The 55996-nt window shown below is 40.9% G+C and carries 70 protein-coding genes and 1 riboswitch (2 of these 71 running past the window's edge); of the genes, 54 read left to right on the top strand and 16 right to left on the bottom strand.

Annotation, left to right across the window (positions count from 1 at the left end; genetic code table 11):
* Positions 1-953, top strand: the 3' portion of a protein-coding gene (locus ACQRBH_RS06160; protein ID WP_427761203.1) for an MATE family efflux transporter. The gene continues 406 nt to the left of window position 1, outside the view; only the last 953 of its 1359 coding nucleotides appear in the window; its start codon lies off the left edge, out of view; the stop codon is at positions 951-953.
* Positions 954-972: 19 nt separating this feature from the next.
* Positions 973-1659 (top strand): DUF554 domain-containing protein, encoded by a 687-nt coding sequence (locus ACQRBH_RS06155; protein ID WP_235232725.1) that lies wholly within the window; start codon positions 973-975, stop codon positions 1657-1659.
* Here the strand turns inward: ACQRBH_RS06155 and brnQ are convergent.
* Positions 1646-2806, bottom strand: coding sequence for a branched-chain amino acid transport system II carrier protein (gene brnQ / locus ACQRBH_RS06150; protein ID WP_427742446.1), 1161 nt, complete (start codon positions 2804-2806; stop codon positions 1646-1648). The genes ACQRBH_RS06155 and brnQ overlap by 14 nt on opposite strands.
* 210 nt (positions 2807-3016) lie before the next feature.
* On the opposite strand from brnQ, the gene ACQRBH_RS06145 reads away from it, so the two are divergent.
* The 5 genes from ACQRBH_RS06145 to ACQRBH_RS06125 all read left to right on the top strand — a co-directional run bounded on the left by ACQRBH_RS06145 (position 3017) and on the right by ACQRBH_RS06125 (position 8553).
* A complete protein-coding gene (locus tag ACQRBH_RS06145; protein ID WP_427742447.1) occupies positions 3017-3718 on the top strand; it encodes a helix-turn-helix domain-containing protein in 702 nt (233 codons plus the stop codon).
* Between the two features lie 18 nt (positions 3719-3736).
* Positions 3737-4282, top strand: a complete 546-nt coding sequence (locus ACQRBH_RS06140; RefSeq protein WP_427742448.1) for a prolyl-tRNA synthetase associated domain-containing protein — start codon at positions 3737-3739, stop codon at positions 4280-4282.
* A gap of 72 nt (positions 4283-4354) precedes the next feature.
* Complete coding sequence (locus ACQRBH_RS06135) at positions 4355-5056, top strand: helix-turn-helix domain-containing protein (protein WP_427742449.1); 702 nt, start codon at positions 4355-4357, stop codon at positions 5054-5056.
* A gap of 15 nt (positions 5057-5071) precedes the next feature.
* The gene (locus ACQRBH_RS06130) at positions 5072-7810 is read left to right on the top strand and encodes an NYN domain-containing protein (protein ID WP_427742451.1); all 2739 of its coding nucleotides are present in this window, start codon (positions 5072-5074) and stop codon (positions 7808-7810) included.
* Between the two features lie 2 nt (positions 7811-7812).
* A complete protein-coding gene (locus ACQRBH_RS06125) occupies positions 7813-8553 on the top strand; it encodes a peptidylprolyl isomerase (protein ID WP_427742453.1) in 741 nt (246 codons plus the stop codon).
* 102 nt (positions 8554-8655) lie between these two features.
* On the opposite strand, the gene ACQRBH_RS06120 is transcribed toward ACQRBH_RS06125, so the two are convergent.
* Complete coding sequence (locus ACQRBH_RS06120; RefSeq protein WP_427742455.1) at positions 8656-9984, bottom strand: MATE family efflux transporter; 1329 nt, start codon at positions 9982-9984, stop codon at positions 8656-8658.
* Positions 9985-10066: 82 nt separating this feature from the next.
* On the opposite strand from ACQRBH_RS06120, the gene ACQRBH_RS06115 reads away from it, so the two are divergent.
* Positions 10067-10879 carry a MerR family transcriptional regulator gene (locus tag ACQRBH_RS06115; RefSeq protein ID WP_427742457.1) on the top strand — a complete coding sequence of 271 codons (813 nt, stop codon included), beginning with the start codon at positions 10067-10069 and terminating at the stop codon, positions 10877-10879.
* On the opposite strand, the gene ACQRBH_RS06110 is transcribed toward ACQRBH_RS06115, so the two are convergent.
* Positions 10830-11387, bottom strand: coding sequence for a TetR/AcrR family transcriptional regulator (locus ACQRBH_RS06110; protein ID WP_235232718.1), 558 nt, complete (start codon positions 11385-11387; stop codon positions 10830-10832). The genes ACQRBH_RS06115 and ACQRBH_RS06110 overlap by 50 nt on opposite strands.
* 149 nt (positions 11388-11536) lie before the next feature.
* On the opposite strand from ACQRBH_RS06110, the gene ACQRBH_RS06105 reads away from it, so the two are divergent.
* Genes ACQRBH_RS06105 through ACQRBH_RS06095 form a run of 3 tightly spaced genes read left to right on the top strand, consistent with a single transcriptional unit; the run spans position 11537 to position 14833 of the window.
* A complete protein-coding gene (locus ACQRBH_RS06105) occupies positions 11537-12400 on the top strand; it encodes a DegV family protein (RefSeq protein ID WP_427742459.1) in 864 nt (287 codons plus the stop codon).
* Positions 12401-12414: 14 nt separating this feature from the next.
* Positions 12415-13563 (top strand): flagellin lysine-N-methylase, encoded by a 1149-nt coding sequence (fliB, locus tag ACQRBH_RS06100; protein ID WP_427742461.1) that lies wholly within the window; start codon positions 12415-12417, stop codon positions 13561-13563.
* On the top strand, positions 13529-14833 hold the full coding sequence (locus ACQRBH_RS06095; protein ID WP_427742463.1) for a M18 family aminopeptidase: 1305 nt from the start codon (positions 13529-13531) through the stop codon (positions 14831-14833). Before fliB ends, ACQRBH_RS06095 begins: the two co-directional genes overlap by 35 nt.
* A gap of 11 nt (positions 14834-14844) precedes the next feature.
* On the opposite strand, the gene ACQRBH_RS06090 is transcribed toward ACQRBH_RS06095, so the two are convergent.
* Genes ACQRBH_RS06090 through thiS form a run of 5 tightly spaced genes read right to left on the bottom strand, consistent with a single transcriptional unit; the run spans position 14845 to position 18328 of the window.
* On the bottom strand, positions 14845-15438 hold the full coding sequence (locus ACQRBH_RS06090) for a thiamine phosphate synthase (protein WP_427742465.1): 594 nt from the start codon (positions 15436-15438) through the stop codon (positions 14845-14847).
* Positions 15431-16645, bottom strand: a complete 1215-nt coding sequence (gene thiH / locus ACQRBH_RS06085) for a 2-iminoacetate synthase ThiH (protein WP_427742467.1) — start codon at positions 16643-16645, stop codon at positions 15431-15433. The genes ACQRBH_RS06090 and thiH overlap by 8 nt, the downstream gene beginning before the upstream one ends.
* A gap of 12 nt (positions 16646-16657) precedes the next feature.
* Complete coding sequence (locus tag ACQRBH_RS06080; protein ID WP_235232712.1) at positions 16658-17434, bottom strand: thiazole synthase; 777 nt, start codon at positions 17432-17434, stop codon at positions 16658-16660.
* A 54-nt stretch (positions 17435-17488) separates the two neighbouring features.
* The gene (gene thiF / locus ACQRBH_RS06075; RefSeq protein WP_427742468.1) at positions 17489-18127 is read right to left on the bottom strand and encodes a sulfur carrier protein ThiS adenylyltransferase ThiF; all 639 of its coding nucleotides are present in this window, start codon (positions 18125-18127) and stop codon (positions 17489-17491) included.
* 3 nt (positions 18128-18130) lie between these two features.
* A complete protein-coding gene (thiS, locus tag ACQRBH_RS06070) occupies positions 18131-18328 on the bottom strand; it encodes a sulfur carrier protein ThiS (protein ID WP_235232710.1) in 198 nt (65 codons plus the stop codon).
* A gap of 176 nt (positions 18329-18504) precedes the next feature.
* Positions 18505-18611, bottom strand: a riboswitch (TPP riboswitch).
* Between the two features lie 141 nt (positions 18612-18752).
* Between thiS and ACQRBH_RS06065 the strand changes: the two genes are divergently transcribed.
* The 3 genes from ACQRBH_RS06065 (at position 18753) to ACQRBH_RS06055 (ending at position 22331) form a co-directional block, all read left to right on the top strand.
* On the top strand, positions 18753-19640 hold the full coding sequence (locus tag ACQRBH_RS06065) for a substrate-binding domain-containing protein (RefSeq protein WP_427742470.1): 888 nt from the start codon (positions 18753-18755) through the stop codon (positions 19638-19640).
* 67 nt (positions 19641-19707) lie between these two features.
* On the top strand, positions 19708-21417 hold the full coding sequence (locus ACQRBH_RS06060) for a Na/Pi cotransporter family protein (RefSeq protein WP_427761202.1): 1710 nt from the start codon (positions 19708-19710) through the stop codon (positions 21415-21417).
* Entirely contained in the window at positions 21417-22331 is a 915-nt protein-coding gene (locus ACQRBH_RS06055) for a CorA family divalent cation transporter (protein ID WP_427742473.1), read from the top strand. The genes ACQRBH_RS06060 and ACQRBH_RS06055 overlap by 1 nt, the downstream gene beginning before the upstream one ends.
* 408 nt (positions 22332-22739) lie before the next feature.
* Here the strand turns inward: ACQRBH_RS06055 and carB are convergent, their stop codons facing one another.
* Positions 22740-25958, bottom strand: a complete 3219-nt coding sequence (carB, locus tag ACQRBH_RS06050; RefSeq protein ID WP_427742475.1) for a carbamoyl-phosphate synthase large subunit — start codon at positions 25956-25958, stop codon at positions 22740-22742.
* 155 nt (positions 25959-26113) lie between these two features.
* Here carB and ACQRBH_RS06045 point away from each other — a divergent pair, with 155 nt between their 5' ends.
* Together ACQRBH_RS06045 and ACQRBH_RS06040 are read left to right on the top strand one after the other, a co-directional pair.
* On the top strand, positions 26114-27295 hold the full coding sequence (locus tag ACQRBH_RS06045) for an MFS transporter (protein ID WP_427742477.1): 1182 nt from the start codon (positions 26114-26116) through the stop codon (positions 27293-27295).
* A 75-nt stretch (positions 27296-27370) separates the two neighbouring features.
* Complete coding sequence (locus ACQRBH_RS06040; protein WP_427742479.1) at positions 27371-27931, top strand: chorismate mutase; 561 nt, start codon at positions 27371-27373, stop codon at positions 27929-27931.
* 381 nt (positions 27932-28312) lie between these two features.
* On the opposite strand, the gene ACQRBH_RS06035 is transcribed toward ACQRBH_RS06040, so the two are convergent.
* The 3 genes from ACQRBH_RS06035 to ACQRBH_RS06025 form a co-directional block, all read right to left on the bottom strand.
* Positions 28313-29452: a tyrosine-type recombinase/integrase gene (locus tag ACQRBH_RS06035; protein WP_427761201.1), complete on the bottom strand. Its 1140-nt coding sequence runs from the start codon at positions 29450-29452 to the stop codon at positions 28313-28315.
* 347 nt (positions 29453-29799) lie between these two features.
* Positions 29800-30642 carry a type II toxin-antitoxin system PemK/MazF family toxin gene (locus ACQRBH_RS06030; RefSeq protein WP_427761200.1) on the bottom strand — a complete coding sequence of 281 codons (843 nt, stop codon included), beginning with the start codon at positions 30640-30642 and terminating at the stop codon, positions 29800-29802.
* A 403-nt stretch (positions 30643-31045) separates the two neighbouring features.
* Positions 31046-31465 carry a TIR domain-containing protein gene (locus ACQRBH_RS06025; RefSeq protein WP_427761199.1) on the bottom strand — a complete coding sequence of 140 codons (420 nt, stop codon included), beginning with the start codon at positions 31463-31465 and terminating at the stop codon, positions 31046-31048.
* A gap of 36 nt (positions 31466-31501) precedes the next feature.
* Here ACQRBH_RS06025 and ACQRBH_RS06020 point away from each other — a divergent pair, with 36 nt between their 5' ends.
* Entirely contained in the window at positions 31502-31687 is a 186-nt protein-coding gene (locus ACQRBH_RS06020) for a hypothetical protein (protein WP_427761198.1), read from the top strand.
* Here ACQRBH_RS06020 and ACQRBH_RS06015 read toward each other — a convergent pair.
* The 4 genes from ACQRBH_RS06015 to ACQRBH_RS06000 form a co-directional block, all read right to left on the bottom strand.
* Complete coding sequence (locus tag ACQRBH_RS06015) at positions 31684-32121, bottom strand: DUF4231 domain-containing protein (RefSeq protein WP_427761197.1); 438 nt, start codon at positions 32119-32121, stop codon at positions 31684-31686. The genes ACQRBH_RS06020 and ACQRBH_RS06015 overlap by 4 nt on opposite strands.
* Positions 32122-32361: 240 nt before the next feature.
* On the bottom strand, positions 32362-32700 hold the full coding sequence (locus tag ACQRBH_RS06010) for a tetratricopeptide repeat protein (protein ID WP_427761196.1): 339 nt from the start codon (positions 32698-32700) through the stop codon (positions 32362-32364).
* A 29-nt stretch (positions 32701-32729) separates the two neighbouring features.
* A complete protein-coding gene (locus tag ACQRBH_RS06005; RefSeq protein ID WP_427761195.1) occupies positions 32730-33194 on the bottom strand; it encodes an ImmA/IrrE family metallo-endopeptidase in 465 nt (154 codons plus the stop codon).
* Between the two features lie 11 nt (positions 33195-33205).
* Positions 33206-33616, bottom strand: a complete 411-nt coding sequence (locus ACQRBH_RS06000; RefSeq protein WP_427761194.1) for a helix-turn-helix domain-containing protein — start codon at positions 33614-33616, stop codon at positions 33206-33208.
* Positions 33617-33824: 208 nt separating this feature from the next.
* On the opposite strand from ACQRBH_RS06000, the gene ACQRBH_RS05995 reads away from it, so the two are divergent.
* From ACQRBH_RS05995 to ACQRBH_RS05815, 37 genes are all read left to right on the top strand, one after another.
* The gene (locus ACQRBH_RS05995) at positions 33825-34010 is read left to right on the top strand and encodes a helix-turn-helix domain-containing protein (protein ID WP_427761193.1); all 186 of its coding nucleotides are present in this window, start codon (positions 33825-33827) and stop codon (positions 34008-34010) included.
* A 94-nt stretch (positions 34011-34104) separates the two neighbouring features.
* Positions 34105-34347 (top strand): hypothetical protein, encoded by a 243-nt coding sequence (locus ACQRBH_RS05990; RefSeq protein ID WP_427761192.1) that lies wholly within the window; start codon positions 34105-34107, stop codon positions 34345-34347.
* A gap of 136 nt (positions 34348-34483) precedes the next feature.
* Positions 34484-34735: a hypothetical protein gene (locus tag ACQRBH_RS05985; protein WP_427761191.1), complete on the top strand. Its 252-nt coding sequence runs from the start codon at positions 34484-34486 to the stop codon at positions 34733-34735.
* A complete protein-coding gene (locus ACQRBH_RS05980) occupies positions 34725-34949 on the top strand; it encodes a hypothetical protein (protein WP_427761190.1) in 225 nt (74 codons plus the stop codon). Before ACQRBH_RS05985 ends, ACQRBH_RS05980 begins: the two co-directional genes overlap by 11 nt.
* A gap of 85 nt (positions 34950-35034) precedes the next feature.
* Positions 35035-35190, top strand: coding sequence for a hypothetical protein (locus tag ACQRBH_RS05975; protein ID WP_427761189.1), 156 nt, complete (start codon positions 35035-35037; stop codon positions 35188-35190).
* A 190-nt stretch (positions 35191-35380) separates the two neighbouring features.
* Entirely contained in the window at positions 35381-35578 is a 198-nt protein-coding gene (locus ACQRBH_RS05970; RefSeq protein WP_427761188.1) for a hypothetical protein, read from the top strand.
* On the top strand, positions 35579-36220 hold the full coding sequence (locus tag ACQRBH_RS05965) for an ATP-binding protein (RefSeq protein WP_427761187.1): 642 nt from the start codon (positions 35579-35581) through the stop codon (positions 36218-36220).
* Between the two features lies 1 nt (position 36221).
* Positions 36222-36824 carry a hypothetical protein gene (locus ACQRBH_RS05960; RefSeq protein WP_427761186.1) on the top strand — a complete coding sequence of 201 codons (603 nt, stop codon included), beginning with the start codon at positions 36222-36224 and terminating at the stop codon, positions 36822-36824.
* 11 nt (positions 36825-36835) lie between these two features.
* On the top strand, positions 36836-37360 hold the full coding sequence (locus ACQRBH_RS05955; protein ID WP_427761185.1) for an ERCC4 domain-containing protein: 525 nt from the start codon (positions 36836-36838) through the stop codon (positions 37358-37360).
* The gene (locus ACQRBH_RS05950; protein ID WP_427761184.1) at positions 37341-37835 is read left to right on the top strand and encodes a CHC2 zinc finger domain-containing protein; all 495 of its coding nucleotides are present in this window, start codon (positions 37341-37343) and stop codon (positions 37833-37835) included. Before ACQRBH_RS05955 ends, ACQRBH_RS05950 begins: the two co-directional genes overlap by 20 nt.
* Positions 37832-39718, top strand: coding sequence for a DUF927 domain-containing protein (locus ACQRBH_RS05945; RefSeq protein WP_427761183.1), 1887 nt, complete (start codon positions 37832-37834; stop codon positions 39716-39718). The genes ACQRBH_RS05950 and ACQRBH_RS05945 overlap by 4 nt, the downstream gene beginning before the upstream one ends.
* Positions 39719-39942: 224 nt before the next feature.
* The gene (locus ACQRBH_RS05940; RefSeq protein WP_427761182.1) at positions 39943-40167 is read left to right on the top strand and encodes a hypothetical protein; all 225 of its coding nucleotides are present in this window, start codon (positions 39943-39945) and stop codon (positions 40165-40167) included.
* A complete protein-coding gene (locus tag ACQRBH_RS05935) occupies positions 40160-41944 on the top strand; it encodes a DNA-directed RNA polymerase subunit alpha C-terminal domain-containing protein (protein ID WP_427761181.1) in 1785 nt (594 codons plus the stop codon). Before ACQRBH_RS05940 ends, ACQRBH_RS05935 begins: the two co-directional genes overlap by 8 nt.
* A gap of 31 nt (positions 41945-41975) precedes the next feature.
* Entirely contained in the window at positions 41976-42377 is a 402-nt protein-coding gene (locus ACQRBH_RS05930) for a hypothetical protein (RefSeq protein WP_427761180.1), read from the top strand.
* Positions 42378-42402: 25 nt separating this feature from the next.
* Positions 42403-43095, top strand: a complete 693-nt coding sequence (locus ACQRBH_RS05925) for a hypothetical protein (RefSeq protein WP_427761179.1) — start codon at positions 42403-42405, stop codon at positions 43093-43095.
* A 28-nt stretch (positions 43096-43123) separates the two neighbouring features.
* Positions 43124-43291 (top strand): hypothetical protein, encoded by a 168-nt coding sequence (locus ACQRBH_RS05920; protein WP_427761178.1) that lies wholly within the window; start codon positions 43124-43126, stop codon positions 43289-43291.
* A 24-nt stretch (positions 43292-43315) separates the two neighbouring features.
* Positions 43316-43465, top strand: coding sequence for a hypothetical protein (locus tag ACQRBH_RS05915; RefSeq protein WP_427761177.1), 150 nt, complete (start codon positions 43316-43318; stop codon positions 43463-43465).
* A gap of 29 nt (positions 43466-43494) precedes the next feature.
* Positions 43495-43728: a hypothetical protein gene (locus tag ACQRBH_RS05910; protein ID WP_427761176.1), complete on the top strand. Its 234-nt coding sequence runs from the start codon at positions 43495-43497 to the stop codon at positions 43726-43728.
* A gap of 5 nt (positions 43729-43733) precedes the next feature.
* Complete coding sequence (locus ACQRBH_RS05905) at positions 43734-43961, top strand: hypothetical protein (RefSeq protein ID WP_427761175.1); 228 nt, start codon at positions 43734-43736, stop codon at positions 43959-43961.
* 168 nt (positions 43962-44129) lie between these two features.
* The gene (locus tag ACQRBH_RS05900) at positions 44130-44639 is read left to right on the top strand and encodes a DUF551 domain-containing protein (RefSeq protein WP_427761174.1); all 510 of its coding nucleotides are present in this window, start codon (positions 44130-44132) and stop codon (positions 44637-44639) included.
* Complete coding sequence (locus ACQRBH_RS05895) at positions 44629-45030, top strand: YopX family protein (protein WP_427761173.1); 402 nt, start codon at positions 44629-44631, stop codon at positions 45028-45030. The genes ACQRBH_RS05900 and ACQRBH_RS05895 overlap by 11 nt, the downstream gene beginning before the upstream one ends.
* A 2-nt stretch (positions 45031-45032) precedes the next feature.
* A complete protein-coding gene (locus ACQRBH_RS05890) occupies positions 45033-45230 on the top strand; it encodes a Lar family restriction alleviation protein (protein ID WP_427761172.1) in 198 nt (65 codons plus the stop codon).
* Positions 45223-45528, top strand: a complete 306-nt coding sequence (locus tag ACQRBH_RS05885) for a hypothetical protein (protein WP_427761171.1) — start codon at positions 45223-45225, stop codon at positions 45526-45528. Before ACQRBH_RS05890 ends, ACQRBH_RS05885 begins: the two co-directional genes overlap by 8 nt.
* Positions 45509-45712: a hypothetical protein gene (locus tag ACQRBH_RS05880; RefSeq protein WP_427761170.1), complete on the top strand. Its 204-nt coding sequence runs from the start codon at positions 45509-45511 to the stop codon at positions 45710-45712. Before ACQRBH_RS05885 ends, ACQRBH_RS05880 begins: the two co-directional genes overlap by 20 nt.
* Positions 45690-46106 (top strand): RNA polymerase subunit sigma-70, encoded by a 417-nt coding sequence (locus ACQRBH_RS05875; protein WP_427761169.1) that lies wholly within the window; start codon positions 45690-45692, stop codon positions 46104-46106. The genes ACQRBH_RS05880 and ACQRBH_RS05875 overlap by 23 nt, the downstream gene beginning before the upstream one ends.
* A 242-nt stretch (positions 46107-46348) precedes the next feature.
* The gene (locus ACQRBH_RS05870; RefSeq protein ID WP_427761168.1) at positions 46349-47551 is read left to right on the top strand and encodes a hypothetical protein; all 1203 of its coding nucleotides are present in this window, start codon (positions 46349-46351) and stop codon (positions 47549-47551) included.
* Entirely contained in the window at positions 47523-48314 is a 792-nt protein-coding gene (locus tag ACQRBH_RS05865) for a hypothetical protein (protein ID WP_427761167.1), read from the top strand. Before ACQRBH_RS05870 ends, ACQRBH_RS05865 begins: the two co-directional genes overlap by 29 nt.
* Before the next feature lie 67 nt (positions 48315-48381).
* Positions 48382-48909 carry a terminase small subunit gene (locus ACQRBH_RS05860; protein ID WP_427761166.1) on the top strand — a complete coding sequence of 176 codons (528 nt, stop codon included), beginning with the start codon at positions 48382-48384 and terminating at the stop codon, positions 48907-48909.
* Positions 48866-50137, top strand: a complete 1272-nt coding sequence (locus tag ACQRBH_RS05855) for a terminase large subunit domain-containing protein (protein ID WP_427761165.1) — start codon at positions 48866-48868, stop codon at positions 50135-50137. The genes ACQRBH_RS05860 and ACQRBH_RS05855 overlap by 44 nt, the downstream gene beginning before the upstream one ends.
* 1 nt (position 50138) lies before the next feature.
* Positions 50139-51464 (top strand): phage portal protein, encoded by a 1326-nt coding sequence (locus ACQRBH_RS05850; RefSeq protein WP_427761164.1) that lies wholly within the window; start codon positions 50139-50141, stop codon positions 51462-51464.
* Complete coding sequence (locus ACQRBH_RS05845; RefSeq protein ID WP_427761163.1) at positions 51448-52965, top strand: minor capsid protein; 1518 nt, start codon at positions 51448-51450, stop codon at positions 52963-52965. The genes ACQRBH_RS05850 and ACQRBH_RS05845 overlap by 17 nt, the downstream gene beginning before the upstream one ends.
* Before the next feature lies 1 nt (position 52966).
* Positions 52967-53122 (top strand): hypothetical protein, encoded by a 156-nt coding sequence (locus ACQRBH_RS05840; RefSeq protein ID WP_427743366.1) that lies wholly within the window; start codon positions 52967-52969, stop codon positions 53120-53122.
* Between the two features lie 60 nt (positions 53123-53182).
* Positions 53183-53530: a hypothetical protein gene (locus tag ACQRBH_RS05835; RefSeq protein ID WP_427761162.1), complete on the top strand. Its 348-nt coding sequence runs from the start codon at positions 53183-53185 to the stop codon at positions 53528-53530.
* Positions 53531-53558: 28 nt separating this feature from the next.
* A complete protein-coding gene (locus ACQRBH_RS05830) occupies positions 53559-53846 on the top strand; it encodes a ribosomal-processing cysteine protease Prp (RefSeq protein ID WP_427761161.1) in 288 nt (95 codons plus the stop codon).
* 90 nt (positions 53847-53936) lie between these two features.
* Positions 53937-54605 (top strand): DUF4355 domain-containing protein, encoded by a 669-nt coding sequence (locus ACQRBH_RS05825; protein WP_427761160.1) that lies wholly within the window; start codon positions 53937-53939, stop codon positions 54603-54605.
* A 15-nt stretch (positions 54606-54620) separates the two neighbouring features.
* Positions 54621-55826, top strand: coding sequence for a hypothetical protein (locus tag ACQRBH_RS05820; RefSeq protein ID WP_427761159.1), 1206 nt, complete (start codon positions 54621-54623; stop codon positions 55824-55826).
* 17 nt (positions 55827-55843) lie between these two features.
* A protein-coding gene (locus ACQRBH_RS05815) for a hypothetical protein (RefSeq protein WP_427743373.1) crosses the window boundary here: on the top strand, positions 55844-55996 show its 5' portion. The gene runs 111 nt beyond the window's last position; the window shows 153 of its 264 coding nt (coding positions 1-153); the start codon lies at positions 55844-55846; its stop codon lies beyond the right edge, outside the window.

Here is a 55996-nt window from a genome sequence, read left to right as displayed (position 1 = left end):
AGACGGTTCTCTATATTCGTGTCTGTTCAGCTGGAATTGTAATCATTATTGCGTATAATGTTATTAGTGGTGTTCTAAGGGGAATCGGCAATGCGAATCTTCCGTTTCTCTTTGTTGGAGTTGCCTGTGTCGTAAATATTATCGGAGATTTGGTGTGCGTTGGGGCTTTACATATGGATGTAGTCGGTGCTGCACTTGCGACAGTGACTGCACAGCTGGTATCAGTAATCATATCTTTGATCGTGCTTCGCAGACAAGACATGCCAATCTCTTTTTCCCGTCAGCAGTGCAGGGTATATCCAAGAGAGTTAAGAAGAATCCTGAATGTCGGCGTTCCAATCGCTTTACAAGAGACGATGGTACAGATCTCTTTTCTGGTGATTAATTCTATCATTAATAATATGGGCTTAATGCAGTCGGCTGGATATGGTGTGGCACAAAAGCTGATTTCTTTCATTATGTTGGTGCCGTCTTCTGTGATGCAGAGTGTCTCGGCTTTTGTGGCACAGAACATTGGAGCAGGACAAAAAGCAAGAGCGAAAAAAGGAGTGCGCACGGCTATGGTTACTGGCTGTATATTGGGAATATTCATTTTCCTGGCCGGATTCTTCGGAGGGACTGAAATGTCTTCGTTATTCACCAATGATATGCAGGTCATCCTGCAGAGCGCGGATTATCTGAAAGGATTCTCGGTAGACTGTCTTTTGACCTGTATTTTATTCAGCAGTATCGGATATTTTAATGGATGCGGTAAGAGCATACCGGTTATGATACAAGGAATTACAGCTGCATTTTGTGTCCGTATTCCAATCTCTATATTTATGGCAAGCCTTCCGAACACATCTCTGATGATGGTCGGTCTTGCAGCGCCAATATCAACAGTATATGGAATCATCTTCTTTATCATTTGCTTTGCATTGGAGAGAAAAAAGGAACATAACAGAATAAGATAAGAAAGGAACGAGAAATAAGATGTTAGGGACAATTGTGAATACTGGGACAATTCTTGTAGGGAGTGTTGCAGGAAGCGTATTGAAAAAGGGAATCGGAGAAAAATATGAAAATGCAATGTTTCAGGCCTGTGGACTTGCGGCTTTTGGAATTGGAATTAATGCAGTGGTATCCAATATGCCAAAAAGTGAATACCCGGTACTCTTTATCGTAAGCCTTGTATTAGGAAGTCTGATCGGAGCCAAATTGAACCTGGATGAACGGTTCAATCGCTTTGTGGACAGTCATTCCAAAGGGAATCTTGCGCAAGGACTCACAACGGGTATCCTGTTGTACTGTATCGGTTCATTGTCGATTGTAGGTCCGGTAATGAGTGCTCTCTATGGAGATAATACATATCTGTTTACCAACGCATCATTAGACCTGGTGACAAGTACAGTGCTGGCATCGACCTATGGAATTGGGATGGCACTTGCAGCAGGGGTTCTGTTCTGTTGGCAAGGCAGTATCTTTCTGCTCACGAAATATCTGTCGGCAAGTTTTTTCTCTGATGAGATGGTAGCAGAATTATGTATAGTCGGTGGTTTCTTAATTATGTGTACCGGCTGCAGTATCCTGAATATTAAAAAGTTTAAGACGTTGGACATGCTGCCGGCATTATTTGTACCGATTCTCTTTTTTGTATGCAAAGAGATTATAGGATTCTAAGACTTAGCAGACTGATGCAAAATACCCCGAAAACGGTAAATCGATAGAACATATCCTTTGTAATACGTTTTTGGAACAATCCAAGGAATACCAGTAAGATTAATACCGGATAGAGGATACTTAAGATCGGGGAAGCAAGTTCCAGAATCCGGCTGATTCCAAAGTTTGAGATGATACAGCTTGTGCCTGCAAATAAAAATACAAATGTACGATAGCTGATGTGGCCTTTTGTCTGCTTCTCAAAAAAGGAAGCGGCAGATGATAACAGACCGATCGCAGGTGTCATACAGGCAATACAGACCAGTATTCCCAGAAGAATCATTCCTTTTTTTCCTAAGAGGGACTTAGTGATTGCGATTAATAGTACAACCCGGTCAGTATCTGAAGGGTAGATACTGGATACGGTTGCTCCCAGATATGCCAGACCTCCATATACAACGAAAAGAATAACGGCAGCAATGACTCCGGACCGGGCAATCATATCAAATTGTTGTTTGGTGTCAGTGTAATGTTTTTGTTGCAGTGTAAGTAAAATAGAGGCAGAGAATATCATGGCAGCCATCACATCCATCGTCTGATAACCAGCATTAACACCGACCGCTACTGCGCTCTGCATAGAGGCAGAAGCATCTATAGAACCAAGGGGTGACAGAATTCCTTTTACAATAAGTATCAGCAGTGCCAAAAGAATCAAAGGTGCAAAGACAGTTCCAATAATATCAATGACTTTAGACTGTTTCAGGCAGAATAAAACGACGATTGCAAAAAAGAGAATAGAAAAATATTTCCCGTCAAAGGACGGAAAGAATGGTGCTATCGAGAATTCATATGCAGTCGCGGCAGTACGTGGAATGGCAATCAATGGACCCAGGCAGAGTGCATTCAGTGTCAGAATCAGGCAAGAAGGGATCCTGCCCAGTCGTTCTGTAATTCCAGAAGCTCCTTTCCCTAATTTGGCAACAACGAGCAGTGTTAGAATACTTAATCCCATGTCCATGAACATAAAACATAAAAAACTTAAAAACCACTTTTGGCCTGTGATCAGTCCAAGATAAGGTGGAAAAATAAGATTCCCAGCGCCAAAGAACATGGCAAATATTGCAAATCCAATCACGAAGGTGTCTTTATATTGTCTTTGATTCATCATAATTTCCTCAGTATCTTTCCTTTAATATGATATTATTTTAACGTGAATAAAAGTGCCCGGCAAATTGATGAAAGTGTCTTGACAGGAAACTTTTTTCGTGTTTATGTATTAAAGAGAGACTTTTTCTGTAAATCATTAGTAAAAAAGTGATTTCAAATAAATTTGGGATATATTTCATAAAAAAAGTGATTTGTAAGAAACGGAGAGGTTATGAGTATTGACAAACGAGTGGGGAAAAATATTAAGAAATACCGTCTGGCATATAAGATGACTCTGGAAGAGCTGGCAAAGCAGATTCATAAGAGCAAATCTACAATCTCAAAATATGAAAAGGGTCTGATATCGCTGGATATGGCCACTTTGGAGGAAATTTCACAAGTGTTGAAGGTTGCTCCGTCACAGCTTCTGGCAGCAGAGGAAGATGAGTTTCATGATGAAGAGCTGGAAGGAGAATTTTTTGATCGGCAGTATATGTATTCTTACGATGGAAGAAGTAAGAGAATCTTGAAAAGTATCATAGAGCGATACATATTGTCTGATTTGGGGCAGATGAGAATTCAGTTGTTTTATGATGTGAAGGATGTGCAGAATCCAGGAGACTGTAAAGCTTTGTATGCAGGGATGAGCAGAAAATATGAATTTATAGAGAATTATACACTTCAGAATCAGAATAATCCTACAGAACAGGTGTTGATCTGCTGCATTAACAGCCTAAGCCTTACAAACCGTAAGCTTGGAATGCTTACAGGTCTATCGTATAAGACGATGCTTCCGGTGGCAATCAAGGTAATGATTGCATCCTCTGTACTTAAGGAAGACAATGAGTTGATTGAAGGATTAAAATTAACCAAAGAAGATATAAAGATTTCCAAAAAATATAATTTATTTACGATTGATCAGTTCATGGAATAACGATTCAGGAGGAAAGAGATGGAATTATATGAAGGACGCCCGGTGAATACAGATGGACGAAAAGAAAAAGAAATCAAAGTATATGATGTGTTGGATGCTGCAGGAATTTCCTATGTCCGCGTAGACCATCCTCCAGTTGCTACGATTGAGGCATGTATGGGAGTAGATGAGGCACTTGGGATCGAGATCTGCAAGAATCTGTTCCTGTGCAACCGCCAGAAGACCGCATTCTATCTGCTGGTAATGCCGGGAAAGAAGTCACTGCAGACAAAGGAATTATCGAAGCAGATTCCTACATCCAGATTGTCTTTCGCATCGGCAGAAGATATGGAAAAATATCTAAATGTTACACCCGGTTCGGCAACCATTATGGGATTGATCTTCGACCCGGAGAACCGTGTACAGCTGCTGGTAGATGAAGAAGTGCTGCAAGATGAAGAATTCGCATGCCATCCTTGTGTGAACACATCCAGTATAAAAATGAAGACAACAGATGTATTCGGAAAATATCTGGAATTGGTACATCATGATTATATAAAAGTTGCGCTGACGGATGGGAATTGATAACTCTACTAGCAGTAGGATGAATTTTTCTATCCGTTATATTATGATTATATTGTATAAGGAGGAGTTTCTATGGTTGATTCAAAAGAAACAGGAAAATTCATAGCCGAATGCCGAAAGAGAAAGCAACTGACACAGAAGCAGTTGGGAGAAAAATTAAATGTAACAGATCGGGCAGTGTCAAAATGGGAAACGGGCAGATCTTTCCCAGATATAGGAATATTGGATAATTTATGCAAAATACTCGATATCAGTGTCAGTGATCTTCTTGCAGGGAAAAAGATTGAGCCAGAACGGTATCAAGAAGAGACTGAAAAAATATTGATTGCATCTATTAGTAATTCACAGCTTTATGGTTTTCAAATTGCTCTCTATATTCTGCAGTTTATGGGGATGGTTATATTTTATATACCATTTATCTCAAAAAAAGATACATTTTTACCGGAATTGAATTTTATTAATGGATTATGTTGGATTGTATGTTTGGTCATACTTTGCTGTGTAGGATATCTTGATAAAAAAATACCTGGCAGAGAGTTTCGGACATCTAATATTTTAATGGAAGGCATTGTAGGAGGACTCTATTTCATAATGCTTATGGGCTTCAATTTTTATAGTTCAGGTGGATTTGAGATGATGAATGAAGGGAGAAATGAAAAAATTAGCGTAATTTTTGTGATTGTTACGGGATTAATTATGGTGATTTTAATTAGAATATTTTTTGCAAAAAATAGACGGCAAGAAATCAACGAGTGGAAAAGATATCGGCAATAGAAAGGGGTGCTTTTGGTGGGTGAAACATCAGAAAATAAACCAAATAAACATATATGCGTAGGTATTCTTGCCCATGTAGATGCGGGAAAGACCACTCTTTCAGAAGGCCTTTTGTATCTCGGTGGAAAGATCAGAGAATTAGGGCGTGTGGATCATAAGAATGCCTATCTGGATACTTATGAACTGGAACGGAATCGGGGAATCACCATCTTCTCGAAACAGGCAGTCCTGGAACTTGGAAAGACACAGGTGACGCTTTTGGACACTCCGGGGCATGTGGACTTCTCGGCAGAGATGGAACGGACATTGCAGGTGCTGGATTATGCAATCCTTGTAATTAGCGGAATGGACGGCGTGCAGGGACATACCCGCACCGTGTGGAATCTTCTGCGGCGTTACCAGATTCCGACCTTCCTTTTTGTAAACAAGATGGATCAGGATGGAACGGATCGGGAACATTTGCTGGATGAATTAAAGCATAGTCTGGATGAAGGCTGCATTGCCTTTGATGATGAGAATGAGATACTATATGAGAATCTGGCAACCTGTGAAGAAGTGGCACTGGATGAATATCTGCAGACCGGAGAACTTCGTGAAGAGACGATTGCCCGATTGATCGTGCAGAGAAAAGCCTATCCATGTTATTTTGGATCAGCATTAAAATTGCAAGGAGTTCAAGCGTTTCTGGATGGAATGGAACGATATACGTTGCCTTATGCAGCGAAGGATTCTGCGCATTCTAAGGAATTTGGAGCAAAAGTGTTTAAGATATCCCGTGATTCGCAGGGGAATCGTCTGACGCACCTGAAGATTACCAACGGAATTCTGAAGGTCAAATCCATGTTATCCAATCATATGTCAGATCATGTAGAGGATGAAGAACGCTGGGAAGAAAAAGTGAATCAGATCCGTATCTATTCAGGAGAAAAGTATGAATTGATACAAGAAGCAGAAGCCGGACGTATCTGCGCGGTGACTGGTCTGAGTCATACCTATCCGGGAGAAGGTCTTGGCATAGAGAAGGAATCTCAGGCTCCGATGCTGGAACCGGTGCTGAATTATCGGATTCTGCTGCCGGAAGGCTGTGATGTACATACCATGTTACGGAATCTTCGGCAGCTTGAGGAAGAAGATCCGATGCTTCGGATCGTATGGAATGAAGAATTAGGAGAGATCTATGCCCAGCTCATGGGAGAAGTGCAGATTGAGATCTTGCAGAGCCTGATTCAGGATCGCTTCCATGTTCTGGTATCCTTTGACACGGGAAATATTGTATATAAAGAAACAATTCGGAATAAGGCAGAAGGTGTGGGACACTTTGAGCCGCTTCGCCATTATGCGGAAGTTCATCTGATCATGGAACCGGGGAAAAAGGGCAGCGGTCTGGTTCTGGATACGAATTGTAGTGAAGATATGCTGGACAAGAACTGGCAGCGCCTGATCATGACTCATCTGGCAGAGAAGGAGCATCGCGGAGTGCTGACCGGTGCTGTGATTACAGATATGAAGATTACGCTGGCAGCAGGACGAGCCCATCAGAAGCACACAGAGGGCGGAGATTTCCGTCAGGCAACCTACCGTGCAGTGCGTCAGGGGCTGATGCAGGCAGAGAGCGTTCTTCTGGAGCCATATTATGAGTTTTGTCTGGAAGTTCCGTCTGAGATGGTGGGACGTGCTATGACGGATATCCAGAAGATGTCCGGCGAATTTCAGCCGCCTCAGCCGCATGGTGAGATGGCGATTCTGACTGGAAGTGCACCGGTAGCAACGATGCGGGATTACCAGAGAGAAGTCAACAGTTATTCCAGAGGCCGTGGAAAGCTGACCTGTACGTTCAGCGGGTATGAACCTTGCCATAATACAGAAGAGGTGATTGAAGCCAGTGGATACGAACCGGACAGAGATCTGGACAATCCGACCGGTTCCGTGTTCTGTTCTCATGGCGCAGGATTCGTAGTTCCGTGGAATCAGGTTCCCGAATATATGCATATTGAAAGCCAGCTGGAGAAGGAAGAGAAGTCGTTGCAGCCAAAGACTGTGAGCCGTTCAGGGAATCCTTCAGACAAGGGAAGAAGCCGCCAGGCGCTTTTAAGTCGTCAGGAAGAGAAAGAATTAGAAGAGATATTTATCCGAACCTATGGAAAAGTAGAGCGCAGGTTAAGCCCTGCGTCCAGAACGGTAAGTGCTGAAAAAGAGAGACATACGAAGAAGAAAGAAGAGATTCAGGAGTATCTTCTGGTAGATGGTTATAATGTTATATTTGCATGGGATGATCTTAAGGAACTGGCAAAGGAGAATATCGAAGCAGCGAGAAATAAGCTGATGGATGTTCTGTGCAATTATCAGGGCTTTAAGAAATGTGTAGTCATACTGGTCTTTGATGCTTATAAGGTGGATGGCTATGCGCTGGAGATCCAGAAGTATCATAATATCCACGTGGTATATACCAAGGAAGCAGAGACGGCAGATCAGTATATTGAGAAGGTCGTTCATCAGATTGGAAAGAAATATCACGTAACGGTTGTTACGTCAGACGGTGTAGAACAGGTCGTTACTCTGGGACAGGGAGGAACATTGATCTCATCCAGGGAATTCCGGGAAGAAGTAGAGATTGTCAGACGCCAGATCCGGGAGGAGTATGAAAGCCGCCGCGAAAGTAATAAGAATTATCTGTTCGACCATATGGATGCCAAGATGGCCGAAGAGATGGAAGATATAAGATTAGGAAGAAAAGAAAGAATAGGAGAAGATTAGTTATGAGTCAGAAAGTATTAGCAGTTGTAGCAGGAAAAGAGATTACAGAAGCAGAAGTGGATGCATTTATCCACAGCCTGCCAAGGGAGCAGCAGGCATATGCATCTAATCCGCAGTTTCAGCAACAGTGCCTGGATCAGGTAATTGCCATCTATGCTTATGCACAGATGGGAGAAGACTTGAAATTAGATGAGACAGAAGAGTTCATAAGAATCATGGAAAATGCGAAGAAGGATGTGTTGGCACAGATGGCCATGGCAGAGATCTTGAAGAAAGTAGAGGTATCCGATGAAGAGGTGAAGGCATATTATGAAGCCAATTCTCGTAAGTTTGCAAAAGGAGAGACAGTTCGTGCAAAGCATATCTTAGTATCTGAAGAAGATACCTGTAATTCGATTCTGGAATCTATTGTAAATGGGGAGAAGGAATTTGAAGATGCTGCCAAAGAATATTCTACCTGCCCGTCAGGACAAAAAGGCGGAGATCTGGGAGAATTCGGAAGAGGCCAGATGGTAAAGGAATTCGAAGATGCAGCATTTGCCGCAGAGATTGGACATGTAGTAGGACCGGTAAAAACTCAATTCGGTTATCATCTGATCAAAGTTGAAGAAAAGCATGAAGCAACGGCAGCACCGCTTGAAGAAGTGAAAGATCAGATCCGTAAGCAGATTATGCAGCAGAAGCAGAACGAAGCTTACAGTGAGAAACTGGCTGAACTGAAAGAAAAGTATTTAGAGAAATAGTATCTGGAATCATAATAAAACTGGGGCAAGGAGTTTATGACAAATCCTTGCCCCAGTTTTATATACCGTTATGCATCCGACATTCCTGTGTTGATTGGAGGGTCATTTAGAATGGGTGCATGTTGACCGGTAATATATGAATAATACCAGCGTAAGTACCAGACACATTCCTTCTGCAAGTGTTGCTGCCATCCAGATACCATTTCCCCCAAGAAGTCTTGTCAGGATCCGGAGACTTATGGCAACAAAGATGAATCCTCTTCCCAGAGAGATGGCCATGGCAGACTTGGGGTATTCGATTGCAGTAAAGAATCCGCCAATAATCACGTTAAACCCACAGAGCAGAAAGGAGTAAGAAAATGTATAAAAGATTCTTACAGAATCGGCCCGAAGTTGTGCTAATTCCGGTGAGATGAACAAGTTTACAAGTGGACTTGCAATCGCCCGGGATATCAGAAAAGCTGCAATGGAAAACACAGTCCCAAAGCAAAGAGCATATTTTAAAAGACGATGATAATTCTGTGGCATCTTCCTGCCATAATGATAGCTGACCAGAGGTTGAATTCCCTGAGCGATACCTGCCATCGACATGACCACAATGGTACTGACGTAGGTGACAATGGTATAGCTTACAATGGATTCTTCGCCTAGATATGCGAGAATCGACTGGTTGAACAGGAAGATGACAATTCCTGCTGAGAATTCTGTGATTCCAGAAGACAGACCGATCTTTATGGTACGCCACATAAGAGACAGAGATGGCGTGAACCTCACCATTTTCATATGGGTCTTGATACTGCAAAAGTGAGTCAGATACAGTAGTACAACACACAGTTGTGAGAGACCTGTCGCAAATGCTGCGCCCCAGACTCCTTTGTGAAAAGCGATGACAAACAGATAATCCAGAATACAGTTGAGAATCGTTCCGGTAGTGACGATAATCGTTGCTTTCATAGGATAACCATCGGTCTTAATCAATACCTCCAGCGAATAAGAACAGATAAAAAAGACGCTGAAGCATGCAATCGTTTTCAGGTATGTCTGGACGTAATCCATGGTGAGTTCCGTTGCTCCCAGGAATAACGCAATCTCTTCGGATTTCCACAGGACGATCCATGTAATCAACAGAGACACAATAATGGCGGTCAGAATATTCTGGGTAAATACTTCCCTTGCTCTTGCATCTTCTTTTTCTCCTAACAGCATGGCAATGATGGTAGAGGAACCTACGGAAAATAATAATGCCACGGAGAAAAGGAAGGTAACGAATGGCATGGCAATATTGACACCGGACAAAGCCAGTTCAGATACTCCTCTGGCAACGAACATGCCATCTATCATCGTGTAAAGTGCATATACCCATTGGGCAACCAGCGATGGAATGATAAAACGAAAGAAATCATGAAGTAATGATTTTCCTTCTAACTTCATAGTAAAACCTCCTTGTTGTATTCTATACTAAACCTTGGTATAATACTAAGGTCAAGTGGAAATGAAAGAAAAAAGGATTTATATGAAGAAATATTTTAAAATCGGAGAGATATCACAGCTATACCATATCGGGGCGGATTCCCTGAGATATTATGAAAAACTGGGAATACTAAAGCCAAAGCGTGGAGAGAATCAGTATCGTCTCTACCGCCTTGACGATATCTGGCGGTTGAATGTTATTCGTGAATTGAGAGAACTTGGCTTTTCCATGGAACAGATTGGGGATTATCTGAAGCATCATACGGTTAGTTCTACGAAAGAACTGTTGATGGAAGAGCTTCATATGATCGAAGAGAAGCAGGAGAAATTAAGGCAACTACAGAAGAATGTAGAAGAACGTATTGAAACTCTTTCAGAATGTGAAGAAAAAGTGCTTGGAGTCGTGCAGTTACAGCAATTGCCAGATCGAAGCTGTTATTATATCGAGAAAGGATATGAGCGGGATGAAGAGATGGATGTGCTGATCAAGCAGCTTCTGAATAAGAACCCCGATAAATCCTATATCATAGGAAGCAATCATATCGGTTCTGTAATCTTGGCAGAAAGTGCAAGGAACCAAAGATGCCGGGAATATGAAGGTGTGTTTATCATAGATACGGAGGGCGATATGGTCATACCGGGCGGAGAATACCTTACCATCAGTTACCGGGGCAATTGCAACCAGAATTATCAGTGTCTCCCCAGGTTGCTTGCTTATGCGAAAGAACATGGGTATCGGATGGTCGGTGATGTGTATGAGATCCTCTGGGTGGATATCCATGTATCTGGAAGAGAAGAAGAACACATTACAGAGTTACAGATTCGGGTTGAGGAGAAGGCACGATTCGATACATGATCTCTGCCAATTCTTCTGGTGATTCTTTAAAACCATTCGAGGACCAGGTAATATAAAGGTTATACAATGCACCGGCAAAAGCCTGAAGACAGTAATAGAGTTCGATGCTGTCTCCTGGGTGATACCAGGTCTCCAGGACATACTGACTGATTGCATTCAGGAGCATATGGCTTAGACCGCTTTTGAAGAGACTGTCAATAAATTCCTGATGTGCTTCAAAGTAAGAAAAACAGTGCAGAAGATTTTCTGAAGAATAGAAATGTTTGTCCAGTGACAGAGATTTTGCTTCCTGCTTGTAATTCATCAAAGCATCTTCCAGATAGGAAGCAAATATATCTTCTTTGGACTGATAATTACGGTAATAAGTCATTCGGGAGACGCCGGCCTTTTCTGTCAGTTCGCAGACCGATATAGCGGATAAAGGTTTTTCCTTTAATAATTGGATCAGTGCGGTAACAATGCATTCCTTTGCAAGGATATTAGATTGATTTTTCCGTTCTTTATTCATGAACAAAACCCCCTGATTTGTAACAGTTATTAGTAATTATCTTGAATTAAAAATTCTGAGATGTTACAATTTGTCACATCTAATTATAAATAGAATGGGAATTTATTTCAAGTTGTAAAAGAATATTTGAAACAGGAGGATATAAGTGGATGAAAACGGCAGTCGTAACAGACAGTAACAGTGGAATTACACAGGAAGAAGCAAAAAAGGAAGGGATATTCATTCTCCCTATGCCAGTCATTGTTGATGGAGTAACGAGATATGAGGGGCAGGATCTTACTCAGGAGATGTTCTATGGAAGCCTCACGAGCGGAATCGATGTCACAACATCCCAGCCTTCTCCGGGGGATGTGATGGATCTGTGGGACAAGGTGTTGTCCGGGGGATATGAAGAACTGGTATATATTCCGATGTCCAGCGGACTGAGTAATTCCTGTGAAACTGCGATTCTCTTGTCCGATGATTATGATGGTAAAGTTCAGGTCGTAGATAATCACAGAATCTCTGTTACGCAGAGAGAAGCTGTTATGGAAGCCGTGAGGCTTGTTGCTGCAGGAACATCTGCGAAGGCAGTCAAAGAAGATCTGGAAGCAAGAGCTTATGATTCTAGTATTTATATTACAGTGGATACATTGGAATATCTGAAAAAAGGCGGCAGAGTCACTCCGGCAGGTGCAGCTATAGGAGCAGTGCTCAATATCAAACCAGTCCTTACTATACAGGGAGAACGTCTGGATGCATTTGCAAAAGTTCGTGGGATGCGTAAAGGAAAGGATAAGATGATCGAAGCTCTAAAGAAAGATATAGAAGAAAGATTTTCAGAGATGGACAGAAGTCGAATAAGGATTGGCACAGCAGGAGCGGGATTGACGGCCGCAGAAGCAGAGGAATGGTGCAGCGAAGTGGAAAAGGCATTCCCATGGGCAGAAGTTTATTATAATCCTTTGTCTATGTGTATTGCAACGCATACCGGACCGGGGGCTATAGGGATCGGATTTAGTATTGTTAAGTAAAGGGACAAAATGATATGTTGTATACAATTCCAGATTATTATCACATGTTTACCTGTACAGCAGATCAATGTGAAGACACCTGTTGTGCAGGATGGCAGATCGTAGTTGATAAGAGATCTTTGCACCGCTATAAGAAAGTAAAGGGGAATTACCGAAGAAAGCTGTTTCGTTCCATAGACTGGAGAAAGGAGACATTTCGACAGTCAGAAGAGAAAAGATGTGCATTCCTGAATAAAGATAATCTGTGTGATATGTATTGCAATCTGGGAAAGGACAGTCTATGTAAAACTTGCCGCCTATATCCCCGCCATGTAGAAGAATTTGAAGGCGTCCGGGAGATTACTTTATCGATGTCCTGCCCAGAAGTGGCAAGGATTCTCTTGTCAAAGGAGGAACCGGTGACCTTTTTAAATTTTGAAAAAGATGGAGAAGAAGAGTACGATGATTATGATCCGTTTCTCTATTCAAAGCTGGTGGAAGGCCGGGAGATTATGGTGAAGATTCTCCAGAACCGTGAGATCAGTCTGGAATTAAGGGCTGGTCTTGTACTCGGGATTGCCCATGATATGCAGGTACGAATCAAAAAGGGCGATATATTTTCCTGTGATGAAGTATTTGCAAAATATCAGACAGAATCGGCACGGGAATTCGTCCGCATGAAGATGGAAGAGGGCAGCAATCATAGAGAACAGAGATACACATGGGCAAAGAACATGTTCGAGCATCTGTATTCCCTGGAATTGCTTCGGGAAGAATGGCTGATACAGTTAAAGGAAACGGAGCATGCTCTGTATACGGCAGGTTCCCTTAGATATGAAGCATTACATCAGGAGTTCCGAAACTGGATGGAGGAAAATATGCCACAGTGGAAGATACAGAGGGAACAGTTACTGGTATATTTTATTTTTACATATTTTTGTGGTGCTGTCTATGATGGACAGGCTTATAATAAGGTGCAGATGTCAGTCACCAGTGTGTTTTTAATTCGGGAAATTCTGTTGTCTCGTTGGATGAAGAATGAGAAGCAATTGGATTTCGAGGATATAGTGAATGTTGTCTATCGATATTCGAGAGAAATAGAACATTCGGATCAGAATCTGGAATTGATGGAGAAAGGAAATAGAACCTATGGATACAGTACAGAAATTATTTACTTTCATTGAGAAGAGTCCCAGCCCATTTCATGCGATTGAAAATATGAAGCAAGAATTAGAGGGGCAGGGTTATATTCAGCTTTTGGAAGGAAGTGCCTGGAAACTGAAAGAAGGCGGCAACTATTATGTGATTCGTAATAGTTCCGCAATCATTGCATTTCGGATTCCTAAGAGAGATTTTCTTGGTTTTCAGATTATGGCAAGCCACAGCGACTCCCCAAGCTTTCGTATTAAGGAGTATCCAGAGATGGAAGTGGAGAACCATTATGTGAAGTTAAATGTGGAAAAATATGGAGGGATGCTCTGCGCTCCCTGGCTGGATCGTCCGCTGTCAGTTGCAGGACGGCTGGTTATCAGGGAGGGGAATCGTCTTGTTACGAAGCTGGTCAATGTGGACCGTGACTTATGCATGATTCCGAATCTTGCAATCCACATGAATCGAGAAGCCAATGAAGGCTATAAGTACAATGCCCAGAAGGACATGCTTCCGCTGTATGGTTGCGAATCAGCCAAAGGGACCTTCATGGCGCAGGTCGCAGAGGCGGCAGGTGTGGAGGAAGAAGACATTGTTGGAAATGATCTGTTCTTATATAACCGTATGAAAGGAAGTGTCTGGGGAGCATCCGAAGAATATATTTCGATTGGACGTCTGGATGATCTGCAGTGTGCATTTGCATCTTTGCAGGCATTTCTGCAGGCAACAGATGGCGAAAGTATTCCAGTTCATTGCGTGTTCGACAATGAAGAGGTTGGAAGTAGCACGAAGCAGGGAGCCGGATCGACATTTTTATTCGATACACTTCTTAGGATTAATGAAAGCCTTGGGAGGACATCCGGTCAATATCGACAGGCTCTGGCGTCCAGTTTTATGTTATCTGCTGACAATGCTCATGGCGTGCACCCGAATCAGCCGGATAAGGCCTGCCCGACGAACCGGCCTTATCCGAATGGTGGAGTTGTGATAAAGTTCAGCGCCAATCAGAAGTATACGACCGATGGAATGGCAGCAGCAATCTTCACACAGCTCTGTGAGAGGGCGAAAGTTCCATATCAGACCTATGTGAACCGATCGGATATCCTTGGAGGCTCTACACTCGGAAACATATCGGGAACCCAGGTAGCTGTCAATACGATAGATATTGGATTAGCACAGCTAGCAATGCATTCTCCTTATGAGACCGGCGGAGCGAAAGATACGGATTATCTGATCAGGGTTGCTAAGGAATTCTATCAGTCATCAGTTGTGGAAACCGGTTCGGGAGAATATACAATGGAATAGTGAGAGAAGAATTACAGCTTCATCATTCCGGACATAATGCATCCACCTCTGGCGCCGCAGGATAGTACTTCGGATAACTGCTGTGCATCTGGATGTACTCCGCCAATAGCATAGACAGGTATGTCTACACTCTGGCATACCTGTCTTAAAAAATCTGTTCCTCTTGGGGGCAGATTTTTTTTACAGTCAGTGGCATAGATATGACCGGCTGTCAGATAAGTAGCGCCAAGTACTTGGGCTTTTTTAGCATCTTCGACGGAATGGACAGAGGTGCCGATGACAGAAAAGTGCTTAAGAATGGCAGGCTGGTTCTGCTGGTAATCCTGAAGCAGATGAAGCGGCAGATGGATGGATGTGCAGTGCAGTTCATGTGCAATTTCCGGAAAGCTATGGAGAATGCAGGGAACATGATTGGCGTTACAGATATCCATTATCTCATGCGCCAGTACACGGTATTCTTCTTCCGGAAGATCCTTTTCCCTTAAGATTACTGCTTTCGGATGTAAGCGGCAGATCCGCGCAATCTGTTCCGGCAATGGCCGGGAGCAGATCGTGCGGTTGCTGACTGCGATGATATTCTGATATATATTTTCTCCTTTATACATATACATAATCATTCATGACTGGCTGGAGATCATGCTCCAGAAGCGCGTTGTATACTTCATCAACGGATCTTCCGTCAGAGATCTCGAACTGGTCGTCTCCTTTTTCTTCAATCTCATCGACATGGCTGCCGATTCCGGTGCTGACACCGGCAGATATCTTGGTGGCCGCAATATTTACCAGATTGTCACGGACACGGGCACATTCACGGGTGGATACAGTGATGCTTGCAAATGGCATGAAGAGCCGGTAAGCACATACCACCTGAAGAAGCTGAGGTTCGTGAACATCTTTTGGATTGATGCGGTCATTATTAATGATCGGACGAAGTCTTGGACAGGAGAATGCAATCTCTGCATGAGGGTATTTGCGCTGCAGAAGATATGCATGATATCCGGTAGCAAATGCATCCTTGCGGAAGTCATCCAGACCAAGAAGTGCAGCGAATCCGACTCCTCGCATGCCACCCTTTAAGGCACGTTCCTGTGCATTCAGACGATAAGGGAAGATCCGCTTATGTCCGGCAAGATGAAGCGTCTCGTATTTGTCTGAATTATAGGTTTCCTGGAATACGGTCACATAATCGGCACCGCATTCGTGAAGGTATGCATATTCATCAGAGTTCATCGGATATACTTCGAGGCCGATGACCTTGAAGTATTTTCTTGCGATCTTGCAGGCTTCTCCAATGTATTTTACATCAGACATTTTACGACTTTCACCGGTCAAAATCAAGATTTCCTGAAGACCTGTCCTGGCAATGGCAGCCATCTCCAGTTCAATCTCTCGGTCGTTTAATTTGGCGCGGTTGATTTTATTGTGACAGTTAAATCCACAGTAGATGCAGTAGTTTTCGCAATAGTTGGCAATATAAAGGGGCGTAAACATATTGACACTGTTGCCAAAATGCTTTCTTGTCTCCTTCCGTGCAGCCTGTGCAATCTCTTCCAGAAGTGGAAGTGCAGCAGGAGAAAGAAGAGCTTTAAAATCTTCCGGTGTCCGATTATCTCTGGCAAGAGCCCGTCTTACGTTGGCTTCTGTATATTGGTCATAATCATATTGATTCATCTCAGAGATGACTCGGTCCATAACATCAGATTCTAATATTTCCATATCAGGAAGATAGGTCATATGATCGATCCGGTTTTTCTTCTGATCTTCCAGTATCTCTTCACTTAAGATACTTTCATTTACGTGTTCATCCTTCATCTGTACTCCTCCTTAATCCTGTAAGAATCCGGTCAGCGGGGAAGAAGCACTGGCGCCTTTTTCAATCGTCCGTCCAAGACCAGACAGATATGCACTTCTTCCGGCCTCGATTGCTTTTTTAAATGCTTCTGCCATTACCGGAATGTCACCGGCAGTGGCAATGGCAGTATTAGCCATGACTGCAGAGGCACCCATCTCCATAGCTTCACAGGCCTGAGAAGGGCGACCGATACCGGCATCTACAATAATTGGAAGATCAATCTCGTCAATTAGAATCTGGATGAAATCTTTGGTGCAGAGCCCCTTGTTGGAACCGATTGGAGAGCCAAGCGGCATAATGCAGGCAGCGCCGGCGTTTGCAAGGTCTCTGGCAGCATTCAGATCCGGATACATGTATGGCATTACTACGAATCCCTCTTTTGCCAGGATCTCCGTAGCTTTGATGGTCTCATAGTTATCTGGCAGCAGATATTTGGAGTCGTGGATAACTTCGATCTTCACAAAGTCTCCGCAGCCGACTTCACGGGAAAGACGGGCAATACGGACTGCTTCTTCTGCATTTCTGGCTCCGGAAGTGTTGGGCAGGAGTGTTACATTATCCGGGATATAATCCAGGATATTAGCAAGCCCACCTTCGTTTGCACGGCGAAGTGCCAGTGTGATAATCTGTGCTTCTGCCTTCTCGATGCAGGCTTTTACAAGTTCTAAGGAGAATTTCCCGGAACCCAGGATAAAGCGGGAAGTAAATTCATGTCCGCCTAGGATAAATTTATCGTCATTCTGATTCATAGATGTGTCCTTCTTTCTTTGATTATTCATAGTTTTCGATGTTTTTTTTGAAGATTACACGCTGGTTTCGCCCAGAAGGAGTCGTGTAATCATATTTGCTTCGTGGGCGGCACAGATAGCAACCCGCGGAGCCATGAGTCCATTTCCGGCAGAAGGTTCGGTGGTCTCATCCCCACAGAGATAGAAGTTGGAAGTGACCTTCCGGGTGCGGATGGAATTACTGTTTCCATATCCTGCCATACCGGAACCGGATACCAGCTTCTTTTCAGGAAAATGTTCCAGGATTCCATTGACCAGCAAAGCCTTGGCCTCCGGACGGTCGAAGGCTTCGCAGATAATAGAATCATTCTGAAATAATTCCGGCAGATTCTCTTCTGTGACTTTTACACAGTCTGTGCGGATATCCAGGTAGGGATTGATCCGCAGAAGCTGTGGTTTAAGAGCATCGGTCTTATACATACCGATATGCTCTGTAAAGTATTGCTGACGGTTCAGATTCGTAATGTCTACGACATCAAAATCAATCAGATGCAAGTGTCCGACGCCGATACGGGCCAGTGCAAATGCAACATTAGATCCAAGTCCGCCAAGACCTGCAATGGCAACTCTTCCCTGAGACAGTAATTCCTGAACCTGTGGGGAATGACGCTCATTGAGTGCTTCATAGATCTGCTCTTTTGTAAGTTGTTTCATATTCTAGCCCCCTCCTACAAAACTTACCACTTCCAGTTTGTCTCCATCTTTCAGTGTAACGGCAGCATAATTCTTCTTAGGAAGAATCTCGCCGTTCATCTCTACGGCAATCCGTTCAATCCGATACTGGTTCTGAGCCAGATATTCGGCAACGGTGATAGGCTTTTCCAGTGAAACAGCCTGTCCATTTACTGTGATCATGTGTGTCTCCTTTCCCGGCAGTCATAAGTGATCGGATATAAAAAAGAGTTCACAAAGTAATACACCCGTGGTGGTGCACCCCTTCATGAACTCTCGCTCACTCTCAACTTTACCGTATTCTGTTTTTAAGATAAGGCCTTCTGTATAAAAAAAGAGAGATACCAAAGCATCTCCCGCATTTTTATTCGATACGTTCCTACGTTGGCATTATCCAAATCAGGTATATGGGTCGAAGTTCTCAACTTCCTCTCAGCCTAGTACATAAGCTCCCCGTTTCTATTTACAGATTTTAGTATAGGAAAATATTAAAAAAAAGTCAACCAATTTTGTGAAAATAATGATTTTACATAGATTTAACAATTCCCCGATTCTGTTTTTACAAAAGAGGAGTACGCTGAATAACGTAAAATAGGAGGAAACATGCATGAGAGTAAAAAAATTATTATTGGTTTTACTTGCAGCAAGTATTGTGATCGGCAGCACTGCCTGTCAGGACAGCAGTGAGTCTCAGGATACTGTAAAAGTAGAGGGGCTGGATGTACTGGGAGAGATACAGGTGATCTCCAGAGAAGAAGGTTCCGGTACAAGGAGTACATTTGCGCAGCTTGCAGATTTTCAGGCAGAATCAGAAGATCAGGCGGATCAGACACGGACAGACGCACAGATTGCCGGTAATGCAGAAGAAGTGATAGATATGGTAAGCGATGATGATGCGGCAATTGGCTATGTATCAGAGGGCTCGATACAGGAAGCAGAAGGGATGAAGCAATTGAAAGTGGAAGGAATTGCGGCAGATGCCGGAGATAAAAAGTATCCTCTGAGCCGTTCCTTTTATCTGGCATATGTAGGAGAGCTAAACGAGGTAGAAGAGGATTTCCTGACTTATATTCACGGTGCAGGGCAGGAGATTGTAGGGGAGAATTATGAAACGGTAGCGAAGAGCAGTACGTTTCTGTCGAATAAGGCCGGCGGAACGATTACCATAAATGGATCTACTTCTGTTGCACCACTTATGGAAGAACTGGCAGAAGCCTATATGTTGATTAATCCGAATGCAAAGATTGAGATTGAACAGTCTGATTCTACAGAAGGATTGAATCAGGCGATGTCCGGAAAGTGTGATTTTGGAATGGCCTCCAGAGACTTAAAAGATTATGAGGCAGAATTACTTGATTATGAAATCATTGCCAATGACAATATTGCAGTCATTGTAAATGAACAAAATCCACTGGAAGATATATCATTAGATACATTAAAGAAAATCTATATTGGTGATATCAATGAGTGGAAAGAGTTAAATGAAGCTAGATAGAGTATGAATAATCAGAAAATGTTCCTATAGATTCAAATACAAGTTCATAAGATAGAAGGAGATTAAGATGGATAGTAAAGTACAGATAGTCTTTGGCCTGTTAGGCGGACTGGCAATATTTATTTATGGGATGAATATGATGAGCGAATGCCTCCAGAAAGCGGCAGGAGAGAAGATGAAAAGCATTCTTGCAATGCTTACGAAGAACCCGGTGCTTGGAGTGTTAGCCGGAGCATTGACAACAGCGGTACTTCAGAGCAGTAGTGCGACAACAGTCATGGCAATTGGATTCGTCAGCGCAGGACTTATGAATCTGCCGCAGGCAATCTCAATTATTCTTGGTGCCAATATCGGAACTACAATGACAGCGCAGATCATTGCATTTAAGATCAGCGATTACATATATGTAATTATCTTTCTCGGATTTATTATTTCCTTTATTGCAAAATCAGAAAAAGCAAAAAGCATTGGCCAGACTCTTTTTGCATTTGGTCTGTTATTCCTCGGAATTGAGACCATGGGAGATGTCATGAAACCACTTGCATCCAGTCCGGTATTTACCGATATGATCGGAAAGGTTGCAGATATCCCGATTCTTGGCGTTGCAGTGGGTACCCTGATGACATTAGTCGTGCAGAGCAGCAGTGCCACGATTGCGGTACTTCAGAACTTCGCTTCGCAGGCAGGACCAGATGGAGTGACCAGTATCCTTGGCCTTACCGGTGCCATTCCGATTCTTCTTGGCGATAATATTGGTACAACAATTACGGCATTACTTGCCAGTGTAGGCCAGCCAAAAGATGCCAAGAGAACAGCAGTTGCACATTGTATCTTCAATATATCAGGATGTCTTCTGTTCATCTGGTTTATCAATCCATTTGCCAAATTTGTGCAGATGATATCTCCAAAAGGATCAGAAGTGGAAGTAATCTCCCGGCAGATTGCCAATGCACATACGACGTTTAACTGTGTAATGACATTGATCTGGATTCCGCTGATCTGGCTGATGGTCAAGATCGTAATGCGCATTGTACCGGATGGAAAGAAAGAGCTCCGTGATCCGGCAGAACCATTGTATCTGGATGAAAAACTGGTCAGCCAGCCGACAGCAGCATTACAGCTTGTTGCAAAAGAGGTGGTTCACTGCGGTGAAGTGGTCAGAGCAATGCTTCAGGATACATCTAAGGCAGTAAAGAAAGAGGAAATGCCGCTTTTGGAGAGCGTATTTGAAAAAGCATCTATTGTAAGCAATCTGAATGAGAGAATTACGGAATATCTGGCAGACTTGTTCTCTGCCGGTGTACTGACAGAAGAACAGGCAACTCAGACGGCAGGAATTATGTATGTCTTAAGCGATATTGACCGTATGGGATCCTTGTGTGAGGATGTTGCAGAAGGCATTAGAGATAAGATAGAAAAGAAATACAAATATTCTAAAGATGCCATGAAAGATCTGGAGAAGATTCTGAATATGATAGAAAGTATGTATTCAGAGGCAATGCAGGCGATGACCACAGGCGATCTGGAGAATGCCAAGAAGATTCTTAAGAAGAAAGAAAAAGTGATTGAACTTGATATCAATATGAGAAAAGGCCATATGACCAGAGTTGGAAAGGGCAAATGTGCGGCCAACCTTACGGCGCCATTTAACCAGATTCTGCACAGCATTGATCGTATGAGTAATAGTTGTATGAATATTGCAGATGCAGCCCTGGGACAGGTAGATCTGAATTATTTCATCAATGTAACAGCAAATGGAGAGGATATGAAGGCCTGATGATGATATTGGCTCTGGGAGAGACTTTAGAAAGTATCGATGAAAACCAATTAATACAGGAAAACAAACAGGCAGTAATTATCACATATTCCCGGCATGCGAAGGAAGCCATGTCGCTTGCCGGGATGATATACGAAGGTGATATCAATCTGTCAGAAGTATGTTTTTGTAAGATCGAGACCCAACAGGAATGTCTGGCAGGGTCTCTTTGCATACCCAAATTACTGGACGTTCTGGGCAGCAGATATCGAATCCTCTTCTTCATTAATCAACGCCATATTGTGATCATCGATGATGATGACTTTGCCAGACGGTTGATCGTGAGGATTCGGAGAAGTAAGTCTAGGCAAGGCAACACCAAAGAACGATTTATCTATAATTTCATCACGCAGTTCATGAGCAGAGACCTGGAACTTCTGGGACGCTATGAGCGTCTGATTATGACAATGGAAGAAAAAGTCCTGGAAGGAAAGACCGAAGGGTTCCAGAATGAGATTATACCAATTCGCAAGGAACTCCTGACTTTGCGGGGATATTATGATGAATTGATGGATATGGGAAAGGAATTGGAAGAGAATGAAAATGGATTCTTTGCCAAGAAGCAGCTGCGCTACTTTGGAACCATCGCCGACCGTGCAGACCGACTGATGGGAAGAACAGCGCATCTTCTGGAATATGCACAACAGGTAAGAGATGCCTATCAGTCTCAGGTAGATGCCGAACAGAATAAAAATATGCAGTTTTTAACCGTGGTATCGACCATCTTCTTCCCACTGACACTGATCACTGGATGGTTTGGAATGAACTTCAAAGACATGCCAGGCCTGGAACATGGATATCCCGGCGTCTGTGTGCTTAGTCTTATTGTAGTTGTATTCTGCATCCTGTTCTTCAAGAGAAAGAAGATGTTGTGAAGAGGGAATCTTGGTGGTTGGGGGCCGAATTCTCCGCCAACTACCGGCGGGGATTTCCAAGAAGCGTAAGGGGGGGAGCGGAATCCCTTCCCGGATGAGATGTTCCTGCGATTGAGAATGTCAGGCGCGAGGGGTGGATGGAGGGTTTGTAATCCGTCTGGACAAGCGATAGAAGCCGTTACAGAAAAAAGAGTGATAATTTTGTATGAAGATTTGGTTTCAAACCAAATCTGAAAAGGCTGCTGAGCCTCGAAATCATCAAGATTTCGGGGTGAATCAGCCTGGTTGCAAAATTATCACTCTTTTTTCTGTTAAGGATTCTTAGCGAAGGGCATCGGATTACAAATCATCCATCCACCCCTCGCGCCGTACACTCTCAATCAAAAAACAATCTCATCCAAGATTCCCCTAGTGGATCTCACTGTGAAGCTTCTGCAGGGATTGCACTTCTCCGTTGCCATGTTCTTTTACATAGCGGATACCTTTTGCGGTGGCTCTTGCGGCGGCAATTGTAGTCATATAAGGAATCTTTGCCTTGATTGCAGCTTTTCTCAGGTAGCTGTCATCATGGATACTGTCCTTGCCGACCGGAGAGTTTACGATCAGGTCAATCTTTCCGTTGGTGATCATATCCAGAATATTCGGACGGCCTTCGTATAATTTCTTTACTTTTTCTGCCTCGATTCCGGCAGCACGAATCAGTTCATAGGTGTTGCCGGTGGCAATGATCTTGAAGCCGTCATCTGCGAAGCTCTGAGCAATCTCAACAACTTCTGCTTTGTCCTTGCGGTTTACGGAGATCAGAACAGTGCCTTCCAGTGGAAGCTTGGATTGTGCAGCTTCCTGAGCCTTGTAGAATGCTTCCCCATAGTAAGAAGACAGTCCTAATACTTCGCCGGTAGATCTCATCTCTGGTCCTAATACAGGATCTACTTCCTGGAACATATTGAATGGGAAGACCGCCTCCTTCACTCCATAGTATGGAATGCTTTGTTCTTTTAAATTTGCCACAGGTGACGGACGTCCGGTAAGTTCAGATGTAATAATGTCGGTGGCAAGCGGCACCATGCGGATATTGCATACTTTAGATACCAGTGGTACAGTACGGGATGCACGTGGGTTTGCTTCCAGAACGTATACTTTTCCTTTTTCAATTGCATACTGCATGTTCATCAGACCTTTGACATGCATTTCTTCTGCAATCTTTCTGGTATACTCTTTAATGGTCTGTACATTTTCTTCGGAGATGTGTACAGATGGAATGATGCATGCGGAATCACCAGAATGTACGCCGGCAAGTTCAATGTGTTCCATGACAGCAGGAACGAAGGCATGGTTACCGTCACTGATAGCATCGGCTTCGCATTCCAGTGCGTGGTTCAGGAAACGGTCGATCAGGATCGGACGGTCAGGGGTTACGCCGACGGCAGCTTTCATGTAGCCTTCCATGCTTTCATCGTCATATACGACTTCCATTCCACGTCCGCCGAGAACGTAAGAAGGACGAACCATGACAGGGTATCCGATTTCTTTGGCAATTGCGAGTGCTTCATCTACGGTTGTTGCCATGCCGGATTCAGGCATCGGAATCTCCAGTTTATCCATCATCTCACGGAACAGATCACGGTCTTCTGCCAGATCAATGACAGAAGGAGAAGTTCCAAGAATCTTTACGCCGTTCTTCTCAAGCTCTGAAGCAAGGTTCAGAGGAGTCTGTCCACCGAACTGTGCAATGACGCCGACTGGCTGCTCTTTTTTGTAGATGCTTAATACATCTTCTAAGGTTAATGGTTCAAAATACAGCTTATCAGAAGTATCGTAATCTGTAGATACTGTCTCAGGGTTGCAGTTTACGATAATCGTTTCAAATCCTAATTTCTTAAGGGCCAGAGATGCGTGTACGCAGCAGTAGTCGAATTCAATACCCTGACCGATACGGTTTGGTCCGCCGCCAAGGATCATGATCTTTGGATTGTCTGTCTTGACCGGATTCTTATCTTCTGCATTATAGGTAGAATAGTAGTAAGCGCTGTCAGGAGTTCCGCTGACATGGACACCTTCCCATGCTTCTTCTACGCCAAGTTCGATGCGTCGGTTACGTACGTCTTCTTCCGGGATATCCAGGATCTGGCTTAGATATTTGTCAGAGAAGCCATTTTTCTTGGCGGAAATGAGCATCTCATCAGAAGGCAGGCTTCCTTTGTGTGCAACGAGTGCTTCCTCTTCTTCAACGAGTTCTTTCATTTGTTCAATGAAATAAGTCTTTACCTTTGTAATATCGAAGATTTCTTCAACAGTGGCACCTTTACGCAGTGCTTCGTACATAATGAAATGACGGTCACTGGAAGGAGTGATCAGCATCTGTAAGAGTTCTTCCTTGCTCTTCTGGTCATAATCTTTGGCATGTCCAAGACCATAACGTCCGGTTTCCAGGCTGCGGATGGCTTTCTGGAAAGCTTCTTTGTAGTTCTTTCCAATACTCATGACTTCACCGACAGCACGCATCTGGGTACCAAGCTTGTCTTCTACACCTTTGAATTTTTCGAATGCCCAGCGGGCGAATTTAATAACAACATAGTCACCGTCTGGTACGTATTTGTCCAGAGTACCGTATTTTCCACAAGGGATATCCTTCAGAGTCAATCCACAAGCCAGCATTGCGGATACCAGAGCAATCGGGAAACCAGTTGCCTTGGAAGCCAATGCAGAAGAACGAGAAGTTCTTGGATTGATCTCGATAACTACGATTCGGTCAGTTACTGGATCATGAGCAAATTGTACATTCGTTCCGCCAATGACCTGTACAGACTCTACAATCTTATACGCCTGTTCCTGCAGCTTTTTCTGACATTCTTCTGAGATGGTAAGCATTGGAGCAGAACAGAAAGAATCTCCGGTATGCACACCCAGTGGGTCAATATTTTCAATAAAGCATACGGTGATCATATTATTGTCAGCATCGCGAACCACTTCCAGTTCAAGTTCTTCCCAGCCAAGGATGGATTCTTCCACCAGAACCTGCCCTACCAGACTGGCTTGAAGACCTCTGGCACAGACTGTTTTTAATTCTTCTTTATTATATACAAGGCCACCGCCTGCACCACCCATGGTATAGGCCGGACGAAGAACGACCGGATATCCAAGTTCATCAGCAATATCAAGGGCCTCTTCAACACTGTAAGCGACTTCGCTTCTTGCCATCTCAATACCAAGAGCATTCATAGACTTCTTGAATTCAATACGGTCTTCCCCTCGTTCGATGGCATCTACTTGAACACCAATAACTTTTACATTATATTTATCAAGAATTCCCTCTTTAGCAAGCTCGGCACACAGATTTAGTCCAGATTGGCCTCCAAGATTAGGAAGCAGCGCATCTGGCCGTTCTTTGGCGATAATCTGTTCCAAACGTTCCACATTCAACGGCTCGATGTAAGTAACATCTGCCATCTCAGGATCTGTCATGATGGTCGCAGGATTGGAATTCACCAATACGATCTCATAGCCCAGTTTACGTAATGCTTTGCAAGCCTGTGTCCCTGAGTAATCAAATTCGCAAGCCTGTCCAATGATGATCGGTCCGGAACCGATAATAAGTACTTTGTGAATATCTGTTCTCTTTGACATTTGTTTCCTCCTCAATATGACATACTGTTTTATCTTTTTCTATTATATAGGAGAATTGAAAAAAGGAAAATGAAAATTTATAGAAAAGATGTATTTCTTGCTTTTTTATAACAAAAGTCCTATATTATTAAGAGACAAAAAAAGGAGATTAGAAAATGACATCATTATTATTAGTTGTAATATATCTGGCTTTTATCAGTCTTGGATTACCAGATGCGCTTCTGGGATCAGCATGGCCAACAATGTACCAGGAATTGGGAGCATCGGTATCCTGGGCAGGAAGTGTATCTATGATCATATCGGCAGGAACGATTATTTCAAGTCTTGCAAGTGATCGTCTGACCAGAAGACTTGGGGCGGCAAAGGTTACGACAATCAGTGTATTTATTACAGCGGTTGCTTTATTTGGCTTTTCAGTAAGCCATGCTTTCTGGATGCTGTGTCTATGGGCGATTCCTTACGGACTGGGAGCAGGAAGTGTGGATGCTGCGTTAAATAACTTTGTAGCACTTCATTATCCTGCAAGGCATATGAGCTGGCTGCACTGTATGTGGGGCGTTGGTGCCAGTATAGGGCCAATCATTATGGGATGGACCATTACCGGAGGGCTTCGCTGGAATGGAGGATATCGCATTATCTCGCTGCTGCAGATTATTCTGACTGCTATATTGATAATCAGTCTTCCATTATGGAGAAAGAAATCGACAATACATTCAGGAGAAAGTACAGAATCAGAAGGGCAGTCTCCTCAACATCTGACATTTTCACAACTGCTTAAGAGAAGCGGAGTGAAAGAAGTTATGGTATGTTTTTTCTGTTATTGTGCATTAGAGACTACAACAGGAATGTGGGCTGCGAGTTATTGCACGTTAAACCGAGGAATTTCAGCAGAACAGGCAGCAAGATATGCCAGCCTATTTTATATTGGAATTACCGTGGGAAGATTCGTATGTGGTTTTATTACTTTGAAGGTGAATGACCGGAACATGATTCGAATGGGGCAGGCTCTGATTGTATTAGGAGTTTTGTTGGTGATCCTGCCTCTGAGTCAAGAGCTTTTACTGGCAGGGTTGGTGGTCATAGGATGTGGATGTGCACCAATCTATCCATCCATTATTCATGAAACGCCGCAGAATTTTGGAGCGGATTTGAGCCAGTCTATTATTGGCGTGCAGATGGCTTCGGCGTATACGGGTACTTGCCTGGTCCCGCCAATCTTCGGCTTAATTGCACAGTATATTGATGTTGCTTTATACCCATACTTTTTAGCTGTGATATTGGTTCTTATGATTGTGATGTCAGAAAAGCTCCATATTGCAACGAGCCGTAAAGTATAGTTATTATGATCTTGCAAGATGTAGTCAGATAGACATAAGTTGGATAAAGTTGTTAGGATAATAAGGAGAAATATTATGACATTAGAGGAAGTTCGAAAAGAAATTGATGCGATAGATTCACAGATGAAACCGCTGTTTCTGAAGCGTATGGAGTGCTCCAGGCATGTGGCAGAGGCAAAAGCTAAGACTGGGGGCGATGTGTTTTCTAAGGTCAGAGAAGATGAGATTATCAATAAGCGCGCAGCTGATGTGGATGCAGAAGTTCGGGAAGAGTATGTAGCATTCTTGCAGCATCTTATGAGTGTCAGCAGAAGATATCAGTACGGGATTCTGATGGGGATGCAGGATCATGTTCTGGAAGAAGTTCTGAGAACAGCAGGTCTGGATGCAAGAGAGGAACATCATCAGGTGGAAGTTGCTTTTCGCTGCAAGCGCACCGTGGGCAATGTCAATCTGTTCTTGAATATGGCAAACCTGAATAAAATAGACATCTGTCACATGAATTTTGAGACGATAGATGATGAACAGACTGTAACGATGACGCTTTGCGGCAATGTCAGAGAAAGCAATATGAAAAGATTAATCTGCCAGATGGGAAAAGAGGCAGAAGACTTCCGAATACTAAGATTAAAATAAGAGAGAATAACAGCGAAAACCCGTTAACCTTATCGGCTAACGGGTTTCGTTGTTGTTATAGTTATCTAAAAGGAATGAGAGTAAAGTGCGGCACCTGGTATTCAATCCAAGGTGCTTTTACTTTGTGAGGGGGGAGATAGTTGATGTGTTCTTCAACTATCTGTACTAAAGTATAAAGTATAAATGTGTCTAAAGTATGTTAAATCCCTTAAAGAAATCGAAAATTTCTTAAGAAGAAATTAAATTTTATAATAATCAAGTTATCTGTGTGTTTTACATAAAAAGTGTCTAAACCCCTTTGTTTTCAAGCGTTTCAATGATTTATAATCATATTATATCGAAACTAAAAAATACGAATAAAAATGAACCGTTAGTGACACGTTAGTGACATACTTCTATCTTCTCAATTTGTTTTCTTAACTCTTCTAAGTCTCGGTGTCGGTATACCTTATTTGTTACATCCTGAAAAGCATGTCCGAGCATCGTTTTCTTATCGTTTTCATTTACTCCGTATTTATCACAAAGCATCGAGAATGTGTGACGGCAGTCATGCGGAGTATGTTTTTCAATGCCAAGAAGATCCAGGGTTTCATACATGGACTCACGGAATTTTTTGACCCCTTCAGGAAGATAACGCCCATGCGTATTCAAGCACCTTTCTACGAGATGCAGAATTGCGCTGTGGATTGGGACGATACGATCTTTTCCGGCTGCAGTCTTGACACCGCCTTGGAAGAAATTGTCCTTTAGATTTGTTTTTATATCAAGATAAGCAGAAATTCTGAAACCTGAATAGCACATGATCAGTATCATCGCCACAGTATCGTTTTCCTGATTTTTCCATAATGTTTGCAGATCAGAGTCTGTGAAAGGTATCCCATGCTCATCATCATCTTCTTGGTTAATCTTTACGAATTTCGAATAATCTTTATCTACAAGATTATTTGCTCCTGCGTAGGCATACATTTGATGATATAGTGTTATAATCAATTCAAGAGACGCATGCTTTAGAGGGCAATTATCTATTACTTCCTGCAGGTCGTTCGTTGTAAGTGAATGAAACGATTCATTGTGTAATGATTTACAGTTCTTATAAGCAGCTCGCATGCCCTGCTCCATTGCGCTCTTTTTCTCTTTATGGTTGTACGGTTTTTGGAATTTCCATAGATAATACTCCTGATAGATGTCGGAAAACGTCTTCTGATCAGCCACCTCGCGCTGGCTCTGATTATATTTTGAAAGAATTCCAATGATCTGCTTCTTCAGCTCTTCGGAATCTGATGATAGTTCCTTTTCCCGTCCTTCGTAATATTCACCGTTCTTATACCATGTAAGAACTGTAAACCCTTTATACCAGTCGTCTACATAGCAGATTGCTTTTTGCTGTACCGGTTTTCCATTTTCATCAAATTCTTTCACTGGAGGGTAAACCCCAAAAGGATTCGTCCTGTTCTTCCCAGAAAGCCGCTTGATGGAGCCGTATCCATTTGGGAGCTTTGGGTATTTCTTTCTTCTTGCCATATCAGTATCCTCCTTAAAAATGGGTATAAAAAATACACCTGTACAGGTGCCAAAGGATTGTGATATAATAACTTTGTTCGGAAGCTATATTGTGTCCTAGGCACCGTATAGTAAAGTCGTCCTTGCTGGTATCCGGTAAGGGCGCATTTTAATTGTGTAACGTAAAAGACCTCGTATTACTACGAGGTCTTCACATAATAAACTAATATCTTCTTTGATGCCCTTAAGGCGATGTTAGAAAAGAAATAATCTCTTCTGTTAGTTTATTATAGATTATATTATGCTCGTAGTCAATCAGTTTATTACGGAAAATCGAACCGTTTTTTCAGAATAATCAAAACAAACACCTAAAAAATGTACAAATCTTTCATTTTTTGATTGATTTTTTCCATACTCTCTTCTGAAAGGGATATTCCAGAAAGAACACCTTTTAAATTGCGAGGGTCAAATATTCGTATTTTACTGATAGTCGTAATTTGATTTACAAGTGCGATACTACCTTCTTTCATGCAAGAGATTTCCTCACCTATTTTTGAAAGATATTCTTGTTGTTCAAGATTATGTTTTTCCTTTTCCTTCCATAGCTTTTCGATTTTCTCTGTTGCTGATAAATATTTTTCGGCATTCGCAAGTTCTTTTTCTTTTGCTTCTAAAGTTTCTTTATGTTCGTAATTTTTAAGAGACTCCCCAGCTAAATCTACTAATGTTGAAAAAGCTGCAATGGCTTCACGAATTTCGTTCTGTTCATCTTTCAAAGCCTTTGATGTAGTGTCATATTTTAATTTTAATGATTTATACAACTCATTTCCAAGTTCAACACTATTTTCATGTATTTTTTTGTCAGCTTTGACTGATGTAAGTGGTATCACAGTAACAACTGGAGAACTATGGTCGTTTTTATTATCAAGCACAATACCATAGTGAAGACCTCCGTACTCACTTCCTATATTGAATCCAAAATTTAGCTTTACTATATTTCCTCTTTTATAGGCTATGTTTTTTGTTGGATCGAACTTCTCTTCAAAACTTATCATTCGAACATAATCTTTAATCCAATACGAAATTAGATTTGCTTTCTTCAAATGTTTTTCGCTGGGATCATTTATAAAGCGCTCAAGCATCTTGTTCAACGTTTTTATGGCGTCTTTCTTGTTCTGAATTACATCTTCTTTTGTATATTCTTTTGGCATTATTATCACCTTCTTTCGTGTTTTTTTGAAAAGGCAGCTTTTATAATCGCTGAAGCGGTTATATCGTTAATTGTCACCCGGTACCGAAGCACCGGGTGTTTTTCCGTCTCTGCTGCCTCTGGGGACGGTTCTTGACATTGTAACTATAAATAATCGTCCTAATCTTTGTCAGGGAGCAGGATGGCTATTTTCTATGTGTGTAAGTCAGTATTGCAACAATTAGTAACGCTACGGAAACTATCAGCTGTCCTTCCCGGGTGCCTGAGTAAATATATTATCTAGTTGATGCCCGGTACCGAAGCACCGGGCGATATAGTATTCAAAAATCTTTATTAAGTATTTATTTGTAAAAATAAATATGTTAATATATTAGTGTAGCTTATATACGGATTACAGATATAAGTTACACTAATCTTCTTATTGCACTAACGATTGAATCTGTATTCCAACGAACCATTTCGTCAGCATTGTTTGTTACGTAACTCGGAGCGTTAACCTGTCCCCAAGGATAAATACCAAGAATTGGTTTTCCCATTCGAATAGATTCGTCAATTTCATATTGCATCCAATCGCTGTACGCAGCATACATGCCAGAGATAACGATGGTAATTTGTGATGGACGTATTTTGTTGGATATTAAATCGCGAATTTGCGAACTTGTTTTTGGAGTTCCTGCAGGAAAAAGGGGCTTTTCCTTCGGGGCTGAATAGTTGATGTAAGAAAAATAGTTTGCATCATCAAGGAGTTGGGTTAATCGTTTGTAATTATCTCCGTATTTCCAAGCATGACTTATAAATAACCGATAATCATATAAATATGGCATAATAGTATCCTTTCATTATATTTAGGAGGTGAAACCATGAAATTTAGAAAAAAACCAATAGTTATCGAAGCGTATCAAACACCTATAGAAATGACTATACAGACATTAGAAGGTCCTCTTCGGGCGGCTCCTGGAGATTGGATCATCACAGGAATTCGAGGAGAGCAGTACCCGTGTAAGCCAGATGTGTTTGAAAAAACATACGAACCAGTGGAAGATTAACTATTTTTCAAGGATTCATCTTTGGTGTTTAATTGGTTCCAATTTTTACTTTCTGAGGAAAGAATATCCTCAATGTTTTGAATAAAAATACTTTCTATAGTATCTTCTGATATTTGATAATGGGCTGAATGTGTTAGAAAAAGAAATTTTTCATGTTTCAACATTTCAGCAGTGGTACGATATTGAATCCAATTTTCGTGAAATTTATATAATTTTGAAATAGATTCTATGATAGCAATAATTGATCCAAATAATCCCACTATAAATGCAATTAATTTAATATCAGAATAAGATGACAAAAGAGGTATGAGAGTTGCAAGTACTATTTCAAATATTTGCGAAATCTTATATCTTTTTTGGTTTATAGAAGACTTCTTGCTGTACCACTGTATTTGTGGATCTAGCCGCTCTTCTATGTATTGTTCGATATTCAATAATTCGCCTCCTATCTTTTATCTTACCTTGGAGTAAATCGCCTGTCTGCGCAGGGGGTGTTATTTAATCTTATTCCTCTTTTCCTTTGTAACAATATATACAAATCCATATTTAATACACATGAGGGTAAGTAGGATAACTCTAAAAGAATCATCCAATGTGTATAGCATACAGATTGGTATGCCTTATAATGAATAATTTATCTTACCAACCACCAGGTTGGTGATAAACATAATATGTTAATCGTTTATTATCTTCAGTTCCTCTATGGTTGGATTGCGACCGGCTTTTTTTATCATTCGAATCATGCGACTTCGTTCGTCCATTCCAAAAGAATATGCTTGCTTGCATATATCAATTGCTTCTTCGAATTTCTCTTGTTTTTCATACAACATAGCGAGTCTTTTAAATGCAGGTATATTCGTGGGTGAAGATTCCCCGTATTTCATATCGATTTCACGCATTTTGTTATATAATGCAATATCTTCAAAGCATTCTTCTTCGATTTTATGAGCGATTTTTCCAGTATAATCTTTTAAGTTATATAAAACTGACCAGTCCTTTTGAATATTATCCATGAGAGAGTAGTACTTGTCAGAAATAGATTTTACATCATTTTGGTATTGTAAAAATATTTCCGTTTCACTTTTTTTGAATTTCCAATTATTTTTTCATCATATCCAGTCAGACGCGCAATTTGATTTTTGGTCATTCCTGGATTTTCTAATATGATAGAATCCGGTATTAATAATTCAGCAGCAAATGTGTTTGATTCTATTTCATTTTTAGAAGTAAGTAAAAGCGTTTTGTTCCTGATGAAATAACAATTCTCTTTTCTGTGCAATATTGAATGAGCAAGTTCGTGAGCCATTACCAATTCACTTTCTTTTTCATCCAGATTATCATTCAAAAATATGCATTTGTGATTTTTTAAAAACATATAACATCCAGACCTTGAACCAAGATTTCCACATTGAACTTCTACGTTAAGATAGTTAGCTAATTCAAAAGGGTCTCTTGTGTTATATTTCTTTACATAATAAGAAACCAAACGCTTAATATCTTTTTTCAATATCTGTACACCTACTTTTTATTTTTGTTTGGATTATATTTCTCCTTGTTAATTGGTTTTAGCCTTCGAAGCATAAGTTCTATTTGACCTGCTAATAAATCAATGTCTTCTTCTGGAATTGGCTCTCCTTCAAATGATGCTGGTCCATCTTCATTGCTTCTCAGTTTCCTTACAATGTTCTCCATGTCTTTAGCGATATCTCTTTCGTCTTTTTTGCTTAGTTGAGATTCATCTCCGGCACCATAAAAATAAGATGGTGATACATTAAAATATTCACATATTTTTTCTATTTTATCTTGCTTCGGTTGGCTTTTCCCGTTTTTCCAATCTGACAATGTGGCGGTAGATATTCCTGTTTCTTTGTGAACACGATAAGGAGTAACGCCTCTTTCAGTTAGAAGTTTTTCAAATTTTTCGTACATAATATTGCCCTCTTGAAAATATCTCGGAAATATTTCATAAAATGTATTGACTATGAAAGAAAACCGTGATATATTAGAGACACGAAAGAAAACCGTGATATATTCGGTGGTTCGTATCTCGGAAAAATGATTTAGTTTTGCTGGCAACTTGACTATATCATATTTCCGATATAATTTCAATAATTTATCTCGGAAAGGCGGTGAAATAGTGTACGAAAATTTTGAGAAATTATTGTCTAAAACCAACAAAACAATATATAGAGTCGCTACCGATACGGGTATTGCAACTGCAACTCTATACGATTGGAGGGATGGACGTAGTAATCCGAAAATAGACAAACTAAAAATCCTCGCGGATTACTTCGGTGTATCCATCGAATACTTCATATCTTAGTGGGATGTATTAATAGTAACACATCAGATGTCCAACAAAATGGACTTAGAAATGTGTCCCAGATGTGGGACAGGTGAGTGGAGGAGGTGAGAGAGTGAGAGAAATCATGAGTGCATCACAAGCCGCACGAGTAATCGGATGTGGTCCACAGATGGTCAGGGAGCGAATCAAACGCGGCATATGGACTTTTGGGAGTGTGGTTACTGCAAAGCAATCTGGTAATGTGCAGAGTTCTTACGAAATTAAAAAGAGAGACCTCGCAGACTGGCTGGGTATTACGGTAGAAGAGTTGGAGAGGAGAGTTTGTTATGACAATGACAATAAAGAAAAAGCTTAGGAAGCACAAGATCATTGGGACATTAAAGGAGCTTGCCGAAGGATTTGTTTTCGGAGTTTTGTTCGCTACAGTAATGATCATAATGTTACTGATTTATTGCAGGATGGCGGGCCCGTTGTGGTAGGAGGTGAATGATATGAAATTAGGTAAAAGAAAGATGGTAACGATCTTCGCACAGGAGACAGGACTTCCAAAGGAGCATATACGGATATATGGCAAGTATGAATGCTTCGGAAACAAAGAACGCCTGCAGCTTGGTGCACATACGTTGGTTGCCTACGAAGGAGCTGTAACAATTCTGGAGCCGGTATATGGAAGTTTTGAGGATGACAAAGAGATTACTTACCGCAGCAGAATTATTCGGGGAGGTGATGAAGATGGCAGGTAAAAAGATCAGAGAAATTCCAACGATCATTCCCGGGGATGAATTTCAGAAGTATCTGGAAGATGTTCAGGAGCAGATTGATATCTGGAAGAATGATGGACTTGGATACATATCCATCAAATGTCAGTTATCAGATATGCTTTGTGGAATCAAAGATGAAGATATGGTATTCACTGTTGGCCAGATCAAAAGAATCTTTGCACTGGCCAGAAATTAAAAACGAGCACCCACATGAGCCGGCAAGCTCGGGCGCTCTAGTAATTAGACAATTAAATTATATCGAAAATGGAGGGAAACGTCAAATGGGAAAGTATTATGTTGACTGGAATGATATTTATCCAGAAGAAGCAGGAATTTTAATTGATGCAGTGGCAAGATATGCAAGTGTGAATGAGTATCCTGAAATCAGGGATGTTTTGGCTATTTTAGGAATCAAAAAGAAAATTGTAGAAGAATAATGCTGCAGCCGGGAAAAGCGGTGAAAGGCCGTACTTGCCGAAAGCGCCCGATACTGTAGACCATATCCCTGTGAGTCTGGTGGAGGAAGATTGGACAATAGGCAGGAAGATGACTGCAGGGCTGCGAGATAGGAAAAATAATGAAGATACAGTTTTTGAAAGATTTTGATTTTTTTGGAGGAAGAGATTAATGAATGATGGAATGATACATATTCCGGCAAGAAAGAAGCAGCCGGTTGAAGAACAGACCGTTGTGAAGCTGACGCCAGAAGCATACAACGTTCTGGTAGATATTTATAATGAATCCACATTGTCTTTAAAGCAGATTGCTAGTTTATTAATTACAAAATCTGCAGACCGTGTGGTATTTGATAAGGAGGAAAGATAGATGAGTAGGGTTATTTGCATTGCCGGAGAATCAGGATCCGGCAAAACAACATCCATGAGAAATCTGGATCCAAAAACAACATTATATATTGATTGTGATAAAAAAGGACTGTCCTGGAAGGGATGGAAAAATCAGTACAGTGAAGAGAATAAAAATTATATCCGTACGGATTTTGTAAGTACTGTGCTTAGTGCACTTGATAAGGCTGATAAGGAATGGAAGCATATTAAGGTAGTTGTTGTTGATACAATTAATGGCCTTATGGTCGCTGATGAGATGCGAAGGAGCAAAGAGAAAGGGTATGACAAGTGGGTGGATCTGGCTGCATGTGTCTGGGATCTGGTATGCAAGGCACATGATCTCAGAGAAGATTTGACCGTTGTATTTACCGCGCATACTCAGACAGATCATGATGACAATGGGTATATGTTTACGAGGATTAAGACATCTGGTAAAAAGCTGGACAAGATTGTCTTGGAAAGCAAGTTTACCACCGTTCTTCTGAGCAAATGTGTAGATGGAGCATATAAGTTTGAGACTCAGGCGAACAACAGTACGGCCAAATCTCCGATGGGTGCATTTGACCAGATGGAGATTGACAATGACATTGTAGAAGTAATTAAAGCATTGGAGGATTTTTAATATGCAGAAACCGAATAATTATGAAAATACACAGGCTCAGGGGGAATTTACTCCCGTGGACCTTGGCGGACACAAATTAATTATTAAGCAGGTCAATGAGACAACTTCAAAGAATGGTAAACCGATGATTGTTATTTTGTTTGATTTTGCACAAGATGATATCCAGCCTGGATATTTTACAGAACAGTTTAAGAATGATATTCGGCCGGATAAAAAATGGCCAAATCAGGCAACGCAGTATATTTTGACAGAAGATGAGAATGGAGACTGCAGTAGGTCATTCAAGACTTTCATCACATGTGTGGAACACTCTAATAGTGGATTTACAACTCAGTGGGGAGATAACTTTGAAAAGCAGTTTAAGAATAAGAAAATTGGTGGAGTTTTTGGACTGCAGATGGATTATTACGAAGGAAAAGAAAGAGAGAAAAGGGTCCTTCGGTGGTTTGTATCTCTTGACAAGGTTCCTGATGCTCGGATTCCAGATATTTCTGAGACGAAAGCATTTAAGAATCATAAAAGCGGATATCCAGAAGGAGCGACTTCGGCAGGTGATGGGTTTATGAATATTCCTGATGGAATAGATGAAGAACTTCCATTCTAGGAGGTTTTGGTATGGACATTCAGATTGATTCTAGGGAAAAGGCGAGGGCAATACGGAAAATTATTAAGACATTTGATGAAAATGGCATAAATCATTTCTCCAGTAAGCTTCTAGTCGGTGATTATATGAGTCTCGATAATCCGAGGCTCATAATTGACCGAAAGCAGAACCTGCAGGAGCTGTGTGGAAATGTCTGCCAACAGCATGAGCGGTTTAAAAGGGAACTCTTGAAAGCGATGGAAGCTGGTATTCAGCTCGTGATTTTAGTGGAACATGGACCGGAAATCACATGTCTTGAAGATGTCTATTTCTGGAAGAATCCCAGAAAGCATGAAGTACGATGGAGAGTTGTAGACGGTAAGCGTGAAAAATATATTGTCTCTGAAAAAGCCGTAGACGGAAACCAACTCTATAAATCCCTCTGTACAATACATGATCGGTATCATGTAAGGTTCGAATTCTGCGAGAAGAAAGATACGGGAAAAGAGATTATAAGAATTTTGGGAGATGGCGTAAATGACAAAGGAAGAGATTAAAGAACGATATTCTATGACAGAAATTCTGCCCAGATACGGAATTGTTCCAAATCGATCAGGTTTTGTTCATTGCCCATTTCATAAAAGCGACCGAGAACCATCTATGAAAATATATAAAGACAGTTACCATTGTTTTGCCTGTGGTGCAAACGGTGATATCTTTGATTTTGTGATGCGTATGGACTCTGTAAGTTTTAAAGAAGCATTCTTGAGTCTTGGTGGATCATATGAAAATAAAGAAACATTCCATAGCAAACTATGTATTTACCGTGCGGAAAAGAAAAAAAAGATGCGGTTAAAACAGCAGGAGCGATGGAAAAGAAAGAGAGAATTGAATTATATGCTCATTGATATATACCGCGAATGGATGCGCCGATCAGAACCATTATCTGATACATGGTGCGATTGCTACAATGCGCTGCAGTATCAGCTCTACGTCATGGAATGTTTGGATGAAGAGGTGATGCAGCATTGAAATTACTGAAAGATTATGATCGGGATTCCATTCTGGATGATGAAGTATTCATTGAAATATTTGATCAGGAGGATGAAATACTGAAAGCACGTATGCTGTTATCACTTCAGGATCGTGCAAAAGAATTAGGTGTAAAAGGAAAATTTGATGCCATGGTCAAGGCGTTTCAGAAGGTCGCGGCAACTGAAAGAAAGAAGCAGAATTCCAGCCAGAGCATGTTAGAGAATTGGACAAACTTCACCGGCGGTGGATATGACAACATGAAGTGTGGCTCTTGGATTGCTGGAGATGATGGGATACATACATTTAACAAGGATTATACGAATGAGGTCGTGGTGTGTTATCATCCGATTCTTCCAGTGGAACGGTTAAAGAATCTGGAGACTGGTGAAGAGCAGATTAAGCTTGCATATAAGCGTAACCATAGATGGAGAGAAATTGTGGTCCCGAAGGATCTGGTGTCCTCAGCCAATAAGATTGTAGCACTGTCAAAGCTTGGAGTAGCCGTTACATCGGAGAATGCCAAGCTTCTGGTCAAATACCTGTCTGATGTGGAGAATCTGAACGATGATGACATTCCCGTACAGAAGTCTACCGGGAAACTCGGATGGATCGGAGAAGGGTTTGTTCCATACAGTGACGACGTGATCTTTGATGGAGATCTGCAGTTTAAGCAGGTATTTGAATCTATTGGCCAGCATGGAAACAAGCAGGTGTGGATGAGTTATGTGAGAAAACTAAGGGCTACGAAACGTCCGGAGATTCTATTTTCTCTAGCAGCATCCTTTGCCAGTATTTTGGTTGGAAAGCTCGGTGTGCTTCCGTTTATTTTTGACCTATGGGGCGCTACTGAGGGCGGAAAATCCGTATCAATGATGCTGGCTGCATCTGTCTGGGCGAATCCGGATATCGGTCAGTATATCGGAGATTTTAAGTCCACAGAGGTGCAGCTGGAGGTTCGTGCGGATATGCTGAATCATTTGCCGATGATGTTGGATGATAGCAGCAAGGTAAGTGCTAGGATCCGGGAGAATTTTGAAGGATTCGTGTATGATCTCTGCTCCGGGAAAGGCAAGAGCCGGTCTAATAAGGAGTTGGGAGTGCGGAGGGAGAACCGGTGGAAGAATGCCATTTTGACCAATGGAGAACGCCCTCTATCTTCTTATGTGTCCCAGGGAGGAGCGATCAACCGTATCCTGGAACTGGAATGTGGAGAGCATGTATTTGAAGATCCGCAGGAGGCTGTAGAGATGTTTAAGAAAAACTATGGCAATGCAGGAAAGCAATTTGTTCAGATAGTGCAGGGACTTGGAGAAGAAGAGATTCGAAAGATTCAGATGCAGTTCCAGAAAGAGCTGTTTCAGGACGATAAGATGCAGAAGCAGAGCATTGCATTATCGGTCATCCTGACTGCAGATAAGATTGCTGCAGATTACCTGTTTTGTGACGGAATATATATTACCATGGACAGCGCACGTACGGTACTGGTGGATAAAAATGAGCTTTCAGAGAATGAACGGTGCTATCAGTATCTGCTTGACAAGATCAATATGAACAACCAAAGATTTGATATGGATACCAAGGTTGAGAAATGGGGAACCATTGATCTGATCGAAGAAGTGCCTTATGCAATAATCTACGTCCAGGCATTTAAGGAACTCTGTAAGGACGGAGGTTTTTCAGACAAAGCATTCCTGTCCTGGGCGGATAAAAAGGGAATTATCCTAACGCAGAAAGACCGACTCACGAAGCTTAAAAAAGTCAAAGGAAAGCCGATCAGGTGTGTCTTTTTACGGATGAATGAATTTGTGGATCGGGATGGTTTTGAGGATGCAGAAGTGGTAGAAGAATATGAGCAAGTTGAACTGCCATTTCATGAATAGTAACCAAGTAACCAAAGTAACCACAACATTTTAATGTATATAAAAGAAAAAAATATATGAATATAGAATTTATTTTTCTCTCTCGCGTGAGAAAAATGTATGGTTACCCGGTTACTGATACAACAAAGACAACGATAATCGTTGAAAACAGAGGGATAGCAAGGGTAACAAGTATTTGGTTACTTGTTTGAAATACTGGTTACATATGGTTACGGAGGAGCGATATGGACGAAAAAATAAAAAGAATCAAAAGCATGTATAACGATTGTGCAAAGAGCTTCGGTATTTACGAAAAAGATCATAAGCTGGATGCATTCAGCAGGCGATCAGAGCAGATTGTAAGAAAGTATGGCTGTCTGCCAGATATCATTGATTTGATGTTTTGGTGGTATCAGATGGCGCAGTCGGTGCATGATTTGTACGAGAAGGAGGTTCGAGACAATGGATGAACCAAGAGTACAGGATAAATGGTATTTGACGTTAAATTACTCAGAGACAAAAGATATCATCCGAGAAAAGCTTCAGAACATGTCCAGAGATTTTGTGGCTGTTGGATATTACCTGAAATGGATCCGGGACAAAGAATTATATAAACAGGATGGCTATTCCAGCATCTGGGAATTTGCGGAAGACAACTACGGAATTAAGCGAACAACTGCATCCAGATGGATAGCCATGAACGATAAATTCTCAGAGGGCGGTAATACCCCGATCCTGGCAAAGGAATTCCGGATGTTCGGGAAGAGCCAGCTGCAGGAAATGCTATATCTGGATGATAAACAGATGGAAGCAGTAAGTCCGGATATGACAGTACAGGAAATCCGGGAAGTACGGAAGCCGGAATCAGAGCCGGAGGAAGAGCCGGTATCAATCTTGGGATATCCGATTAGGGTATATCCAGAAGATAGCTTAATTAAAACACCAGGATGCGGAAAACAGGATTGTTTCAGCTGTCATCGTGATGGATGCGAACTCAGACAGGAATATTGCTATTGCGTGGAAGCTCCGATGGGAAATCCATTTCCATGTACGACTTTGAATGTCGTAGAGAATCTGAGGCATGAAGTTGGAAGCAAGTGCCAGTTTGTGAATGAAGATCTTGCATTTCATCGGGCAGGAGATGGACAGCCAGTACCGTGTTGCAAAAAATGTAATCACCCTTGTGAGTATGAGTGTATTAGATCTGTCAGAGCAAGGCACGAGGTAGCAAAGAAAAATATGTGCGACGTCGCACAGGATGAAGCAATCGAAGAAAAACATGGTACGGCAATTGATGAGCTCAACTTTAGTGTTAGAACCTATAATGTTTTGAAAAGAGCTGGAGTGGATACGATCGAAGAGATTCAGAGCATGTCAGACGTTGAATTAGCAATGATCAGAAATTTCTCAAAGAGATGCATGGATGAAGTACATAGTAAACTTGAAGAATATGAGAGAAACAACTCTGAAAGGCATTTGTGCGACGTCGCACAAGACGAAAGTTATTGTATCAACAATGATGAAGTCAGTGTTGTGATCGAACATCACGAAAATGTGATCAATCCACCAGAATCTGTGACCAATGATGAAGAAAATGTGATCGACGCAGAGTATACGGAAGTCGCTGTCGAAAATACGGAAACTGAAGAAAAACGCTGCCAGGAAGCAGCGGATCTGGACGAGCTTACTTTCTCAGAAATAGCAATCCGGGATTATCTCGAGGAAGAAGAAAGAACCCTTGCAGAGTATGAAAAAGTAAATTCCGAAGATGGTGGGCTTCCACACAATCTGATGATGAGACAGAGGATGCTTGTTAAGGCGTTGAGACTTTTGATGGAAAATGAAGCTGATCAGGAAGAGCAGGAGGATGATGAACCGGAAGAGCAGGAAGAACTTGAACCAGTACAGCCAGAGCTTCCGGCAATGAAAAATAACGACCAGAGAAAAGAATGGCTGAAGAATTACAAGGAATGGGGACTTTGGTACCGGGATGATCGCATTGATGTGAATTATTACAAATATGAATTCTCTGATGGTAGCCGGCTGGTAGTAGCAGAATATCCAAAGAGAAGAATGTACTGGAGACCTAATGAGTTTGCTGATGAGCATTACTATCATCTGCTTGATAAGAACAGAAAGTATTACGGTAGCGACAAAACCTTTGAACAGCAGTATGTACATAGCACAGACAGTGAGACAAGCTTAGTAGAATTTTTGAAGAACCTTCAGAAGGGAGAGAAGAAGTAATGTTTACTGTAATAATGGAGATGATGAGTAAATGAGCAGAGCAGAACTAAGGCGCGAGAAGCGCGAGAACGAAAAGAAAGCCAGGACCTTCGTCATGACGGCGGAGGAACTGGATAAGGTAAGGCATCAGGAATTTGCTAGGGCGAAGAAGATCCTGATGGACAAGAATGATGAACTGGCAGAAGAAATCCTTCATATGATGCTGGTGATTCCGACAAATATCTTGATTTCAGACTATTGGCAGAAGACAGCAAAGAAAAGAATTCCCGAATTTGTGGAGCAGTGTATAAGCCTATATAAAGCCTGGGAACAGGGAGTTGTTGATATGACTGAAATGCAGAAACTGACGGAAGAATATGCCGGAATTAAACTGGTCAAGGATGGAACGCCAACGGCAAAAGCAATTGGTGAAAGAAAAAGTAAATGTAACTAAATTAGGCTTTAGTGGAGGTGTGAACATGAGAAATAAAACAATCATGATAAGTGAAAGACAATTAATGTTTGTGGTTGCTGGACAATTATTCGATCAAGCACCGAACAGACAACCAAGGAAAGCTGAAACCATTATGCAGAAGTTGAGAGATGCTTTCAGATCAGAATCGTATAATGATAATGAGTTTTATACGGTTCATGTTGAACAAGAAGATTTGTATGAATGGATAAAAGATAAATTGTTTTCGATTCAAGAATTTCAGGAATTAAATCTAACACAGGAAGAGTACGATAAAGGAATATCTGTTGATGATGAATCGAGACCGAAATACTGTTTCACAACAAGATACGATGTATATGATTCAGAATCATGGAAAAGGGATTTTATTGATTTAGATGCATTCGTGCAAAATGTACATAGAATGCTTTTGAATATCATTGATATAGAGGAAGATTGCTTCTGCTGTATACATCAAGACAAAACCGTGGAACCTACGCTGGATTGCGGAAAGTCAGATCTTTGCAAAGAATGTTCAGTGAATCCGAATTTGAAAAACCATTACGAGGGATGCAGGCAACCAAGAGGTAAATACACATTTGCATGTAAATATAACTGTTTTAAAAATCGGTATATATGTTGCGAAGAATGTGACGAGAAAGATAATTGTATTCATAGATGCGATGCAGAATCTAAAAGTTGCGGAAATGCAATGAATTAAACTGAAACATTAGGATTTAGGAGATCATATGAGGAAATCAACAAAGAAGAATAAAATCAATAAGATGAGAAATGAAAACGAAGAATATCAAAAAGAAATTAATGACTTATGTCTCAAAGTTCGAAATTTGAGATATTTAATTTCTGAAAACAACAGAAAGATTGAACAGTATGAAAACGAAATTCTGTTTGATTAAACTGAAATTTAGGAGGATAACGAAATGTATGGTTTTATTAGCGGTATGACAGACAATGATGAAATATCATTCTGTCCTAAATGTGGAGCAGAAATTAAAGAATTCTATGGTGATGGAACGGCAAAATGTGAAGAGTGTGGTTATCATTTTGGTGTTGTGGAATGCGAGGAATAGGATTCTGAAATTTAGGAGGGTAACGAAATATGAAAAATTTTGGATTTATAAGTAAAAAGAAAGTGGCAAGAGAAATTGCAAAAATATATAACGATCATGAGAACACACCGTGTTCAAAGGAACAGTTTATCAGAGATTGTGAAGTACAGAGCGCTTTGAACTTGCTTTGTGAAAATCTTGGTATTAAGCCAATGCATCTTAGTAATCTGGGCGGAGGAACAGGTGAAATGCTTCACGGATCGCACAAGCAGGTGGAGGAGTAGAAGATATGAGTATACAAGGATTGAAGTTCTGCCCTGATCTTACGCAAGTAGTATGGGAAAAAGCAATGATGGTAGGTCATGGAGACTATCAGAGAATACAATTGAATGAATGCATCAAAGAACGGTGCGTTGCTTACTGCAAGGAAGATGGGAAATGTCATAAGTATATGAATGATGTGAACTGGATTAAATCGGCGAAGGTAGAAGATGAAGAAAATATTAGAAGTAATTAAACAAATTTAGGAGGGTAACTGGGCGAGTAATAATGAGGGCGTCCAGCAGAGCATCTGAAGTGAGCAAAAGGGATTAGGATGTTACAAGAATTTGCGGCATCGGCGAAAGCGGCAGCAACATAAGCTGTGACTGCAAGTAGCCGAGTAAGACCGGGAAGGAGAAAACAGATGATTGATGAGAAGAAGCTGATTGAAGAAATAGAAAAAATATTTGAAACAGACGAGCAGAATATAGATTGTACGCTATCTGACTTCGCATATCATGTATTTGATTGCATAAAAGCACAGCCGAAAGTCGGTGAGTGGATTCCATGCAGTGAGCGGTTGCCGGAAAAAACAGGATATTACCTTGTACAATTATCAAGAAAACTACCAAACGAAGATTATGCAGATAGAGTAGTTGTGCTATACAACGGAGAAGATAAAGAGTTTATGGCTTATGAAAGACTTATTATTGCATGGCAACCACTTCCAGAACCGTATAAGCCGGGGAAGGAAAAGAGGCATACAAACGCAGACAGAATCCGGGCTATGAGTGATGAGGATCTGGTAGAGTTCATGTATAGCAGTGATATACCGTGGTGTGACGATAAAATATGTCGGGAAGGTGACAACAGGTGTAGAGAATGCTTTAAAAAGTGGCTACAGTCAGAAGTGGAGGAATCAGATGAACGATAGATATTTATACCGGGCAAAGCATGTACATGCGTTTGACGCAAATAAAAAACATGATGGATGGGTTTATGGATACCTTTCTTGTGAGAATTATATATATTCACCAGAATTGGAAGAAGAAAAACTAATTGATCCAAATACCATCTGCCAGTGTACAGGACTTAAGGACAAGAACGGAAAGCTGATCTGGGAGAATGATATTGTAAGATACACAGATGGAATCACTGGAAAACAAAAGACGGATCGCATTATATGGAATCAACATTATGCCGGATTTGCAAGAATGCATAAAAGTAAAATGGGGTTGCAGTATCTTTATATTAACGGAAGCATGGCTATTGATTTCGAGGTGATTGGTAACGCAATCGACAATCCAAAACTGTTGGAGGTGTAAGAATGAGTAAAATCATAGTAAAACCATGTCCGTTTTGTGGTGGAAAAGCAGATTTGTGTTCTTTTGCTTTTCTTCATGTAGAAGCTTTTATAAAATGTAAAAAATGCGGATGTAGAACACTCACGTATAAGGGACAAGATTATGAGGATGTAAAATATTTAGCCGTAACGGCGTGGAACAGGAGGGAGGCCGATGAGTAAAGCAGTATTAGTAATGGATATGCCGAAGAATGGATGTATGGACTGTAATGTTTGCAGAAGTACATTATTCAAAACAATATGCGGAATAACTGGAAATGGCGTATCTGGAAATTATGAGAGGGGAGGATTTCCAAATGATTGTCCGCTGAAGCCGATGCCGGAGAAGGGGAAAGTATTACCAACAAGTCGATATGAATTTGGGGCATTAGGAAGAGGTTTTACGGAAGGCTGGAATGACTGTATAAATGAAATATGCGGAGAGGGGAAGGTGATAGAGATTGAGAAAGCAGAGACGTGATCGGAAGCAGCAGCATCTGGACAGCAAGAGCCATTACGAGATGATGGCAGAGAAAGAGACGGATGATAAAGCAAAGCAGGAATTCAGGCGGAAGCCGTACCAGTGCTGCAATGTGACGGAGTATCTGGCGAGAAAGCATGACGTTAAAGGAGAGATGCAGGTTGGACAAGAAAATATTAAGTGACTACATAGATGCATGTGAGATTATAAAGGAGACCGAGAATGAAATTAAAAAGTTGGAGAAAAAGCGGAAGATTGTACAGGACAAGGTTAAAGGCAGCAATCCTGACTGGCCGTATGAAGCAAGATCATTCAACCTTGGTGGCACGATAGAGACAGTTGAGGATGCAGGGCTTATTCAGCGAGAGAAGAATCTTCTTGAGATTCAGAAAAAGACAGCAGAAGAACTGAAGCTACAGGTGGAAGAATGGATGCAGGAAATCCCTTTCAGGATGCGGCGGATCATTAAGTACAAGTTCTTCAACCGGCTGTCCTGGGAGGAAGTTGCAACGTTGATGGGACAGAAGTGTACGAAGGATAGCGTTCGAAAAGAACTTGAGAATTTTATGAAAAAATAAATATGTTTTTCCGCTTTTTCCGCACTTTCCGCTTTTAAAATGTTATAGTGTAACATGAAAGAAGTGGATGAGGATACTTCTTTCTGGTGATACGCTTGACGTATGAACCTCCTACAACTGGAAAACTAAAAAACCTAGAGAAGACGCTTTGCTTGGCAGGGCGTCTTTTGCTGTTGAAAATTGTCAAAATATGGAATATTATGGAAGTAGGTTTTTTAGTGTGGGTTGTGCGGAGGAGAAGTATGTTTGTATTACCAGATACTTTCAAGGAAAGTAATGAAGATTATATTGTGGTCAACGCAATGAAAAGGTTCATAAAATGTAGGCCTGACATAAAATGTAAATTAGGTGATTCTAGGCAAGTGCTTCTTAATGCTATTGTAAAATATGCCAATAGTACAAAAAATGCAGAGGAAGATACTTTGCAGTGGGTTGATTCTGTTGTAAAAGAAGGAATTAAAGATTTATACATTAGGGAGCTATCAGATGAAAGTATTGATTATGTACAAAATGTTGACGATATATATCAAAAGTTGGAGCCGATATTAAGAAAAAATAAAGTTAACCATTTATGTAATAATGCATATACAAATTCGATGCAATTAGTAAGATTCCAAATAGACGAAAGTGATTTTTTGATTTATACATTTTATCTTTGTCAATGTGTTTTTGTTTATGATGGAAAAAGCGATGCTAAAGTAAGATGGTACCCTATAACCGTAGACATATACCCAGAGTCAGGATTAATTGTTGGAAGAGGAAAACCAAAGCAAAACATGTTTGAGTACAACAGGGAAGGCATTGACTTGAAAAATCTTATAAAAGTGACTCCAGAATATAGAATTCAACAAGGAATGCAGTATGTTTTAGATTTGCTTAATATTAATTGCAAGAGCTCCGCAGAAGTGAACTGGAAATTTAAAAATTGTTTATATAAGTTATTAGATACATATACAGATACACCAGTAGAAATCACTGAACTGATAGAAAACAATAAGGACAAGATAGCTAACGTAATAAATATAATATGTGATGAAATTTGTGTTGGAAGTAATAAAAGTGACATACAATCGGATATTTTTAATTTGGTAGAAAAATACTTTTCCATCAATTATGAAGATAAGACTATTTTTACGAGAGGACGAGAAGCGTATCCGTTGAGAATTTCAGCTACAGATGAAGAGGAATCAAAAGTGGATCAAAAATCTGCTCAAGAACATCCGCTACAATCAAAGGCAATATTTTTTGATAATAAAAAAATGATGCAAAAAAGTCAAATATGTGATGGTATTGTGTTCAAATTTAAACGTAGAAATAAAACGTATTTTGATGAAGAATTCAAAGTAAAAATAGGAATCAAAAATAATCATTGTCATATTAAGTTTTTTGAATATACCGAGGAGGTGGATATTCAAAATGTATTACAGTTGTTTATCAATTCTTGATGAAATCATAGATAATAATACAATTAGAAAATTAACAGAATATTTTATTAGTCTAACACCAAACAGTAGAGACTTAATAACAGTTTCTAAAATTGCTAATGCATTAAAAATAAACGATGAAGTAGCGGTACAAATAATTTTAAAGTGTGAAGAAGAAGGTATATTGCAAAGACATTTTGGAATAAGATGTCCTAACTGTGGCATGCTTATAAAAGAAATGCCGACGCCAGATTTGGACAGAATCAGTATTAGTGAGTGTTATTGTTGTGATCAAGAGATAAGTATAAGCGAGAATGACATTGTAATCTTGTTTAAATTGATAAAAATAGAAGTCCCTTTTGATTTAGGGCAACAAAACGGGCAAAGTGTTAGAGACCAAGCTTCTATTGTTGCCCGAGAAGATACGTTTAAGGCTTTCCAGATTATGTGTGAGACTATTACGAAAAGCTCACAGGAAAAACGACTAGAAGAATATAAAAATAAAATAGATAAAGAGAGAAAAGAAAAAATACATGGCAAAGCAATTAAAAAGGCAGATAGAAATAGAGTAATTAATATTCTGGTTAATATCATAAGTATAGTCATTGCTTTAATAGTTATATATTCTGTTTACAAAAGGTTTGGCTTTGAAAAACTTTCTTTGTTTGTAAGTTTTGCAGCATTTATTATTCCTTTTGGGTGTAATTTCATAGTTAAGGAACTATTCTTGACTGATGTTGTAAGAATTGAAGAAAGGTTATCGATAAAATATAATGAAAGATAGAGTAGGCACCCTCCGGGGTGCTTTTCTAATGCAATAAAACACAGGAACTGAGAGGTGGTGAGTCTGAATGACTGAAAAACAGAAAATATTTGCAGATGAATATTTGATAGATCTGAATGCCACTCGGGCTTACCGGGTTGCATATCCCAGTGTAAAAAGGGATGAAACAGCTAAGTCTGCAGGAAGCAGAATGTTGACAAATGTTAACGTTGCGAAGTATATTAAGGAACGCATGGAAGAGCGCCAGAAACGCACAGAAGTGACACAGGACATGGTTGTGCAGGAGTTGGCATACAGTGCGTTTGCAAGGGCAACAGACTATGTTGAGATTGTAAATGGTGCCGTGAGGATAAAGAATACATCGGATATGTCAGAAGATCAAGTTCGGGCGATTGCTGGAATTAAAGAAGGGGCAAACGGTATTGAGATAAAGCTGAACGATAAGGAGAAAGCTCTGGAGCTTCTTGGTCGCCACCTTGGTATGTGGAATGATAAGCTAGATATCAAGACACCGGCAATAGATGAATCCATTAAGGAAATGGAGGAATACTTTGAACAGCAGAAAGCAAGCGGTTCTGGACCTCCTGTGGAATGAGCCGTATAAAATTGGACACTGGGTAGGATTTAAAGACCTGACTACTCTACACAATGAGTGGTTGCGGTCTTTTTTGTATGCCGAAGATGATCAGACATTGCTTGCTCATCGTGGATCATATAAGACAACAGATCTGTCGTTGTTCCTTGCAATCCATGCTGTCATTAAGCCGAATGAGAATGTAATGTTCTTCCGTAAGACGGATGATGATGTGACTGAAGTTTTGACGCAGTCTCAGAAAATATTGAAATCTGGAGCGTTCCAGAAGATAGTATTTGACCTGTATGATACAGATCTTCAGCTGCTGAAAGAGAATAATTCAGAGATTCACACCAACTTATGTACGTCCACAAAAGGTATTAGTCAGGTCGTTGGACTTGGTATCGGAACTAGCATTACTGGTAAGCATGCAGATATTGTTATAACTGATGATATTGTCAATTTGAAAGACCGTATCAGCAAGGCAGAACGAGAGCGGACGAAGATTCAATACATGGAATTACAGAACATTCGTAACCGTGGTGGACGGTTCATTAACACCGGTACGCCGTGGCATAAGGAAGATGCAATATCTATTATGCCAAATGTCCGGCGGTATGATTGCTATTCAACTGGATTGATTACCAGGGATAAGCTGGAAGAGTTGCGACAGAGTATGAGCGATAGCCTGTTTGCTGCCAACTATGAATTAAAGCATATTGCAGATAAGGATGCAATGTTCAAAGAGCCGAAGTTCACGAAAGATAATGAGCTAATCTATGGTGGTATGGCTCATATAGACGCTGCTTATGATGGTGAAGACGGAACAGCTTATACAATATTTCATAAACTTTCGGATGGACGTATTATCGGATTTGGGAAGCGTTGGGACAAGCATGTGGATGATTGCCTGGGAGAGATTGGAGTATATCACAAGATGCTTCGAGCCGGTTCTATATCATGTGAAACGAATGCTGATAAGGGATATCTAGCAAAAGAGCTCCGGGGGCTTAAGTATTCCGTAAACACTTACGATGAATCGATGAATAAGTTCGTGAAGATATCTACCTATCTTCGAAGCAATTGGAAAAATATTATCTGGCTGGAAGACACGGATCCAGAATACATCAATGAGATTTTGGATTATTCGGAGAATGCAGAGCATGATGATTCTCCAGACAGTGCAGCAAGCCTATTAAGAAAAATGGAAAATAGAGCAAGTTACAATCCTGTGAAAGGAGGAATATAAGGTGTATAGATTACCTGCAGAAGAAGAGCTTACAGATGAGAAGTTAGGGAAGTTCATACAACAGCATGCAGCTGAGAGTACATTTCGGTATAAGCGCTTGATGGATGCATATAAAACGGATTATCAAATCTTCTATGATCCAAAGAAACCAGAATGGAAACCGGACAACCGTATTGCCGTGAATTTTGCAAAGTATATTGTTGATACTATGAATGGTTTTTTCATAGGCCATCCGATTAAAATAATGGTGGATGAAGGAAATGATGAGATTGGAAAATATGTAGAATTTCTGGATCAGTACAATGACCAGGACGATAACAATGCAGAGTTGTCCAAGATATGCAGCATATTTGGGAAAGGATATGAGATGTATTATGTGGACGAACTTGGCAATATTGGTATTACATATTTAACCCCAATGGATGCCTTTATGATCTACGATGATTCGGTATTATGCCGAGAACGGTATTTTGTCCGCCTGTATATTGATTCAGATAATGTTCTGCATGGGAGCGTGTCTGATGATACAAAGGTGCGGTGGTTCACACAGCAAGGAAGGATGGTATGGGATGAAAAAGATAAGGCGCATGGATTCGATGGCGTTCCAGCATCTGTGTATGTGGAGAACGAAGAGGAGATTGGAATCTTCGAACCAGTTCTTACGATGATTGATGCCTACAACAAAGCTATTTCAGAAAAGGCAAACGATGTAGATTATTTTGCGGATGCTTATCTGAAGATACTGGGGCCGAGGCTGGGAGAAGATGATACAAAAAATATCCGGTCAAACAGGATAATTAATTTCGAAGGAGAAGCCGAAAAGCTGATTGTTGATTTTCTTCAGAAGCCAGATGGAGATAATACCCAGGAACACTTGATTGACAGGTTAGAGAAGTTAATCTTCCAGATCAGCATGGTTGCGAATATCTCAGATGAGAACTTCGGTACTTCTTCTGGCATTGCATTGAAATATAAGCTGCAGGCAATGAGCAACCTTGAAAAGACCAAGGAACGTAAATTCACTTCCGGCATGAACCGCAGATATAAGTTAATATTCAGCAATCCTGTGTCTGGTATGAAGAAAGATGACTGGGTGAAACTGCATTACAAATTCACACCGAACTTCCCGGCAAATATACTGGAAGAGTCACAGATAGCAGGAACCTTGGAAGGAATTGTATCCAAGGAAACGCAGCTTGGTGTTTTAAGTATCGTGGATAATGCCAAGGGTGAAATTGAAAAGATGGATAGTGAGCAGAACAAGACAGATGATGATGCTGTGATGAAGAGAATGTTTGGAGCTGGTGTAAATGGCGGTAAACAGTAAAGAATACTGGCATAAGCGCGAAGAAGAGAATCTGAAAAAGAATCTGAAGACTGAGGAAGAGTACATAAAGACCATTAATGGATATTACGATTACATGATGGATCAGATTCAAAAGGAAATTAATGGATTCTATGCGAAGTACGCCAAGAAAGAGGGAATTACTCTTGCGGAAGCAAAGAAGCGTGTCTCTGAACTGGATATTAAAGCATATGAGCGTAAAGCTGCCAAGTACGTGAAAGAGAAAAATTTCTCAGAGGAAGCTAATGATGAGATGCGTCTCTATAATGCAACCATGAAGATTAACCGGTTGGAGATGCTGAAAGCAAATATCGGTCTAGAGCTTGTTGATGGATTCAATGATCTGCAGAAGTATTACGAACAGGTGCTGACTGATCGGACGCTTAGTGAGTTTGAGCGTCAGGCAGGTATTCTCGGAAAGACCATCAATAATAATGCCCAGGCAGCCAATGCAATTGTAAATGCTTCGTTTGCCAATGCAAAGTTTTCAGACCGTATCTGGATGTACCAGGACATGATGAAAGCAGAATTGTCAAAGCTCCTGCAGGAAGGATTGATACAGGGCAGAAATCCGAGACAACTTGCAAGGCATCTGGAGAAGCTGTTTGGTGTATCAAAGGAAAATGCAGAGCGTCTGATGCGGACAGAACTTGCAAGGGTGCAAATAGAAGCGCAGAAGCAGTCGTTTGAGCGGAATGGATTTGAGCAATACGAGTTCATTGCTCTTGGAAGTGCTTGTGAGATCTGTAAAGAGTTAGATGGTAAACACTTTGAAGTAAAGAAGATGATGCCGGGAGAAAATGCTCCTCCAATGCATCCGAACTGCAGATGCACTGTAGCAGCATGGATGGACGATAAAGAGTATGATGAGTGGTTGGATTATCTGGACAAAGGTGGAACTACCGAAGAGTGGAATAACATTAACCGATTTCGGAAAAATGCTATGAAAATTTCGATGCCAGATGAGGTTTATAAGAAGTGTGGTATGACGGAAAACACGAAAAATAAGATTAACACCGCTATAAAAAAGTTGGAAAGTGATTATATCATTTATATTGATAAACTTGAAGGAGCGCATGTTGGTAATAAAAAAGACATATTTCTTACTGGAGGATTCTTTGAGGATGGTATTTTAAAACATTCCATAGTTTTTAATTATGATATTAATTACGAAAAAATTGAAAAGAGGATGAATAAGGTGTATACTTCTAGATGGGTAGCCGGTAAAAATTTTGAAGATTATCTGGCTCATGAAGTCGCACATATTATACCGTTTCAGAATTGTGTTACAGAAGCAGATTATAAAGAACTGAACAGAGTGTTGAAGAATAGTTTTATTTCCGGGGTTTCTGGTTATGCTGATAGTACAAAAGACGGAAGAGAGTCGTTGGCAGAAGCTTTTGTGAGATATAGGAACGGGGAAAAGGTCCCAAATGAATCAGAGAAACTTATAAGAAAATACATAGAGCCGTGGAGGAGATAACATGAGATTGCCGAAATGTATGGTATGTAAGCATTTTATCGATGATGACAACGAACTTCCAACATGCATTGCTTTTCCGGAAGGAATACCAAAAGAGATAATGGCGGAAGACGATGAGAAAGAGTGTAATAATGGAATAAAATTTGAAGAGGAATAGATACCACCAGTTAGTAGTAACGGCTGGTGGTTTTCTTATGCTCATTTTTAAGGAGAAATTATGAAGGTCAATATACTTGGAACAAATTATAAGATTCATTTTGTAGATGAATTTCCGAATTATTTAGAAGAAGTCGGAGAAGGAGCTGGGGGTCTTTGTAATAGGCATGACAGGGATATATTTATCAAGAAATGCAAGGATAAGGATATGACAGCAATGGGCAGAGAGAGGTGCGATAAGGATGTGCTCCGGCATGAGATAATCCATGCTTACCTGAGCGAAAGTGGATTGTCCGCCAATGCATCACACTGTTACGGTTCATGGGCAGAAAATGAAGAAATGGTTGATTGGTTTTCAATTCAATCACCAAAGATTTATAAGACGTTCATAGAAGTTGGCTGTCTATAAAATAGAACAAGAAAAGGAGTGGTGCCAATTGATTGCAGTAAGTGTCCGAATGGATGGAATCCAAATATCTGGCCATGCGAATTATTCGTATGATGGATATGATATTGTATGTGCAGGAGTAACAGCACTTACACAAACTCTAATCAAGTCCATAGAAGATTTGGCGGAGGATGAAATAGAATATGAAATATCACCGGGTGAGGTTGATATACATTATGGGAATCTATCAGAGAAAGCAAAAACTTTGGTTGATTCCTTCTTCATTGGCATATGCGTGATTGCTGGTGAGTTTCCCGACAATGTTCGGATCGCATAACATGATATGTCCGAAATGACGTTAAACTATGATTCTATGCAACACTCTGGGACGTATGGAATGGAGCGGGGCAGAAAGCGAGGTAACAGTATGAAATTTAAAGATAACCATTGGAGATTTCCAATGACGAATTTACAGTTGTTTGCCGATGGAGACGGCGGCGGATCTGGAACCGGAGACGGCGGCGGAGCAGGTGCAGGAACTGGAGCAGGTAGTGTAACTGAACAAATGTCATTTGATGATTTCTTAAAATTGGAAGGAAATCAGGCAGAGTTTGACCGGCGTGTGCAAAAAGCCACGCAAACAGCTGTGAGTAACGCACAGCAGAAATGGAAGACTCTGACAGATGATAAGGTATCCGAAGCGGAAAAGCTGGCACAGATGACAAAGGAAGAGAGAGCCGAATATAAAGCACAGAAGCTTCAGAAAGAGCTTGATGATTACAAGAAGAAAGAAACACTTTCCGAGATGTCGAAGACAGCAAGGAAGATGTTAGCAGATGAAGAAATCAATATTCCTGATGAATTACTTTCACATTTGGTATCTGATAGTGCAGAAGATACAAAGGCTTCTGTGGAGTCTTTTGTAAAACTATATAAAGCAGCAGTTCAGGCGGCGGTAAAAGATGCATTGAAAGGAAATCCTCCAAAAGCAGGCACAGGAGGAAATCAAACGATGACAAAAGAACAGATTCTGGCGATCAAAAATCCATCTGAGAGACAAAGATTGATTGCCGAGAATATCACATTATTTCAATAAAGGAGAAGATGAAGCATGCATAACATTGAAAAATTAGGATTACAGGTATTTGCAGCACCTGATAACATGACTGGAAAGTCTCAGATTCAGGTGAGAGCTAGAGAGATTGATTTTGTAACGAGCTTTGGCAAGAACATGCAGGCGTTACTGGATGTCATGGGAATTACCCGAATGATTAAAAAAGAGAACGGATCTGTGTTAAAGATCAAGAAGGCTTCTGGAACATTGCAGGACGGAGATGTTGCTGAGGGCGAAGAGATTCCGATGTCTCAGTACAAAGTTGAGGAAGAAACATTCGATACAATTAAGATTAAAAAGTATCGAAAAGGTGTTTCTATTGAAGCAATTGCAGAAAGAGGCTATGAAGCAGCAGTAGAGATGACTGATGAGGAATTTAAGTCTGATCTGCAGAATGTAGTGCTGGATAAATTTTATACTCAGCTTAAGATGGGTTCTCTGGTAGGACATGAGACAACCTGGCAGATGGCATTTGCGATGGCAATCGGAAAAGTGAAGAATAAGTTTGAAACGATGAAGCGTACAGCAACTGGAGTCGCCGTATGGGTAAATACACTGGATGTATATAAATACATTGGTGCTGCTGACATTACACTTCAGACTGCATTTGGTATGCAGTATATTAAAAACTTCCTTGGTGCAGATATAGTGTTTGTATCTAGCCAGATACCGGAGAATACGGTAATCGCCACACCGCTCAACAATCTGATTGCCTATTACGTAGATCCGTCTGACGCCGAATTTGTGAAGGCAGGTCTTGAGTATACAACTGACTCTGCTACTGGATTCATTGGATTCCATGTGCAGGGAAATTACGAACATGCTATTTCTGATATGTTCGCAATCATGGGCGTGAGACTGTTTGCAGAGTATCTGGATGCAATCGCTTACATTGCGGTTGGAAGTTCCGATACTCAGACTCTTGGAGAGTTAACAGTAACGTCTGTTGCCGGTACCGAATCTGGCAAGACCCAGCTGACAGTTGAACCGCAGCTTGCATCTATTAACAACGTCCTGAAGTATAAAACAAATGTTTCAGCAGCAACGTCTGTTACTTATGGAATGGATGTTAAGACATGGACGAAATGGGATGGAGTATCTGAGATTTCTGCTACATCCGGACATCATATCACTGTTGTAGAGTGTGATCAGAACTACAAGGCTATTCGCTCTGGCGATGTTGTAGCCGTTGTGAAGTCATAAAAGGGAGGTAGCAGCATATGTACAAAGTTGTTAAAGCGTTCCATGATCTGAAAGATGTTAAGAAAACAAAAAGTGGAAATGTTTATTATGAGTACAATGTAGGTGATACATATCCTCGGAATGGGTTAAACCCTTCCGAGGAGCGTATTGCTGAACTTTCTGGGGAAAAT

The sequence above is a fragment of the Bariatricus sp. SGI.161 genome, from assembly GCF_050313695.1.
In the GTDB taxonomy this organism is placed as follows: domain Bacteria; phylum Bacillota; class Clostridia; order Lachnospirales; family Lachnospiraceae; genus JAFBIX01.
This window is presented reverse-complemented; position numbering and strand designations above follow the sequence as displayed.

Coding starts and splice junctions, on each gene's coding strand:
- ACQRBH_RS05935 (WP_427761181.1), top strand. CDS start 40,160: ATGGATGAACCAAGAGTACAGGATAAATGGTATTTGACGTTAAATTAC.
- ACQRBH_RS05820 (WP_427761159.1), top strand. CDS start 54,621: ATGCATAACATTGAAAAATTAGGATTACAGGTATTTGCAGCACCTGAT.
- ACQRBH_RS05910 (WP_427761176.1), top strand. CDS start 43,495: ATGAAAAATTTTGGATTTATAAGTAAAAAGAAAGTGGCAAGAGAAATT.
- ACQRBH_RS05975 (WP_427761189.1), top strand. CDS start 35,035: ATGGGAAAGTATTATGTTGACTGGAATGATATTTATCCAGAAGAAGCA.
- ACQRBH_RS05980 (WP_427761190.1), top strand. CDS start 34,725: ATGGCAGGTAAAAAGATCAGAGAAATTCCAACGATCATTCCCGGGGAT.
- ACQRBH_RS05920 (WP_427761178.1), top strand. CDS start 43,124: ATGAGGAAATCAACAAAGAAGAATAAAATCAATAAGATGAGAAATGAA.
- ACQRBH_RS05965 (WP_427761187.1), top strand. CDS start 35,579: ATGAGTAGGGTTATTTGCATTGCCGGAGAATCAGGATCCGGCAAAACA.
- ACQRBH_RS05885 (WP_427761171.1), top strand. CDS start 45,223: ATGAGTAAAGCAGTATTAGTAATGGATATGCCGAAGAATGGATGTATG.
- ACQRBH_RS05925 (WP_427761179.1), top strand. CDS start 42,403: ATGAGAAATAAAACAATCATGATAAGTGAAAGACAATTAATGTTTGTG.
- thiS (WP_235232710.1), bottom strand. CDS start 18,328: ATGATCACAGTAAATGGACAGGCTGTTTCACTGGAAAAGCCTATCACC.
- ACQRBH_RS06000 (WP_427761194.1), bottom strand. CDS start 33,616: ATGTACGAAAAATTTGAAAAACTTCTAACTGAAAGAGGCGTTACTCCT.
- ACQRBH_RS05955 (WP_427761185.1), top strand. CDS start 36,836: ATGGACATTCAGATTGATTCTAGGGAAAAGGCGAGGGCAATACGGAAA.
- fliB (WP_427742461.1), top strand. CDS start 12,415: ATGTTGTATACAATTCCAGATTATTATCACATGTTTACCTGTACAGCA.
- ACQRBH_RS05985 (WP_427761191.1), top strand. CDS start 34,484: ATGAAATTAGGTAAAAGAAAGATGGTAACGATCTTCGCACAGGAGACA.
- ACQRBH_RS06095 (WP_427742463.1), top strand. CDS start 13,529: ATGGATACAGTACAGAAATTATTTACTTTCATTGAGAAGAGTCCCAGC.
- ACQRBH_RS05930 (WP_427761180.1), top strand. CDS start 41,976: ATGAGCAGAGCAGAACTAAGGCGCGAGAAGCGCGAGAACGAAAAGAAA.
- ACQRBH_RS05960 (WP_427761186.1), top strand. CDS start 36,222: ATGCAGAAACCGAATAATTATGAAAATACACAGGCTCAGGGGGAATTT.
- ACQRBH_RS06020 (WP_427761198.1), top strand. CDS start 31,502: ATGAAATTTAGAAAAAAACCAATAGTTATCGAAGCGTATCAAACACCT.
- thiH (WP_427742467.1), bottom strand. CDS start 16,645: ATGAAGGATGAACACGTAAATGAAAGTATCTTAAGTGAAGAGATACTG.
- ACQRBH_RS05845 (WP_427761163.1), top strand. CDS start 51,448: ATGGCGGTAAACAGTAAAGAATACTGGCATAAGCGCGAAGAAGAGAAT.
- ACQRBH_RS06115 (WP_427742457.1), top strand. CDS start 10,067: ATGAAGAAATATTTTAAAATCGGAGAGATATCACAGCTATACCATATC.
- ACQRBH_RS05905 (WP_427761175.1), top strand. CDS start 43,734: ATGAGTATACAAGGATTGAAGTTCTGCCCTGATCTTACGCAAGTAGTA.
- ACQRBH_RS05860 (WP_427761166.1), top strand. CDS start 48,382: ATGACTGAAAAACAGAAAATATTTGCAGATGAATATTTGATAGATCTG.
- ACQRBH_RS05835 (WP_427761162.1), top strand. CDS start 53,183: ATGAAGGTCAATATACTTGGAACAAATTATAAGATTCATTTTGTAGAT.
- ACQRBH_RS06065 (WP_427742470.1), top strand. CDS start 18,753: ATGAGAGTAAAAAAATTATTATTGGTTTTACTTGCAGCAAGTATTGTG.
- ACQRBH_RS06030 (WP_427761200.1), bottom strand. CDS start 30,642: ATGCCAAAAGAATATACAAAAGAAGATGTAATTCAGAACAAGAAAGAC.
- ACQRBH_RS05865 (WP_427761167.1), top strand. CDS start 47,523: ATGTATTACAGTTGTTTATCAATTCTTGATGAAATCATAGATAATAAT.
- ACQRBH_RS05970 (WP_427761188.1), top strand. CDS start 35,381: ATGAATGATGGAATGATACATATTCCGGCAAGAAAGAAGCAGCCGGTT.
- ACQRBH_RS06155 (WP_235232725.1), top strand. CDS start 973: ATGTTAGGGACAATTGTGAATACTGGGACAATTCTTGTAGGGAGTGTT.
- ACQRBH_RS06035 (WP_427761201.1), bottom strand. CDS start 29,452: ATGGCAAGAAGAAAGAAATACCCAAAGCTCCCAAATGGATACGGCTCC.
- ACQRBH_RS06110 (WP_235232718.1), bottom strand. CDS start 11,387: ATGAATAAAGAACGGAAAAATCAATCTAATATCCTTGCAAAGGAATGC.
- ACQRBH_RS05895 (WP_427761173.1), top strand. CDS start 44,629: ATGAACGATAGATATTTATACCGGGCAAAGCATGTACATGCGTTTGAC.
- ACQRBH_RS06145 (WP_427742447.1), top strand. CDS start 3,017: ATGAGTATTGACAAACGAGTGGGGAAAAATATTAAGAAATACCGTCTG.
- ACQRBH_RS05840 (WP_427743366.1), top strand. CDS start 52,967: ATGAGATTGCCGAAATGTATGGTATGTAAGCATTTTATCGATGATGAC.
- ACQRBH_RS06105 (WP_427742459.1), top strand. CDS start 11,537: ATGAAAACGGCAGTCGTAACAGACAGTAACAGTGGAATTACACAGGAA.
- ACQRBH_RS06090 (WP_427742465.1), bottom strand. CDS start 15,438: ATGTATAAAGGAGAAAATATATATCAGAATATCATCGCAGTCAGCAAC.
- ACQRBH_RS06125 (WP_427742453.1), top strand. CDS start 7,813: ATGAGTCAGAAAGTATTAGCAGTTGTAGCAGGAAAAGAGATTACAGAA.
- ACQRBH_RS06040 (WP_427742479.1), top strand. CDS start 27,371: ATGACATTAGAGGAAGTTCGAAAAGAAATTGATGCGATAGATTCACAG.
- ACQRBH_RS05950 (WP_427761184.1), top strand. CDS start 37,341: ATGACAAAGGAAGAGATTAAAGAACGATATTCTATGACAGAAATTCTG.
- ACQRBH_RS06140 (WP_427742448.1), top strand. CDS start 3,737: ATGGAATTATATGAAGGACGCCCGGTGAATACAGATGGACGAAAAGAA.
- ACQRBH_RS06060 (WP_427761202.1), top strand. CDS start 19,708: ATGGATAGTAAAGTACAGATAGTCTTTGGCCTGTTAGGCGGACTGGCA.
- ACQRBH_RS06080 (WP_235232712.1), bottom strand. CDS start 17,434: ATGAATCAGAATGACGATAAATTTATCCTAGGCGGACATGAATTTACT.
- ACQRBH_RS06010 (WP_427761196.1), bottom strand. CDS start 32,700: ATGGATAATATTCAAAAGGACTGGTCAGTTTTATATAACTTAAAAGAT.
- ACQRBH_RS06135 (WP_427742449.1), top strand. CDS start 4,355: ATGGTTGATTCAAAAGAAACAGGAAAATTCATAGCCGAATGCCGAAAG.
- ACQRBH_RS05940 (WP_427761182.1), top strand. CDS start 39,943: ATGGACGAAAAAATAAAAAGAATCAAAAGCATGTATAACGATTGTGCA.
- ACQRBH_RS06120 (WP_427742455.1), bottom strand. CDS start 9,984: ATGAAGTTAGAAGGAAAATCATTACTTCATGATTTCTTTCGTTTTATC.
- ACQRBH_RS05900 (WP_427761174.1), top strand. CDS start 44,130: ATGATTGATGAGAAGAAGCTGATTGAAGAAATAGAAAAAATATTTGAA.
- carB (WP_427742475.1), bottom strand. CDS start 25,958: ATGTCAAAGAGAACAGATATTCACAAAGTACTTATTATCGGTTCCGGA.
- ACQRBH_RS05915 (WP_427761177.1), top strand. CDS start 43,316: ATGTATGGTTTTATTAGCGGTATGACAGACAATGATGAAATATCATTC.
- ACQRBH_RS05890 (WP_427761172.1), top strand. CDS start 45,033: ATGAGTAAAATCATAGTAAAACCATGTCCGTTTTGTGGTGGAAAAGCA.
- thiF (WP_427742468.1), bottom strand. CDS start 18,127: ATGAAACAACTTACAAAAGAGCAGATCTATGAAGCACTCAATGAGCGT.
- ACQRBH_RS06045 (WP_427742477.1), top strand. CDS start 26,114: ATGACATCATTATTATTAGTTGTAATATATCTGGCTTTTATCAGTCTT.
- ACQRBH_RS06055 (WP_427742473.1), top strand. CDS start 21,417: ATGATGATATTGGCTCTGGGAGAGACTTTAGAAAGTATCGATGAAAAC.
- ACQRBH_RS06025 (WP_427761199.1), bottom strand. CDS start 31,465: ATGCCATATTTATATGATTATCGGTTATTTATAAGTCATGCTTGGAAA.
- brnQ (WP_427742446.1), bottom strand. CDS start 2,806: ATGATGAATCAAAGACAATATAAAGACACCTTCGTGATTGGATTTGCA.
- ACQRBH_RS05825 (WP_427761160.1), top strand. CDS start 53,937: ATGAAATTTAAAGATAACCATTGGAGATTTCCAATGACGAATTTACAG.
- ACQRBH_RS05870 (WP_427761168.1), top strand. CDS start 46,349: ATGTTTGTATTACCAGATACTTTCAAGGAAAGTAATGAAGATTATATT.